Consider the following 56,284-nt stretch of genomic DNA (forward strand, 5'->3'; position numbering starts at 1 on the left):
GAACGCGGCCGTGCCCGTCCAGAGGCGGCCACCGGCAAGCTCAAGGACTTCTGGGTGCCGGTCAGGCCGATGCTCGGCGGGCTGGCGGTGGCACCTGGGTTCGGCAACGCGCCGATCTCCACCGGCGACACCGGCCGCTTCGGCGGCAACATGGACTTCAACGAAATCCGCGAGGGCGCGACCGTGTATCTGCCGGTATCCCAGCCCGGCGCCCTGCTCTACCTGGGTGATGCGCACGCACTGCAGGGCGATGGCGAAACCTCGCAGTACGCGCTGGAGACCTCGATGGACGTGGACTTCAGCGTGGAGGTGATCAAGTCCCGGGCGCAGTCAGCGCCGCGGGTGGAATCGGCCACGCAGTTGATGGTCCTGGGCCAGGCCGGCTCGCTGGATGAGGCCCTGCGCGCGGCGACCGCCGGGATGGCGCAGTGGCTGGAACAGGACTACGGGTTGAGCCTGTCCGAGACGGCCCAGGTGCTGGGGAGTTCGGTCAGCTTCGTGGTGGCCAACCTGGCCGGGCGCAGCGTCGGCGTGGCCGCCAAACTGGACAAATCCCTGCTGCAGCAGGTGGAACGCGCGCCCGCCGAGGCGCGCGGCAGGCACTGAGCCGAACGCAGGCCCCACTTGGCAGGCGCCGCCGGTCGGCGCTAGACTAGGCGCATTGCGGGGTACGGCCGAGGCCGGTGACGCCACGCAGCAGCAGCATCCGTGGGGCCATAGCTCAGCTGGGAGAGCGCGTCGTTCGCATCGACGAGGTCAGGAGTTCGATCCTCCTTGGCTCCACCACTATTCAACAGAACGCCCCGGGAATCAGCTTCCCGGGGCGCTCTTGTTTTCACAGCCTTCGCGCAGTTGCTCACGCGCCCTCGGGAGTGTCCTTGCGCTCCGGCCGGCGCGTGCCTGCATCGTGGATCGCTTGATCGGTCTGCCCCGGCCGCTGCTTGGCGGTTTCATCCTGCTTGCGGTCCTGCTGGCTCTCTTCGATGCCTTCCTGCTTGCCGTGTTCGCTGGGCTTGGTGTCTGCCATGGGTCTACTCACTTGTGCGGTTCCCGGTACGGGGCCTTCATCCGCAGGCTAACCGGCCGATCGTGATGCACGAATCACGATCGGCACGGCCTTGCACACGTCGCACTCACACGCCCCGCGCCGCTCAATCCAGCTTGACCACCAGCTTGCCGAAGTTGTGGCCCTTGAGCAGTCCGAAGAAGGCCTCCGGCGCGCGTTCCAGTCCCTGCACGATGTCCTCGCGATACTGCACGCGGCCGTCCTTCAGCCACTGCCCCATGTCGCGCAGGAACGCAGGGAAGAAGGCGTGCAGATCCGACTGGATGAAGCCGCGCACGGTCAGGCGCTGGCGCAGCACCTGGCTCATGAAACCCGGCAGCCGGTCCGGCCCGGGCAACACCGCACCGCGCGCGTTGTAGGTGGCGATCGTGCCGCAGACCGGAATGCGCGCGAAGTCGTTGAGCAATGGCGCGACCGCATCGAAGACGTGTCCCCCGACGTTCTCGAAGTAGACATCGATGCCGTCGGGCACCGCCGCACGCAACTGCGCGGCGAAATCGTCGGCGCGGTGATCCAGCGCTACATCGAAGCCCAGCGTTTCCAGATACGCGCGCTTCTGCTCGCCACCGGCAATGCCCACCGTGCGCGCACCCTGCAGCTTGGCGATCTGACCCACCGTCGCGCCCACCGGGCCGCTGGCAGCCGCCACCACGAGCGTTTCGCCCGGCTGCGGCTTGCCGATTTCCTGCAGGCCCACGTACGCCGTGAATCCGGGCATGCCGTACACGCCCAGTGCAGTGCTGATCGGCAGGCCGTTGTCTTCCAGCTTGCGGCTGAGCTGATCGCCGTCGATGACGGCATGCGTCTGCCAGTTGCCCTGAGCCAGCACATGCTCGCCGATGGCGAAACCGGGATGGTTGGAGGCGAGCACTTCAGCAACGGTGCGCCCTTCCATCACCGCATCCAGCGCAACCGGTGCGGCGTAGGACGGCCCCTCCTCCATGCGACCGCGCATGTAGGGATCCAGCGACAGATAGCGATTGCGCAGCAGCACCTCGCCCGGGCCAGGCGCGGGAACCGGCACGTGTTCGATACGGAAGTTGGACGAGACGGGAGCACCGTTCGGGCGCGAGGCGAGGACGATGCGGGTGTTGGTGAGCGCGGTCATCAGAGGATCGCTCCGGGGAGACGAAAAAGGAATCCCGACAGTACGCCGTCCAGGCACGTCCGGGCGGGGGGTAAAACAGCGTTCCATCGGTGCAGGACGACGCGGCTGTGCAATCACCTTGTGCGACAGGGACCGATCATCCCGATGGCGTCACAGCATTCCATCCGTACGCTGCACCGCGCATGCGTTGCCCGCGCCGCCGGCCAGGGCGCATGATCGCGTCATGAACGTTCCCTCCTCCAGCCGACGCCGCTACCTGCTGCCCGTGTTGATGTCCGCCACCACGGTGTTCGGCCTGACATGCTGGGCGATTCTGGCGACCGAGCCCGGTTGCCTGGCCGCGCAAGGCCATTGGTCGTCCGGTGCAGGCAAGTGCCACACGCGCCTGTGCCTGCTGCAGGGCGACTGCGGCGAGATGGCGTCACCTATCGTGGCATGCAACAAAGTGCAGGTCGGCGACAGCCGTGGCCGCGTGTACTTCCACCTGGGCAATCCCCTGCCTGGTGCGGGCGCCGAAGCGGAGTGGCCCGAAGGCAAGGCCGACAACGGCTCGATCCGTGCACGCTTCGAGGATGAGCGGCTGGTCAGCCTGGCCTGCCCGGTCACGCCGTAGGGCGTGCGCGCTTCCATTGCAGCGGGCTCATGCCCATCTCGATCCGGAACATGTAGTTGAACGCCGACGCCGAGGCATAGCCCAGCTCGTGCGCGATTACCGTGGGCGAACGCCCCTGCGCCAGCCACTCGATGGCGCGCAGCAGGCGCAGCCGCAACCGCCACTCGCGCAGCCGCATGCCGGTCTCGCGTTCAAAGTGGCGCGCCAGGGTACGCGGCGATGCCCCCAGCAAGGGCGCCCAGTCCTCCACGCTGCGGGTATCGGCAGGTTGCTCGTACAGTGCCTGGCACCAGCGCTGCAGGCGCGCATCCTGCGGCCACGGCAGGTGCCGGGTGTGCTGCCGCTGGCGCGGCAACTGCGCAGTGATCAGGGTGCACAAGGTGGCGTAGTAGGTGCGGTCGTGATCGGGCACGGTGCGATCGAGTTCAATGATCAGTTCGCGCAACAGCGGTGACACATCGAGTACCACGCAATGCGTGGGCATACCCAGTGCCGGCCCATCCGCCACGTAAAGATTGCGGAACGCCGAGGTATTCAACGCGCCCGTGTGATGGGACGTGCCCGTCGGCACCCACAGCGCCTGCTGCGGGGTGATCACGTGACGTGCCTGCCCGGCGCTGGCCTGCAGCACACCCGTGCTGGCGTGGACCAGCTGGTTCCAGCCGTGCACGTGCGGCGGGAAGCGCTCGCCCGCCTCCAGTCGCTGGCTGCGCGCCACCACCGGCCAGGGCAGACGCCGCAGCGGCGGCACCGGGACTTCGCGCCAACCCGGCGCAGTGGGTTCCGCCGTGGCCATGTGACGCCTCATCGACAGGATGGGTCATTCTATCGAAAGACGCGGTCACCTCTGTCCACGGACCATGGGCCCTCCCCGCTGCCCCCCCACCCATGTCACTCTCGATCCCGCCTCCCCGCCGCGCCTGGCAGGTCATCACGGCCGGCATCTGCGCGCTGGTACTCACGGTCGGCCTGGCGCGCTTTGCCTACACCCCGCTGCTGCCGGTGATGCGGCTCGACGCCGGGCTCACGGCAGCCGGCGGCGGCTGGCTGGCAACGTTCAACTATCTGGGCTACCTGGCCGGCACTGTGCTGGTCGCCCGGGTCGGCGACATGCAGCTGAAATTCCGCTTCTACCGCATCGGACTGGTCCTGGCAGTGGTATCCACCGGCCTGATGGGCACCACCACGGACATGGCCACCTGGGGCGTGCTGCGCTTCGTGGCCGGCCTGTCCAGCACCGCCGGCCTGCTGCTCGCCTCCGGGCTGGTGCTCAACTGGCTGCTCGCCCATCAGCGCCGCCCACAGCTCGGCCTGCACTTCGCCGGCCTCGGGGTAGGGATCGCGGTCTCGGGCCTGGCGGCTGCGGCGATGGCCGATCAACTGGCGTCCTCCCGGCAGTGGATCGCGCTGGGCACCCTCGCGGTGGTGTTCCTGATCCCGGCCTGGGCATGGATGCCGCCGCCGGCAGCGATCTCCAGTGCCACTGGGGCCAACGCTCCCCCGCCACCCGGGCGGCGCTGGCGCTGGCTGCTGATCGCCTCGTACTTCTGCGCGGGGGTCGGCTTCGTGGTCAGCGCGACCTTCATCGTCGCCATCCTGGTGCAGACCCCTGCCTTCGCCGGCCACGGCAGTTGGGTGTGGGTCCTGGTCGGCCTCACCGCCATCCCCTCGACGTTTGCCTGGGATCGGCTCTCGAACCGGCTTGGACTGATCCGTGCATTGATGCTCGCCTATGCGTTGCAGGCTACGTCCTTCGTATTGCCCTTGCTGGATGGCGGGCTGTGGGCCGGCGCAGCCAGCGCCGTGCTGTTCGGCCTGACCTTCGCCGGCATCGTCAGCCTGACCCTGACCGTGGTCGGTCGCCACTACCCGCACAATCCTGCCAAGGCGATGGCGACGCTGACGCTGAGTTATGGCGTCGCCCAGATCATCGCCCCCGCGATCGCCGGCACGCTGGCGCGCGACAGCGGCAGCTACCAGGGCGCATTGGTGCTGGCGGCGATCATGATGGTGATCGGCATCGTGCTGTTGTGGTGCATGCCCGACGACGCCCGATCCACCACGGGCTGATCAACTGCACCGGCGGAAAGCATCCGCCTGAACCGACGTTCATGCGCTTGGGTGATGTGTTCGGGCCCGCTGGATCAAGCACTTGGATGTGGGCGGACACGGGTTTGGAAACAAATGTGAAATTTTTTTCCCGAAACGCTTGCCGAACCCCTCATACCTCCGTATTATTCGCGTCCTCGCCAGCGGCAACGCAGCGATGAAGTGGCCGGGTAGCTCAGTTGGTAGAGCAGGGGATTGAAAATCCCCGTGTCGGCGGTTCGATTCCGTCCCCGGCCACCACAATTTCAGATGACCTGCAGAAATGCAGGTCATTTTTTTTGTCTGTTGTTCGGCGTCGCTACATCGCGCAGCGTTCAAGGAAGGAGGTTCCGCACATGGTTCGTGCTTTGTTCGCCGCGCTGTTCGGCAAACGTCCTGTTGCCTTCCACAGTACATCCCCGATCGATGTGACCGTGCTGCGCCTCAAGCAGTCGATCCAGCATGGCCCGCGCCTCTCTGTCGCCGGAATGCGCGGGAAGGCCTCCGCTCAACGGATCCGCCTGTGCTGGACGCGCCCGTTCGTGTCCAATTCTTTCAAGCCGTATTTCATCGGCCAGTGCATCCCCACCGAACGCGGCACGCGGCTTGAAGGTGCGTTCCAGATGCATCCCTTCATCCGCACCCTGATGATCGGCATGTTCGTCAGTCTGCTCATCGTTCCGCTGGTGGCGGTGGTGAAGCACTGGCAACACACACACGACCTCGCGCCTGCCCTGTTGGCCAGTCTGGCGGTGGTGCCTGCTGCCTACTTCATGGCCGGCGCGGTGCTGGTGATCGTCACGATCAGCCGCTGGGCCGCACGCGACGATGAAGCGATGATCGAGGCGGAGATCCATCGCGCGCTGCAAAGCGGGCACACCGCTCAGGGATGATTTCCGCGGGCGGGCCGTTGCGCGCCTTGCCGTCCATCGCCACGCGCTGGCATGCTCACCCGGCGGACAGGATCGTCTGCGGCCGCGCTTGTTCGTCCCCATGGCCGCACACACAGGGAGAGGTGATGTCCGAAAGCATCGAAGTGCTGCAGGCGCAGATCGCGCATCTGCAGCGAAACCAACGGCGACTGACGCTGGGCTGCGCAGCAGCCGGCCTGCTCACCATGGCCGCCTTGATGATGGGTGCAACGTCACAGCGCAGCGCCAGCTTTGATGTCATTGATGCGCAGCGCATCAACATCAAGGAACCTGACGGAACGTTGCGGCTGGCGATCTCCAATCGCACGCTGTTTCCTGGGGTGGTCATTCACAACAAGGAGCAAGCTCATCCGCGCCCGATGGCAGGCATGCTGTTCTTCAACGATGAAGGCACGGAAAACGGCGGGCTGATCTACAACGGTTCGCTCGACAAGAACGGCAAACCCTCCAGCGGCATGAGCCTGACCTTTGATCGCTATCAGCAGGATCAGCAGATGCAACTGCTGGGCGTGGATGATGCCGGGACACACTACGCAGGGCTGACCTTCAATGACGTTGCCGATGGCCTGTCCCGCCCGTTCTTCTCCGAGCGGGACGAAGCACTTCATCGGAAGGGCATTCCTGCGATCACCGAGCGCGTGTTCCTTGGCAAGTCTGATGCGCGCGATGCCATGCTGACCCTGCGCGATGGTCAAGGAAAGCCGCGGCTTGAGTTGGTGGTCACGCCCTCGGGAGATGCCAAGGTGCGCTTCCTGGACGAGAGCGGCAACGCCACGCGGGAACTCTCCGCTGACAGTCGGTAGCGCGGGTGCCGCACGCTGCCACGCGCACGTCAGCGACGTGGGACGGCCACTGCATGACGGAATATTCACAATTTCCGCTCAGCCTATGCCTAAGCTCGCTGCGTCTTGTGTGGAGTGTCGACAATGCGCAGCCGCTATCTGATCAGTGCCCTGCTCGCCCTTGCCGCCACCGGGTCGGCCTGGGCGGCCGCGCCGGTGACCTCGGTGGAGGCGCTGGACATGGGCCGCTATGCCGGCCAGTGGCATGAGATCGCGCACCTGCCGGTGTCGTTCCAGAAGAAATGCGTGGGCGACATCACCGCCACCTACAGCCTGCGTGCCGATGGACGGATCAGCGTGCACAACGCCTGCCGCGAAGCCGATGGCGACCGCGTGGCAGCAGATGGCGTGGCGCGCCCGGTCGAGGGCCATCCCGGCCGCCTGCAGGTACGTTTCGTGCCGGACTGGCTGTCCTGGGTGCCGCTGGTGTGGGCCGATTACTGGGTGATCGCGCTGGACCCCGGCTACCAGTGGGCAGTGGTCGGCGAGCCGGACCGCAAGTACCTGTGGATCCTGTCGCGCTCACCGAGCATGGATACCGCCCTGTTCGAGCAGCTCAAAGCCCGTGCCGAAGCAATGGGCTATGACCTCGCCCCGCTGCGGGTGATGGCGCCGCTGGACTGACCCGGCCCGGCCTCACCCCACGCGCCGGGCCGGCCTGCCCCCACGACTAAAAGCACGTGGCCCCGTCATCCCGGTGCCCTACCCTTGCATCTCGCTGCCGCAGGCAGCGCGAACACCATACGCCGTAGTATGCTCACACCCATGCAACACCCGCCTGAGGATTGCGCCATGTCCCACCGCTTCCGTCCCCGCCTCGCCTTTGCCCTGATCGTCATCGCCTCGCTGGCCCTGACCGCCTGCAACAAGACGGTCAAACGCGTTTCCGAGCCGGCCGCCAGCGTGCAGGAGTTGACGGTGCGTGCCGATGGCAGCTGGACGGTTGCGCTGCGCCTGCAGAACTTCAGCTCCATGCCCATGACCTTCGACAACGTCGCGCTGCAGTTGAAGGTGAGCGATGAGGATGCCGGCCAGCTGCAGCTGAAGCCCGCACTGTCCATTGGCGGGGTCTCGGCCGATGTGGTCAACGTGGACATCAAGCCGAGCTCGGGCGCCCGCCTGGTGATGGCCGATGCACTGGCCGGCAACCGCACCCTGGGCTATTCGCTCAAGGGCACGGTAAGCGCCACCCCGCAGGAAAAGAAGCAACGCACCTTCGAGATTGAAAGCCGCAGCACGCTCAACCAGGCCCCTGGCCTGCCCGGCGTCCTGCGCTGACCGGCGGGCTTTCCGCCACCCTTCGCCACTGATCGAGACTGTCCCCGATGAGCAGCTACACCGCCCCGCTTTCCGATATCCGTTTCGCCCTGCATGACGTGCTCAAGGTCGAGCCGCTGTTCGCGCGCCTTGGCCTGACCGATGCCACCGCCGATGTGGTGGATGCCGTGCTGGAAGAAGCCGGCCGTTTCAGTGCCAGCGTGCTGGCGCCGTTGAACAGCGTGGGCGATGAGATCGGCTGCGTCCTCGACCAGGCGACCGGCGAGGTCACCACCCCGCCGGGCTTCAAGCAGGCCTACGCCCAGTTCGTGGACGGCGGCTGGACCGGTCTGACCGCTGCACCGGAACTGGGTGGCCAAGGCCTGCCGCATACGTTGGGCGTGCCGCTCAATGAAATGATCAATGCCGCCAACCTGGCGTGGGGCAACTTCCCGCTGCTCTCGCACGGTGCGATTGAAGCGCTCAAGCAGCATGGCGAGGCCTGGCAGCAGGACGCCTTCCTCAAGCCGCTGATCGACGGCCGCTGGACCGGCACCATGTGCCTGACCGAACCGCATTGCGGCACCGATCTTGGCCTGCTCAAGACCAAGGCCGAGCCGAACGCGGATGGCAGCTATGCGATCACCGGCACCAAGATCTTCATCACCGCCGGCGAGCACGACCTTACCGACAACATCGTGCACCTGGTGCTGGCCAAGCTGCCCGACGCACCGGCCGGGGCCAAGGGCATTTCGCTGTTCGTCACCCCGAAGTTCAAGGTCGATCGCGAGGGCAAGGTGGGCGAGCGCAATGCGCTGCGCTGCGGCTCGATCGAACACAAGATGGGCATCAAGGGCTCGGTCACCTGCGTGATGAACTTCGACGGTGCCGAAGGCTACCTGGTGGGTCAGCCGCACAAGGGCCTGCAGGCAATGTTCACCATGATGAACACCGCGCGCCTGGGCGTCGGCCTGCAGGGCATCGGCCTGTCCGAGCGGGCCTACCAGAACGCACTGAAGTACGCCCGCGAGCGCCTGCAGTCGCGTTCGCTGAGCGGTGCGAAGAACCCGGAAAAGCCGGCCGACCCGATCCTGGTCCACCCGGATGTGCGGCGCATGCTGCTGACCATCAAATCGCTGGTCGAAGGCAGCCGCCTGCTGGCCCTGCACGCGGCCACCCTGATCGACGTCGCCCACCACGCCGAGGATGCCGGCGAGCGCGAACGCGCGGACACGCTGGTGAGCTTCCTGACCCCGATCTCCAAGGCCTGCCAGACCGAATGGGGTATCGAGAACACCTACAACGCGCTGCAGTGCTTCGGTGGCCACGGCTACATCCGCGAGCACGGCATGGAGCAGCTGGCCCGCGATGCGCGCATCACCACGCTGTATGAAGGCACCACCGGCATCCAGGCGCTGGACCTGATCGGCCGCAAGACCGCCTCCAGCCAGGGCGCGGGGCTGAAGCTGATGCTGGCCGAGATCGAGGCCTTCGCCAAGGCCAATGAAGGCAACGAAGCGCTGGCCGAATTCATTGCCCCGCTGCGCGCCAAGGCCGACGAGTGGGCCAAGCTGACCATGGCGACCCTGCAGCGCGCGGCCACCAACCCCGATGAACTCGGCGCAGCCAGCTTCGATTACCTGTTCTACTCGGGCTATGTGGTGCTGGCCTACTGGTGGGCCCGCAGCGTCGCTGCCGCCGAGGCCTCCGCGCAGAGCGACGCGTTCAAGCAGGCCAAGCGCGAGACGGCCCGCTTCTACTTCGCCCGCGTGCTGCCGCGCACCCTCAGCCACGCCGCCGCGATCCAGTCCGGCGCCGAACCGTTGATGGCGATGACCGACGCGCATTTCGGCGAAGGCTGATCGGCTGCCAGACCACCGACCAACGGTCGGTGGCTACCTGATTGCCGCGCAGGTGCCGACCGCGCGCCGGAATACCGACGCCGGCTCGTCGGTTGGTGCCGACCGTTGGGCGCCACCCCGATACACCTTCTGGAGAAAAGCCCCCTTGATGTTCAAGGGGGCGCGCCAACGGCGCGGGGTTAAGGTGGAATGCCTGTCCGAATCGTTACGAATCGGGTAGGGGCGCAAGCCCCTATACCCAATTCGTAACGATTCGGGTATAAGCTGTTTTCCCGATGGAGACAGACACTACACGCTTGGGTCTGATCGATACCGGAGCCTCGTCCGCCCCGGTCGCCGAGGTGTCGCCGATCGTTACGCTGCATCGGCCCGGCTCGGTGAGGTTATTGGCCCTGGACGCCCATGGGCGCGTACTCGACTGGATCAATTGGCAGGACGCCTCCTGCCTCTACGCGCGTGGCGCGGTGGCCTGGACCCTGGGCGACCCCTGCCTGCACATCCACGGCGGCATCTGCCGCACCACCGGCCTGCAAAGCGGCTTGGACCTGCACCCGATCATCGCCGCCCGCGGGCATGCGCGCTCCCGCGCGATCGACCCCACCCCGAATCTGTCCAATCCCGCGCTGTTCGCGCGCGATTCGCACCTGTGCCTGTACTGCGGGCAACAGTTCAACCGCCCGCAACTGACCCGCGACCACGTCATGCCGCTCTCCAAGGGCGGCCTGGACGTGTGGGAGAACGTGGTCAGCGCCTGCTTCCACTGCAACTCGCGCAAGAGCAACCGGACCCCGCAGCAGGCCAGCATGCCGCTGCTCGCCGTGCCCTATCGGCCGAGCTGGATCGAGCACATGATCCTGTCCAACCGCAACATCCTGGCCGATCAGATGGCATTCCTGAAGGCGCAGTTGCCCAAGCGTTCCAAGCTCTGCGCCTGAGCGCGCTGCGACGTTCTGTCGCAGCCTCCGTCACCGTTTACTCACTGAAAAGGCGGTTTGCTTGCCCCACCCTCATTTGGGGGGGAAAATAGGCGCTCAGAAGAAGCGCGATAAACATGATCGATTCCGCCCGCTATCCCCGCCTTGCGCGCATCCAGTCACCGGATGACCTGCGCAGGTTCGAAGAATCCGAACTGCCCGCGATCGCGGATGAACTGCGTGCCTACCTGATTGAGTCGGTCGGCAAGAGCGGCGGCCATTTCGGCGCCGGCCTGGGCGTGATCGAACTGACCGTCGCCCTGCACTACCTGTATCAGACGCCCGTCGATCAGCTGGTGTGGGATGTGGGTCATCAGACCTATCCGCACAAGATCCTGACCGGCCGCCGCGACGAGATCCACACGGTCAAGCAGAAGGACGGCGTCGCGCCGTTCCCCAAGCGCGAGGAAAGCGAGTACGACACCTTCGGTGTCGGCCATTCCTCCACCTCCATCTCGGCGGCGCTGGGCATGGCGATCGCACGCCAGGCCGAAGGCGATGACCGCAAGGTCGTGGCCGTGATCGGCGATGGCGCGATGACCGCCGGCATGGCTTACGAGGCGCTCAACCACGCCGGCGGCATGGAGCAGGAACCGAACCTGCTGGTGATCCTCAACGACAACAACATGTCGATCTCCGAGGCCGTGGGCGGGCTGACCAAGATGCTCGGCCGCGCCACCGGCAGCCGCACGCTCAATGCGCTGCGCGAAGGTGGCAAGAAGATCCTCGGCGACAAGAAGCACAACCCGACCGCGCGCTTCGTCAAGCGCTGGGAAGAGCACTGGAAGGGCATGTTCGTGCCGTCCACGTTCTTCGAGGAAATGGGCTTCCATTACACCGGGCCGATCGACGGCCATGACGTGCCGGCGCTGGTCGCCACGCTGAAGACGCTCAAGAGCCTGAAGGGCCTGAAGCTGCTGCACGTGATGACCACCAAGGGCAAGGGCTACGAGCGCGCCGAGGGTGACCAGATCGGGTATCACGCGGTCGGCCCGTTCGATCCGGACAAGGGCCTGGTCTCCAAGGGCGGGGCCAAGAAGCCGACCTATACCGACGTCTTCAGTGACTGGCTGTGCGATGCCGCCGCGGCGGAGCCGAAGCTGATGGGCATCACCCCGGCGATGCGCGAAGGCTCGGGCCTGGTGCGCTTCAGCAAGGAATACCCGGAGCGCTACTTCGATGTGGCCATCGCCGAGCAGCACGCGGTGACCCTGGCGGCCGGCATGGCCACCCAGGGCGCCAAGCCGGTGGTGGCGATCTACTCGACCTTCCTGCAGCGCGCGTATGACCAGCTGGTGCACGACGTGGCCGTGCAGGAACTGGACGTGCTGTTCGCCATCGACCGCGCCGGCGTGGTCGGCCCGGACGGGGCGACCCATGCCGGCAACCTGGACCTGAGCTTCCTGCGCTGCGTGCCGCACATGGTGGTCATGGCACCGTCCGATGAGGCCGAATGCCGCCAGATGCTGACCACCGGCCTGCGCTACGCCGGCCCCGCTGCGGTGCGCTACCCGCGCGGCAGCGGGACCGGCATCGCCGCCGGTACGGATCTGGCCACGCTGGAGATCGGCAAGGCCGAGCTGCGCCTGCAGGGCAGCCGGATCGCCCTGCTCGCGTTCGGCAGCACCGTGACGGCCGCCGAACAGGTCGGCCGCGAACTGGGCCTGACCGTGGTCAACATGCGTTTCATCAAACCACTGGACCGGGCCCTGCTGCTGGAACTTGCGCAGCGCCATGAAGGCTTCGTCACCATCGAAGACAACGTAGTTGCCGGCGGTGCCGGCTCCGGCGTGGCCGAGCTGCTCAATGCCGAGAACGTGCTCAAGCCGTTCCTGCACCTGGGCCTGCCGGACAGCTTCCAGCACCATGCCAGCCGCGAAGACCTGCTGGCCGACGCCGGCATCGATGCCGCCGGCATCCGCCAGGCCGTGCTCAAGCGCTGGCCGATGCTGGTCAAGAGCGGCCAGACGCTCAGCGCCGCCGGCTGAACCACGGCGCGCCCCCACTGGGTGAGCGCTCAGGAAAAGCAGCGAGGCCGCGTCCCATCGACGCGGCCTCGTTCGTTTGAGCGCTCAGGGGGCGCTCAAACGCGGTGCACCGGCCATCAGTAGATCTGGAACTGGGCGCGGCAGCCGCCATCCACCCAGACGCCGGTGCGATCCCAGCCCCAGGTCCGCCCTTCGATACAGGCGTTACGCGAGGTCTGGCGGATCAGTCGCGCCTCGCGGCGGACATTGGCCACGCAGCGCTGACGGCGATGGTCGTTGGAATCGCAGGTCAGGATCTGGCCCCGGCCGTTGTTGCCGCCGCCGTTGTGGCCCCAGCCACCCCCACCGCCATTCCAGCGGCCGCCGCGGCCGCCCTCGGCGATGAACTCGGCCCGGCAGCCCTGCGTCACCCACACGCCGTTGCGTGCCTGGCCCCAGGTCTGGCCTTCAACGCAGGGCGAGCCGGAAATCTGCCGCACCAGGCGCGCGCGTCCCGGCAAGGCGCACTGCTGCGTCCGGTTCTTGATCGATTCGCAGCGCACCGGACCGCCGTTGTAACCGTCGTCGTAATAGCGGTCGTAGTTCTGCGCCTGGGCGCCGCCAGCCAGCGCCATCAGCGCCGGCACCACGGCCCAGCGCAATCGTCTGGCGGCCTGGGAAGGGCTCGTGTTCGACATGGGATCCTCGTTGCGTGTTGGGGGAGGCGCACAGGATCGGTGATCGTCCGGCGGCGCGACATAGGCCAGAAGTCGCTGATTTCATCCCCTATTTAGGTACCCGACGCGAGGCTGACTGGACGGACGGCAGGCGGTCACATCCGCACGGACAGCCTTGGATGGCCGGCTCAGCCGTAGCGGACGGCGTCCACGTAGGTCTCCAGCACCTGCACCCGGACGGCGCTGCTGTCGCCGGTCTCGGCATAGTGCTCGCGTGCCAGGGCATCGGCGAAATCGAAGGCGGTGGCCCCGCTTCGGAACGCAATCGGCGCGGATTTGGCTGGATGCACGACGTGCCAGCGGCGTTCGATGTGTTGCAGTTTGATCACCATGCGGATCGTTCCTTTGCGGCATGCCTGGGCGAAAAGCTCACGACGGGAGGGGTCCATCCCTCAGCAGGAACGATAGAGCAGGTTGAAGCCCGTTGTTATCGGATTAGTCTGATTTTGCTCAGCCGTCGGTGCCCAGGAACCGGAACGGTTCGGCCGGCTGGAACCGGGGCAGCGCGTCGCCGGCGAATACATTGCGCTGATCCGGCCCGAGGTCGAGTTTCAACACCGGGGCGCCGCGCGAGAAATCGGCCTTGTTGAGATCCACCCAGAAGGTATTGGGCGTCATCGCCGATTCAAAGAAATACAGCTTGCGCTTGTGGTCGGCCACCGTCCGCCAGCGCGTGGAGGAGATGTTCGGCTCGCCCGGCGTGGTGATTCCGTAGGGCACGGATACATTGCGGATCACACTGAACACGCTGGCCAACGCGACCACGGGATCCTCGCTTTTGGGAATCGCGTTGATGTAGAACTTCGCGCGGGCGAAGCGATCGGCCGAGCGGTTGGTGCCGGGCAGCATCACGGTGCCACCGATCTCCTGCCAGTACGCATTGAGCGCCAGTTGCTGATCGAACACAGGCGAGTTGGTCATCACCTGATAGGCGCGATCGTGATGGATCACCTGCTTGCCGTTGATGTATTCCACGATGGCGCTGTCGCCGCTGGCGTCGGACAGGGACAGGTGCAGCGTGGCCAGCCGGGACTCGCCCGGCACCTTGTCCGTCACGATCGAAAACGGCTCGCGCTCAAGGGCGGCGACGGCCTCGGCAACGCTGGCGAAGTTGTCGAGCACGTATTGCGCCCACAACGAGATCGCCAATCCCGGTTTGCTGCCCCGTTGCTGCGGGTACTGCGATTCTGCCAGCCACAACAGATTGGCTGACAACCCTGCTTCGTTGAGTCCATCGGTGGTGGAGATGTCATACCCGGTGGCGACCACGCTGCCGTAGCGCGAGGTCCAGCGGATCGAGCGAGGGCCGGCCTGGCCATCACGGTCGATGCCTTTGGGCAGCACCCACAGGTTGGTGGCCACATCGCTCTTCCAATCCATCGAGCGGGCCGTGATCACATCCTGGTTGTCGCCCAGGTACACCACGCGGGTGCAGGCATCGGCCTGGGCCGAGACACAGGTGAGCGCCGCAGCGAGTGCGATGTGACGCATCGAAAACAGTGTTTTCATGAGGTGCCTCCTGGCAGTGGTGCTGACAACCTCGCGTCAAACCTGATACCGGCGACGTCCATCCAGGCAGGTCGCACGCATCCTGCTTCAACGCATCATCGCGTTCCGCAGTGCTCGTCACAGACTGCAACGCAGCATCGGCAGAATCGCCCAGCGTCATATCAGCCCACGCGCGGTGATGGAGGAGTGAACCCTGCATCCTGCACGTGGCATCGACAGACCCGGCGCGAGACTGCCCGCGACCTCAAGCGCCTACGGAGCCTGCATGTCCATTCGAGCCGCCCTGCTTGCCCTGCTCGCCGCCCTCACCGCCTGCGCCCATCCTGCGCCGTCACCCTCCTCGACCACTGCAGGCGTACCCGGCGCGGACCGCGATGCGCATGGGTGCATCGGCTCGGCAGGCTACCGTTGGTGCCAACGCACCCAGCAGTGCGAACGCCCATGGGAGCTGGCCAAGGCCAAGGGGCTGGAGAACACAGCCGAGATCATCACCGCCTACTGCGCTGCGCCGCCGGCCGGGCCGGCGAAACGCTGATCCCACGCGGGATCAACCGTCCTTGTTCTTGCCGCCGAAATCGAGCGGCTTGCTGTCGCCGCCGCGATCGTCATTGAACCGGATGTTCAACTCATTGCAGCGGCTTTCGCGGCGGGCGACCTGCGTCGGCAGGTCCTTCACCTGCGGCGAATCCTCGCACTGCGGGCGCGAGGCGACATCGTCATAGGTGGCGCAAGCGGACAGGCCGGACAGGGCCAAGCCGGATACCACGATCACACCGAACAGCGAACGTCTGCGCATCGAACCGGCACCAGAAAGGGGGACGGGTCCGTTGTCCCACGATGCCCCGGCCCGATCACCTGCCATTGGTCATGCCGGGGACACCCCCGGGAACGGCCGCGGGTCCACCGGCAACACCACCAGGAACCGCGCGCCGCCGCCCGGGGCGCTGTCCACCGCGATGGTGCCGGCATGGCGCAGTACGATTTCGCGCGCCAGGTGCAGGCCCAACCCACTGCCACTGCCGCTGGGCCGCAACCGGTGGAACGGCTCGAACACGGACAGCCGTTCGGCCTCCGGCACGCCCGGGCCTTCATCACTGACCGACAGGCCCCCATCGTCATGCAGCGCCACGGCGATCATGCCGCGGCCGCCACCGTGGGCGATGGCGTTCTGCAGCAGGCTGGCGATGACCCGGTGCAGCGCATGCGGATCCCCGCGGACCCAGATCGGCTGATCCGGAGCATCCACCGAAAAGCCGTAGCCGGCATCCACCACCAGTGGCGCGACATCGGCGGCCACGTCGCGGGTCAACGCGGAAAGATCGATACGCTGGGACTGGCTGCCGTGCCGGTCCAGCCGCTGCAGATCCAGCAGCTGCTCGGCGATGTTGCTCAGCCGGCTCAGGTCCAGCTGCAGGCGCGAACGCGCATCACCGGGCGGCAGATCGGCCAGGCGGGTGGCGAGGATCGCGATCGGCATGCGCAGTTCATGCGCTGCACCGGCGAGGAAGCGATCCTGCGCATCGTAGCTTTCGCCGATGCGGCGCACGGCCGCGTTGAAGGCGTCCACCAGCGGATAGATCTCCAGCGGCACCGCACGCGTATCCAGGCCGCTGCCGCGCTCGTTGACCTGGATCGCTGCGGCCTGCGCCGCCACGCGGTTGACCCCGCGCAGCGCGCGATGGATCACCCATGGCGCCACCACCAGCGTGATCACCAGCACCGGCAACGCGATCCAGCCGCCCAGATAGCGGAAGATCAACAGCAGCTGCCGCACGATGCTGCGTTCGGGAATGCCGCCTACCGCCACGTGCAACCGCCCTTCCGGCCGAACAACGACCACCACGCGCACGGCAAGCGCATCGGCATTGATGCGGGTACGGATGTCGGTCTGCTCGATCTGATCCAGCCGTGCCACCAACTGACGGTACTGCACGGGAACATCGCCATGTACCAGGCGTCGGCCACGCTCATCGGCCGCGGCGAACCAGAACGTCGCCGGCGGCCGTGGCACGGCCAGCGCTACCTTCGGCAGATCCGCCTCCAGTCCCTGGGCACCGAAGGTGATGGCCGATGCGATCTGGTCGCTGGTCTTCCAGTCGATATAGGCCGAACGGCGGTCGCCGTAGGTCAACACCATCGCACTCAAGGCCAGGGCGATCGTGGCCGCCTGGATCAGGCAGACCTTCCACACCAGGTTGAACGCCAGGGAATCGGGTTTGAGCAATCTCACGGCGTGTCCTTGAGCAGATATCCGATGCCGCGCATGACGTGGATCTCCACGCCCGCGTCGGCTTCCAGCAGCGCTTTGCGCAGCTTGGAGACGTGCGCATCCAGCGCATTGGATTGGATCGCATCGTCAAAGCCGTACACGGCTTCCAGCAACGAGGCGCGGCCCACCGTGCGCCCTTGCCGCAGTGCCAGTGCCTCGAGCACCAGCAGCTGCCGCCGCGGCAGCGCCAGCAGCACCTCGGACACGCGGGCTTCGCGCGCCACGAAATCGAACTGCAGCCGGCCCAGCGACAACACCGGCAGGGTGATCTGCGAGGGCCGCCGCGAGATCGCGCGGATGCGCGCGAGCAGCTCTTCGACCGCGAACGGCTTGGTCAGGTAATCATCCGCACCCACGTCCAGGCCGGTGACCCGATCGGCCACCGAATCGCGCGCGGTCAACATGATCACCGGCAGGTTGGGCACGCGCTCACGCGCGATCCGGACGAAGCTGGCACCGTCGCCGTCGGGCAGCTGCCGGTCCAGCAGCAGGATCTGATGGACGCCGGCCTTGAGGGCTTCATCGGCCTGCGCCATCGTGCCGACCACGTCGATCACCATGCCGTGGCGCGCCAGGCTGACCTGGATCGCGCTGGCCATTTCCGGGTCATCTTCCAGGAGAAGAAGGCGCATGGGGCGGTGCCTTGCGGGGTACGAAGGAGGCGATGGTACCGCGCAGCCGGACGTAACGTTCCGACAATGTAGGGCGCCCACCATGACACTCCGGTTGTTCCCCCTCGGCAGGTCCATGCACGTCCGTTTCCGTTCTCCGCGCCCTTCCCTTCCGCTGTTTGGCCTGGCCCTGGCCAGTGCGTTCACCGCCGCCACTGCGCAGGCGGCTGATGCCCCCGAGGGCGCCAGGAAAAGCAGCATCGGCATCGCCGTCGTCGCACTCAAGGCCCCCTACGCCGGCTATGACACCGATCGTCTGGCCGCCCCGATCGTCAGCTGGGAAGGCCGTTCGTTCTTCTTCCGCGGTGGCAGCGTGGGCTATCGCCTGCACCAGACCGCGCAGTCCGAGCTTGCCCTGACCGCCTCACCATACGTGATGCGCTTCAAGCGCCGCGACAGCCACGACCCGCAGCTGCGCCAGCTCGACAACCGCAGCCTGTCCGGCATGCTGGGCGTCTCCTGGCGGCACCAGGCCGAATGGGGCGTGCTGCAGGCCAATGCGCAGGCGGAAGTCACCGGACATGGCGGCGGCTTTTCGGCCGATGCCCGGTACGCGTACCCGATCCCGGCCGGCCGCGTGACCTTCATGCCTGCGCTGGGCGTGACCTACACCAGCGCCGATCTCAACGACTATTACTTCGGCGTCAGTGAACGCGAAGCGGCACGCAGCGGCCTGGCGCACTACTCGGCCGGCAGCGGTGTGTCGCCCTACATGGACATCGCCGCCGTGATGCCGCTGGGGCCGCGCTGGACCGCGACTGCGTCGATCCGCCGCACCTCGCTGGCCGATGCCGTGCGCGACAGCCCGATGACCCGTGGCGACCACATGGATACCGCCGCACTCTCCCTCAGTTACGGATTCTGATCATGCGTCAGGGAATCGTACGTCGTGTCGCGGATCTGGCCTTGCAGATCGAACCGGACCGCGCCGCCGTTCTTGAATGGATTCTGCATTCCCCACTGCCCGCGCTCGACGGGCAGACCACGTTCGAACTGGCCTGCGAGGGCCAGGGTGAACGCGTCGTCGCGCTGCTGGACACCCTGCTGCGGCAGGGTGATCCGATCCTGCCGCGCGGCTGATTCCTCGTTTTCCCCCCACCGGTGTCCTGGAGGCGCGAATGAACAACGCAACCGATACCCCGCTGCTGCAAGCAGCCAACGATGACCTCGCCGCGCACGCGATCGTGGCCAATCTCCACCGCGCGATCCAGCACCGCATGGACCGCGACAGCCAGGCCCACGGCCGTTTCTCACGGGCTTACATCGCCGAGCTGTTCGACATCGGGCGCACCATCAGTCCGGCATGTCGGCCGCACCAGGTCGACAGTGAATGGATCACCGCCCGACGTTCCTGGCTGGATACGGTGCTGGGCGAGCATCCGTTGGACCGTCGCGATGCGCAACTGACCGCTGCACGGCACGCCGCCGATGGGTTCCTGCTCCGCGCCTGCGTGCTCGGCTGTGACGCCACACCGGAGGCCGCGACCGAGCGCGTACGCGATGCCCTCATTGCCATGACCCGGCCGCCGCACTGAGTGAGGGAACGCCGCCGCTACGTGCACATGACCGCCGGAATCACCGTGCTACATTCCGGCCAAGGGGCAGGCTGACTGCTTCTTGATGCCGGTATCGGCCGGCCCGGAGCGTGCCCATGCGGTGTTCGGCCCTGCTGCTGTCCCTGCTGTTCTGCGGTGCGGCGCATGCCCAACAGGACGCGCCGCCGGACCTCGCCTTCGACCGCCCCGGCATCGGCTTCGCCGCCTCGACACTGCCCCGCGGTAGCGTCGCGCTGGAGGCGGGACTGCCCAGCTTCAGCCGCGACCGCGACAGCGCGGGCGTGCTGAGCACGCAGTACAGTGCCGACATCACGCTCCGGATCGGCTTGGTCGAGCATCTCGAACTGCAGGCCTTCACCTCGCCCTGGAACCACCTGCGGGTGGCGCCGCGCGATGCACCGGCCGAGCGCAGCAGCGGTGCGGGTGACCTGGGCGTCGGACTGAAGTTCGCCCTGCCCTTGTCCTCGGAAAAGCACGCCGTGGCGCTGCTGGCCAGCACCACGTTCGCTACCGGCTCGCGCGACTTCAGCGAGGGCGCCACGCAGTACGCGCTGGGTGCGAGCTATGAGTACAGCTTCAATGATCGCTGGACCGGGGCCCTGTACGCCAATGTGGCCCGCGGTGGCAGCGAGGACAGCGTCACCTGGGCGCCGAGCCTGAGCTTCGCTGCCACCGATACCGTCAGCACCTATCTGGAAGCCGGCTTCACCGACACCCACGGCGAGCCCTCGACCGGGATGGCCGGCGCAGGCGTCACCTGGATGGTGACCCCGACGGTGCAGCTGGATGCCTCATTCGATGTGGGGCTGGATGACGACAGCCCGGACACACAGGCCGGGATGGGGGTATCGCTGTATTTCGAGTGAGCCTTGCGAGGCTCGTGCAGCCTCACCAACGAAAAGGCCTGCGCGAAACCGCGCAGGCCTTTGTCTGGGACTGCAGTGTCTTTACGCGGCCGGTCAGGTCACTTTCTTGGCGATGGTCATGCCCAGCACGAACAGCACCACAGCGATGATGATGCCCGCCCAGAACAGGAACTTGGCGATGCCGATCGCGGCGCCACCGATGCCCGCGAAACCGAGGGCGCCGGCAATCAGGCCGATGACAGCAAAAATGATGGCCCACTTGATCATGATGATCCTTTCCCCGAATCGGGTTGAATGACAGGACTCCACGGTAGCCAGCCGGCTGTCTCACCTTCGTGAACGCGCCGACTGAACGGCGTGAAGTCAGGCGCGCGGCGCCAGGCGCATTTCCATCGGCTGGTAGCGCAGCCCGGAGGATTCCGCGGCATCGGCGCTGCAGGCAAAGCCGTAACGCTCATACGCAGGCACCGACGAGAGCGATGCGCTGACGGTCAGGACCTCCACACGCGCCTGCTCGATCATGGCCGCCATCAGTGCCTTGCCGATGCCCTGCTGCTGGGCCGCCGGGTCGACGAACAGCATGGCGACATGGCGCCCTTCCTTGAGCTCGGCGATCCCGATGATCCGTTCCTCCTGCGCGTAGGCGAACATCAGAGTGTCCTGCGCCATGCGCGCACGGAACCCTTCCACCGAGGCGATACGGCTGAAGGTCTCGACACCCAGTGCAGGCAATGATTCCGCCACCGATCCCATGAAGGCCGCCATGCATACACGGCTGGCCTGTTCGAGATCCGCTGCCACCAAGGGTCTTACCGCCATCTGCATCTCCTTCCACGTCCATGAAGTCAGCGATCACTCTACCCCGCTGGCCCCACCCCGCGCACGCCGCGCCAGCGGATCGACACCCGCTCAGCGCACGGCCTCGACAAAGACGGGATTGGAGTAGAACCACAGGTCCTGCCAGTGATCTTCACCGGGCACATCGGGCAGCGGCGTCACCTCCGCAGTACTGCTGCCGCGGGCACGGACGAAACCGCCCCGGGTGGGGACCGGCAACACCCAGGACACCGAGCGCCATGCGCCGTCCACCTGCCAGTCGCTGGCGCCGAACACACGCGTTTGCATCACAGGCCCATTGCCACCGCCGGGGCCGCCCACGATCAACTCCACGTGATCCAGCACCGGGTGCCGCCCAGCGTGATTGGCTGAGGCCGGTACACGCACCCGCAGTTCCACGCGCATGGAGGCGCCAGGCGACATCGACAGCGTGCCGCCCATCGTGGCACTACGTGCCTCGTCGTCGTTCGCAGTCGCACGCAGCTCCAGTGCATCGATCAGATCACCGGTGACCGCGAACATCCGTCCGTGTCGAAGGCCATCGAGGATGTCCTCGGCGTCCCGCCGCGCACAGACATGGGTCTTGCTGTACTGGCCCGGATCGAAGTCACTGCCGCCATCACGCTGGTTGACGTGCGAATCGGAGCTGGCCGTGATCCAGAAGCGATGCCCCTCGGACAACAGCGTGTCCCAGATGCCGCCGACCGTCGCTGTCATCTGGTCGAAACCGCCCAGGGTCGGTGCATCCGCATTGCGATACAGGCCGCGATGGACACGGGTGGCCTGATGGCCCGGCGCGCCTTCCATGCCAACCAGCACCTGCGGTGCGGCCGCATGCCAGGCACGCAGTTCATCGGGCGCGACGTCGCCCCACCGGCCCATGGCGGTGGCAGTGCGCGCGGGGTGATTGATGAACATCAACGGCGGTGCCGGCAGCGACCGCATGTGGACCAGTGCATCGAGCATCGTCTGCCCGTCGTCGCGGCTTCCCTGCAGCGGCTCGCTGCGGCCGTAATCGCGTTCGATCGCGACCAGCTGCTCGCGCTCATCCGGGCCGGGGGCGATGATCAGCGAGGCGTGCTCGCCGGCCGGTACATCGAATTCCATGCCGTTGAACTGGATCAGTCCGGGCACCTCGCGGCGGGCATCCAGCAGCGCCGGCCACGCATGGTCCCGGGTGACCGCCGAATGCCCCGGCCCGCCATGATCGGTATGCACCACCCAGGTCAACCCATTGGCGAGCGCCTGCCGGGCGTTATGGGTGCGGGTGTAGGACGAGTCGCCGCCACGGATCGGCGTGGGCGGCGTGGTCCTGCGATCCCAGTCCACGCTCCACTCGCTGTGGACGTGGTGGTCGCCCGCCTGCCAGCTGCGGCCGGCATCGTGATCGGCCGCCTCGGAGACCATTGGCCACGCCAGCACGGCCACAAGCGGCAGGAAGAAAACATGTCGCATCGGATGTTCCTCACAAACGGGCAGCCGCATCCGGGGCACGCGCACGTGCCTCCGGATGCACCGCGAAGGTGGCTCAGAAATCCGCGCGCAGGCCGAGGCTGATGCGGCGACCGGAGCGCTCGTACATCGTCGGGAACGCGGGATCCATCGTGTAGCCGGTGGTCGCCTGGTTGGTCAGGTTGATGCCCTTCAGGCTGAGCTTGATGCTGTCGGTCAGGCGGTAGCCGATCGACACATCCACCTGTCCGTAGTCATCGCGCCAGATCGGGTACATGTTGTAGCCGATCGATTCAACGTACTCACCCTTGTGGTTGTACGACACGCGCGCGTCGAAGCGCTCGTTCTCGTAGTAGACGGTCATGTTGTACGACTTCTCCGAGAGCCCCGGCATCGGCGTGCTCACGCCCAGATCGGATTCACCGGCCAGCGAACTGTCCAGCATCGTGTAGTTGGCATTGATCCCGAAGCCTTCCAGCGAACCGTGCAGCATGCTCAGCGGCAGCTGCGCGATCAGCTCGACGCCTTTCACAACGTAGGTGCCATCGGCATTGATCGGCTGGTACACGTCGAAATCATAGGTGCCGTTGAGCGAGCCGTTGGCGTTGTACACCGCCACATCCGGCACCACGCCGGTCAGCGCATTGATCACCACGCCGTCAATCTTCTTGTGAAAGTACGAGGCCGCCAGCAGGCCGCCGTTGTCCAGGTACTTCTCCAGACCCAGCTCCCATTGCTTGGCATAGGTCGGCTGCAGGTCCGGGTTGCCATCGGTGAAACGGAACGAGCTCCAGCTGGCGGTGCGCTTGTAGGCGATGTCGGTCAATGCCGGGCGGATGAAGGTCTTGGAGGCGGCACCCCGCAGCACCAGTCCCTCGGCCAGTTCGGCGGTCGCATTCAGGCTCGGCAGCAGATCGTTGTAGCTGCCTTTGCGCAAGACGGGCGTGTCGGTATAGCCGGTGCTACCGTCTGCCCGCTGGATCGGGTGGAAGCCGGAGGACTGCACCGAGGTATCCACATAGCGCACGCCCGCGTTGATCGAGACCGGCACGTGGCCCACATCGAAGCCGATGTCGGTCATCGCGTACAGACTGGTCACGTTCTCGTCGACCCGGTAGTACTGGCCCGGATCAAATGGCGTTGCGAAGCCCGGATAGCGGAACGCACTGCGTGCGTAGTCGTTGGAGACCATCTTCCAGTCCAGGTCCTTCACCGAGTAACCACCGCCGGGCACGATATCGGCGATCGACTGCAACGGACTGTCGGCCAGGGTGCGCGTGTTCACCCAGCTGTTGTTGCCCGGGCCCGGCCCGTAGATCTTGGCCTCTCCGTATTCGCGCTGCTTGGACTTGTCGGTGTAGCGCGCGCCGAACTGCACGCTGCGCAGCGCCGGCAGGAAGGCCAGTTCCAGCGCCTTGGTCACATCCACCTGGGCGGCATACTTGTCATCGCTGACCTTCTCCAACGTCGTCTCATACGCTTCGAACAGATACTTGTCCGAGGCGTTGTACATGTCGATGCTGGCCGGGTTGGCGCTGGGTATCGTCTCGCCACTCTTGCCGGTCCAGCGGGTTCGCGAAGGCGCGTAGGCCACATGCTTGAGGTTGCTGGCATCCAGCGTCTTGTCGGCGCCGGAGTAACCGACCATCGCATCCACGCCCCAGGTGTCGCCCTGCCAATCCATCGCCGCGCTGTACTGGCTGAAGTCGGTCTTGTTGATCCGCTCCTTGCTCAGCATCTCGTGCTGGGTGGCGGTGTAGGACACATCGCGCAGCACCACGATGCCGTACTGCGACAACGTGCTGGCGTCGTAATCGTGGATGGTCTCCAGCGTGCTGCGGCTGGACGCCGAATATGCAGCCGCGTCGTACTCGTCTTCGGTGGTGTCGTAGCCGCCGCGCATCGCATCGAAGGTCAGGCTGAAGCGGCTGCTCGGCTTGTACTGCAGCGAGGCGGTGGCGCCCCATTTGTCCTGGTCGTTGACGAAGACGCGGTCGCCTACCTTGTCCTGGAACACGATCAGGTTGCTTTCATCGGTGTTGTTGCGATTCTTCACCACCACGCCCGCATCGCGTGCCAGCACCGCGGCGGCCTGCGTGCCGCGTGTGCCCGAGGCGCCAAGGAAGCGCGACATCGGGCGGAAGTTGATGCCCGAGGTCGCATCCGTGCGGTTGCTGCGCTTGGCGGTGGCAAAGGACACCAGGCCGCCCCAGTCGCCCCAGGTGTCACTGGCCAGGAAGGAGAACTTCGGGTCCACTTCTTCGGAAATCGAGTTGTGCGCCCCTTCCACCGACGCGACCAGCTTGCGGCCGGTGTAGTCGAACGGGCGCGCGGTGGAAATCTGCACCGAGCCGGCGATGCCGCCCTCTTCGTCCGCGGCGGTCGGCGATTTCAACACCGTCACCTGCTGGATGATCTCCGAGGCGAAGATGTCAAACTCGATGTCACGCCCGCCGCTGCCCGATGCCGTGGCCAGGTTGTTGATCGAGACATGGGTGTACTCCGACGGCAGGCCACGCACGTTGACGCGGCTGCCCAGACCCTTGTCACGTTCGATGGTCACGCCCGGCATGCGCTGCAGGGCTTCGGCCAGGTTCTGCTCGGGAAAATCGGCCACGTCGGTGGCCACGATCGAGTCGGAGAAACCGATGGTGGCGCGCTTGATGTCCACTGCCTGCTCCAGGCTGCGGCTGTAGCTGCCCACCACGTCGATGCGCTCCAGCTGCTGCAGGCCGGCGCCTTCCGCTGCGGGGGCCGCCTCAGATGCCACGGCCGATGTGGCGACGGGCACGGCAGACGTGCCCGACGGTGCGCTATCACTGCGCGCTTCGATGGTCACCGTGGTGTCGTTGAGATAGCGATAGCGCAGGCCGGTGCCGTCCAGCAGCTGCTCCAGTGCCTGCTGCGGAGCAAGACCCGCCGGCATCGCGCGGGTACGCGGGTTGCCGGCCTGCTGCGCGTTGTAGACAAACTGCAGGCCCGTCTGGCGCGACAGATCGTTGAGTGCACGGTCCAGCGGCTGGGCGGGAATCGCCTCGCTGGCCACGCGGGTGTCCTGCGCGGTGGCGGTGACGGCGGCGCTCTGCAGGGCAAGAGCGATCGAAAGGAAAAGAATGCGGCGCATCGTAGAAGTCCAGTGGGGTGGTATGAGCGTCGCGAGACGGAATCGTTCGCGCTTGCCTGGACTACGAGGGCGCAGGGCGAGGATCGGGCACCGGTATTTCGATGAATTTTTTTTGACAGCCGCTCGGCGTGCGCCGCGCGATGACGCGCGGATAGCGCAATTACGGCTGTTTCGTGTTGATTTCCGCCGCCGATGGGCTGCTCACGTGGATCTGATTGCCGACCACGCGCGTGCGCAGCGATCGCTGCTGATCGAGGAAGGTACGAAGCGATGCAAGATCGTCGCCGCGCAGGTTGCCGGTCAGTCGCAGTGCCCCGGCGACATCGTCGTCCACCTGCAGACGCACGTTGTTGAGTCGATTGAACTGCTCGACCACCTCGCGCAGCGGTTCGTCCTGGAACACGACGCGTCGTCGCCACCACGCGGTCATCGTGTCGGTGTGCTGCTGGCGGAGGCTGACGGTCTGATCGCGGTAGTCGATGTGGGCGCTCTGCCCGGCATGCAGGTCGGCCAGCAGGCGTCCCTGACCGGAATCGCCGCGCACCTGTACGCTGCCTTCGGCTACCTCGATGCGCGCCTGCTCGCGCCGCAGCGACACGTCGAACGTCGTGCCGATATCGCGCACCTCCAGCCCGGCCGCATGCACCGCGAAGGGACGGCGCTCCTCGGCCACCACAAAGCTCGCCTGCCCGCGCGAGAGCTCCACGCGGCGGCTCAACAAGGTGAAGCGGATCGACAGTTCACTTTCCGCGTTCAGATGCACGACGGTGTGGTCCGGCAGCGCAAATCGCTGCGGTGCGCCGTGTGCCGCCACATAGTGGCGGGTCTGTGGCCACGCCATGTGCCCGGCGAACGCAACGCCCAGCAGCAACGCGGCCGCCGCGGCGATGCCCGGCAGGTGCCGGCGCGGCGCACGGGAGGCCGCGGGCGGTGGAGGGCGTCGCCGTACCGGCAAGGCCACCACGTTGTCGTCGGCGGGCGGTGGCCCGGCGGCGATCAGTGCATCCAGATCCACTGCCATGTCACGCAGCGCATCGCCGAGTTCGGTGGCGACGCGGCTGACAGTGATGTACTCGCGCAGGTGCGCCGGTGAGGTCACCAGCCACGTCATGAACTGGCGTTGTTGTTCGGCGGTCAGCCCGCCCTGGCGCTGCAGCGCATGCCAGTGCGCGGCCTCGCTGGCGAGGGAAGGACGCGGTGCGGGAAACTCGCTCACCACGCCTCCGCGTGGCCGGCCAATGCACGGCGGCACACGGAGAGTCCGCGTACCACGTGCTTCTTGACCATGTGCGAGGACACGCCCAGCCGCTCGGCGATTTCCTTGTAACTGAGGCCGTCACGGTACTGCATCACCAGCACCGCGCGGGTGTGCTCGGGCAAGGTGCCCAGCAGCGTCTGCAGATGCGTGCGGCGCTGCGCGCGTTCGGCGGCATCCTCGACGGTTTCTTCGCCGGTCAGCAGCGTGGTGAGGTGTTCAAGATCGTCGATGGGCAGCATCGACCAGCGCCGCCGCGCGGCCTGCTCGCGTGCGAGATTCTGCGCGACGGTAAACAGGTAGGCCTCGGGATTGGCGATTGCCTCGCCTTGATCCTCATGTGCGCGCAGCAAGCGCAGATAGGTCTCCTGCACCATGTCCTCGGCATCCTGGCGCGCGCCGCGGCGGGTGAAGAATCCCCGCAGCACCGGCCCCTGCTCCAGAAACATGCGCGCCAAACGCCGTTTTGCGTGTTCGGCCACGATCCCACCTCGCCCCCAGGTGCGGCGAAGGTACGTGGCCTGCATGACGATTCGATGACGCAGGCGACACGGTACCGCCGCGCGGCGATACCGTGGACACGCGCCTCAGGTGGTACGTGCGTCGATCAGAACGTGTGTTCCGGACCGGGGAACGTGCCTGCCCCAACCTCTTCCGCGAACTCACGCGCGGCCTTCTGCAACACGCCATGCATATCCGCGTACTGCTTTACGAAGCGCGGCAGCTTGCCGGTGCGCAGCCCGGCCATGTCCTGCCAGACCAGCACCTGTGCATCGCAATCGCTGCCGGCCCCGATGCCTACCGTCGGAATCTTCAGCGCGGCGGTGATCTGTGCGGCGACCGCGCCGGGCACCATCTCCATCAGCACCGCGAACGCACCTGCGGCTTCCAGCGCGCGCGCTTCCTCGATCAGCCGTGCGCCATCCTCGCCCCGCCCCTGCACACGGAAACCACCGAGCTGGTGCTCCGATTGCGGGGTGAAGCCGATGTGCGCCATCACCGGGATGCCGCAGCTGACCAGCTTGCGGACCTGCGGCACCATCTCGATGCCGCCCTCCAGCTTGACCGCATGGGCCCCACCTTCCTTCATGAAGCGCACCGCCGTGTGGAAGCACTGCTCCGGCGAGGCCTGATAGGAACCGAACGGCAGATCGGCGATCACCAGCGGTCGCCGCGTGCAGCGGCTCACCGCGCGCACCAGCGGCATCAGCTCATCAACCGTGACCGGCAGCAGGGAGTCGTTGCCGAACACGTTGTTGGAGGCCGAATCGCCGATCAGCAGCACCGGAATGCCGGCGTCTTCGAAGATCGCCGCGGTGTACATGTCGTAGGCGGTGAGCATGGCCCACTTCTCGCCGCGCTCCTTCATCTGCTGCAGATGCGGAATGCGCACGCGCGGTGCCGGGACCGGGGCGCTGCCCGGCGTCGCGTAGGGATGGAGCTGTTCGGTCATGCCAAGGATCCTCGTGGGGGATAACGTGGGGTCAGAGTGTGCCGGTTCCGCTCAGCAACAGCACGGCGATCAGGATCATGGCGGCGCCCGAGATGCGGCCGACCATGCGTGATGCACGTGGGCGGGTGCGCAGCACGGCACCGGCGCCATAGCCGACGGCCAGATAGACCGCCCCGCAGCTGACCAGGTGCACCATGCCCAGTGCGATGATCTGCACCGGCATCGCCCATGCCGCGCTGGCGGAAATGAACTGGGGCAGCAGCGCCAGAAACAACAACAGCACCTTGGGATTGAGGCCGCTGACGCAGGCGCCCTTGACTGCCCAGTGGCGCCATCCCGTCATCGCTCCCGCATCTTCCGCTGCGGCCACCGGCGGATGGCGCAGCAGGCCGATGCCCAGCCACAGCAGATACAGCGCGCCAAGCACGGTCAGCACGTGCAGCGCGACCGGCGCACGGGCGAACATCGCGCCAACGCCCGCGGCGACCAGCCCGATCGCCAGCAGATGGCCAGACAGCAATCCGGCCACCGCCGGCACCACCGCCCGCCCGCGCAGGCCGGCGGCGATCGCATGCGCCCAATCCGCACCGGGGGTGAGCACGAAGAGGATCGAGACCGCCCAGAAGGCGACGATGACGCTGGGTTGCATGGGGTCCAATGGGCGGTCTTGCCGCGATCTGCGTGCCAGACAGAAGAATATTCCCGCGACGCTGGAATGTGCTTCCAAAGACTTGCCCTGCGCCGGCCTGCAGGAGGAAACTCTTGCGCATGGATGCCACTGACCAGCGGATTCTTGCCGAGCTGCAGAAGGACGGCCGCCTCACCGTGACCGACCTGGCCGAGCGCATCGGCCTGAGCGTCTCGCCCTGCCACCGCCGCGTGCGCGCCCTGGAGCAATCCGGTGCGATCCGCGGTTACCGCGCCGAGCTCGATCCGGCCGCCTTGGGCCTGAAGTTCTCGGCGCTGGTATTCGTCACCCTGCGCGACGGCGACCGACAGGCGGTGGATGCCTTCGAGCACGCCGTCGCCGACGTGCCCCAGGTGCTGCAGGCGCAGCGCCTGTTCGGCGATCCGGACTACCTGCTGCACGTCATCACCCGCGACCTGGCCGCGTTCCGGCAGCTCTACGACGAACACCTCTCTGCCCTGCCGGGTGTGCAGCGGCTCACATCGACCCTGGTGATGAAAGATGTGGTGATCGACCGGCCGCTGCCGTTGCACGGGCATTGACGCAACGGCGTCATACCTTCCGACCGCGGCCTGCATCCAACGGTGAGTGACCTGCCGGAAGAGATGTGCGACCGACGTACTACGCACCGGCGGCAACCGGACAACCGGACAACGCCAAGGTGATCGCCACGTTGATCGAGCGGTGGTATGACGGGCAACCCACAGCAGCCCAAAAAGAAAAAAGGCCTGCGCATCGATGCACAAGCCTTTGATCGAATCACCAACATTGGTCGGGACGGCCGGATTTGAACCGACGACCCTCTGCCCCCCAGGCAGATGCGCTACCAGGCTGCGCTACGCCCCGATGATGCTGGCAATGTCCCCGCCTCTCAGCGGGCCGACGAGTATAACGGGTTTGCGTGAAAAATGGTTCAGCGGCGCAGCAATTGCAGCACTTCTTCCAGTTCCATCCGCGTCTGCTTGATGATCTGGTTGCTCAGCGCCGATTCCTCGCGCGCATCGGCACCTTCCAGGCGCAGACGCGCGCCGCCGATGGTGTAGCCCTGCTCATAGAGCAGGCCGCGGATCTGGCGGACCATCAGCACGTCGTGGCGCTGGTAGTAGCGGCGGTTGCCGCGGCGCTTGGCCGGCTCGAGACTGGGGAACTCGGTTTCCCAGTAACGCAGCACGTGCGGCTTGACGTCGCACAGTTCGCTGACCTCACCGATGGTGAAGTAGCGCTTGGCCGGTATCGGCGGAAGTTCTCGGTTACTGCCCGGATCCAGCATATGCCTCTACCCTTTCCTTGAGCTTCTGGCCCGGACGGAAGGTGACCACCGTACGGGCGGAAATCGGAATTTCCTCACCGGTCTTGGGGTTGCGACCCGGGCGCTGGTTCTTGCGCCGCAGGTCGAAATTCCCGAAGCCGGACAGCTTCACCTGACGTCCCTGTTCCAATGCTTCACGCAGCACATCGAAGAACGCGTCGACAAATTCCTTGGCTTCGCGCTTGTTCAGACCGACTTCGTCGAACAGCTTCTCGGCCATCTCCGCCTTGGTCAATGCCATTGCCTGCTATCCCCCATGCTTCCCGCTCAACCGCGGATCCGGGCGTGATGTTCACGCTCCATGGCAGAGACCGCCTCGGCCACCACCGCATCCACGTCGCGGTCCGTCAGAGTGCGCGACTTGTCCTGCAAAATCAAGCCCATAGCGAGACTCTTGAACCCCGGCTCGACCCCCTGGCCGACGTACCGGTCGAACAGGGTGACCTCCCGCAGCAGCGGGCCGACGGCGCGGCGCAGGGTCGCTTCCAGGTCGGCCCAGGCCGCGGCCTCGGGCACCAGGAACGCCAGATCGCGGCGCATCGACGGGAAGCGCGACAGCTCGGTCGCGCGCGGCAGCGCGCGGGCAGCCAGCGGCGCCAGGTCCAGCTCGAAGGCGAACACGTCCACGTCGATCTCCATGGCCTTGGCCAGGCGCGGGTGGATCTGGCCGATCCAGCCCAGGCTGACGCCGTCACGGGAGACCTCGGCCGACCGTGCGGGGTGGCCATACGGACGCTGCGACGGCGTGAACACCAGCTCGGCGCCACTGGCCGCGGCCAGCGATTCCAGGTCGCCCTTGAGGTCGTGGAAATCGACCTTGCGGGTCGGCAGACCCCACTGCTGGGTGTCGGCATCGCCACAGATCGCGGCGGCCACGCGCTGGGTTTCCAGCGGCGCGGGCTGGCCTTCGCCGGCCTGCTGATGGAATACGCGGCCCAGTTCGAACAGGCGCACGCGGCCCAACTGGCGCGCGGCGTTGCGGCCCAGGGTGGCGACCAGACCCGGCAGCAGCGACGGGCGCATCACCGCCAGTTCTGCGGAGAGCGGGTTGGCCAGCGCGACCAGACCCTCGCCCAGCTGCCACTGTGCAAGCAGCGCGGCATCGACGAAGGCGTAGTTGATGGTTTCCTGCAGGTCACGAGCGACCAGCTGGCGACGGACGCTCAGATCGTCCAGACGGGTCTCGGTCGGCATCGCCACGCGCGAGGCACCGCCCGGCAGCGTGGTTGGAATCTGCTCGTACCCGTGGATGCGGGCCAGCTCTTCGATCAGGTCTTCTTCGATGGCGATGTCGAAGCGGCGGCTCGGCGCGGTGACCTGCCAACCATCGGCGGTCGCGGCCACCTCCATGCCCAGCGCGCGCAGGATGCGCTCCACATCGGCATCGGCGATCTGGATGCCCAGCACGCGCGCGATACGGGCGCGGCGCAGGCCGATGGTGGCGGTCGCGGGCAGGTCAGTCTCAGCCGCTCCCGGCATCCTGCCTCCCGCGGCACTGGCGCTGTCCTGCGCGGCGCGCGCCTCGGTGACCGGCGCCGGGGCGCCGCCGGCCAGATCCAGGATCAGGCGGGTGGCGTACTCGATCGCCGTGCGCGGCAGCACCGGGTCGACGCCGCGCTCGAAGCGGTGGCCGGCATCGGTGTGCAGGCCCAGCTTGCGGCCACGGCCCATGATCGCGGCGGGCGCGAAGTGCGCGGCCTCCAGGAAGACGTTCGTGGTGTCGTCGGTGACGCGCGTATCGAAGCCGCCCATCAGGCCGGCCAGCGCGATCGGGCGGTCGGCATCGGTGACGAGCAGGAAGCTGTCGTCCAGCGCGGCGTCGCGGCCGTCGAGCAGTTTCAGGGTTTCACCCGTACGCGAACGGCGCACGCCGATGCGGCCCTGCAGGGTGCCCAGATCGAAGGCATGCATCGGCTGGCCGAGTTCCAGCATCACGTACTGGGTGACGTCCACCAGCAGCGAGACCGGGCGCACGCCACTGCGGCGCAGGCGCTCGGCCATCCACAACGGGGTGGCGGCGCGGGCGTTGACGCCTTCGATCACGCGGCCCACGTAACGCGGGGCCTCGGCGCCGGCGTCCAGCTGGATCGTCAGCTCACGCGAGCCCACGGCGGCGACCGGCGCAGCATCGAACGGCACCACTTCACTGGCGCACGCGGCGGCCACGTCGAAGGCGATGCCGCGGATGCTGAAGCAATCGGCGCGGTTGGGGGTCAGCTTGATCTCGATGCTGGCGTCGGGCAGGCAGAGGTACTCGATCAGGGTCTGGCCGACCGGCGCATCGTCCGGCAGTTCGAACAGGCCCGAGGCATCGGTGTCCAGGCCCAGCTCCTTGGCCGAGCACAGCATGCCGTTGGAGTCCACGCCACGCAGCTTGGCCGGCTTGATCTTCAGATCGCCGATCTGCGCGCCGACCATCGCCAGCGGCGCGACCAGACCCGGGCGCGCGTTCGGCGCGCCACAGACGATCTGCAGGTGCTCGCCCTGCCCCGCATCGACCTGGCAGATCTGCAGGCGGTCGGCTTCGGGATGGCGTTCGGCGGAAATGATCTTCGCCACGACCACATGCTGCAGGCCATCGCCCAGCGCATCGACCTCTTCCACTTCCAGACCGATCGCGGTCAGCACCGCGCTGAGTTCATCGCGCGAAACGGTGGTCGGGACGTGGCTGCGCAGCCAGTTTTCAGAGAATTTCATGGTGTCACCCTGGTGGGCCCGGCGCAGGCGCCTGGGCCGTGATGGTCTTCAATCCTGTCCAGCCGGGCATGGCCCGGCGCTACGCTGACGCGCTTACGCGAACTGCTTCAGGAACCGCACGTCGTTTTCGAAGAATGCGCGCAGGTCGTTGACGCCGTAACGCAGCATCGCAAAGCGCTCCACGCCCAGACCGAAGGCGAAGCCGGTGTAGCGCTCCGGATCGATGCCAACGCTGCGCAGCACGTTCGGGTGGACCATGCCGCAGCCGAGCACTTCCAGCCAGCGGGTGCTGCCATCGGGCTGCTGCCAGGCAATGTCCACTTCCGCGCCCGGTTCCACGAAGGGGAAGTAGCTGGGACGGAAACGCATCTCGAAATCGCGCTCGAAGAACGCGCGCACGAACTCGGACAGCGTGCCCTTGAGATCGGCAAACGTGGAGTGCTCATCGACCAGCAGACCTTCCACCTGGTGGAACATCGGCGAATGGGTCTGGTCGCTGTCGCTGCGGTACACCTTGCCAGCGGCGATCATGCGCAGCGGCGGTGCGTGCTCGCCCATGTAGCGCACCTGCACACCGGAGGTATGCGTGCGCAGCAGGCGGCCGTCGCCGAAATAGAAGGTGTCGTGCATCGCGCGCGCCGGGTGGTGCGGCGGGAAGTTCAGCGCTTCGAAGTTGTGCCAGTCATCTTCGATTTCCGGACCTTCGGAGAGCTCGTAACCGAGCCGGCCGAAGATCTCGGTGATGCGCTCCAGGGTACGGGTCACCGGATGCAGGCCACCGCGCTCTTCGCGACGGCCCGGCAAGGTGATGTCGATCGCTTCAGCGGCCAGGCGCGCGTCCAGCGCAGCGTCTTCCAGCACGGTCTTGCGATCACCCAGCGCGCTGGTCAGCGCGTCACGGGCACGGTTGATGGCTTCGCCGGCGGCTTTGCGCTCTTCGGCCGGCAGGCCACCGAGCTGCTTGAGCTGGGCGGTGATGCTGCCGTTCTTGCCCAGCAGGGCCACGCGCAGGGCTTCCAGCGCATCGGGGCTCTGGGCAGCGGCCACGTCGGCCAGTGCCTGCGTGGTCAGGGATTGGATGTCACTCATGGATAGCCGGAGCCTCGCGTCGGTATGCCATCGCGATGCGCGTCGGGCCGACCCCCGTCGCCACCGCTGTCGATCGATGGCACCGGGAGGGCCACCGCCAACACAAAAAAGAATGGGGAAGGACTTGCGCCCTTCCCCATGCATTTGCCTTACCCACAGCCGTTGCGCGTGAACGGCAACGGCAGGGGAATGGACTTATGCCGCCAGTGCGCCCTTGGCCTTTTCGGCCAGTGCAGCAAAACCAGCTGCGTCGTGCACGGCGATGTCAGCCAGAACCTTACGGTCCAGGGTGATGCCGGACTTGAGCAGGCCGTTCATGAAACGGCTGTAGCTCAGGCCGTTGATGCGGGCAGCCGCGTTGATGCGGGTGATCCACAGCGAACGGAAATTACGCTTCTTCTGCTTACGACCGATGTAGGCGTACTGCTGTGCCTTGATCACGGCCTGCTTGGCAACGCGGAAGACCTTGCGGCGAGCGTTGTAGTAACCCTTCGCCAGGGTCAGAATTTTCTTGTGGCGGCGACGCGCCTGTACGCCACGCTTTACTCGTGCCATGGGTCAGTCCTCAGAGGTAGGGAAGCATACGGTTCAAACGGCCTGCGTCTTCTGCACGAACATGGTTCGTCTGACGCAGATTGCGCTTCCGCTTGGTCGACTTCTTCGTGAGGATGTGGCTACGGTTGGCGTGGCCAGCCTTGAACTTGCCGGACGCGGTCTTGCGGAAGCGCTTGGCCGCCGCCCGGTTGGTCTTGATCTTGGGCATTGCTATGTCCTTGATGATGTTTTGTCACTGACCAGGGCGGTGGCATTGCCACACTTTCCGTCCGTGCCCTTGCCTGCTTGTAAGCCCGGGATCCCCTATGGGAACCAGGCCGGTCCTGTTTGCCGTTGAAACAGCGTGCCTTTATGGGGCGGGAAACCGTTCAAAACAGCACCCCCGCAAAACGGGGCCGCCCATTATGCCCGTGAACACGGGAGGTTGCAAACTGTTGATTGGGCGAATGTTTACCGCGGGGCGGACGAACCTGAACGGAACGGCCGCGAGGGCCGGCGTCATGCCAGGCCGCGCACGCGGGAAACGGCAGAAGGCGCCGGTGGGCGCCCGCCGTGTGGTGCGCGAAGCGGGGAAGCCGAGCGAGCGCTCGGTGCAGCCGACCAACGGTCGGCTCTACCCATCGCCACGGTGGGGTGTGCAGCCGACCAACGGTCGGCTCTCCCCCCGGTGGGCGGTTACTTCTTCTTGGGCGCGATCATCATCACCATCTGCCGGCCTTCAAGGCGCGGACGGGACTCGATCACGATGTCCTCGCCCAGATCACCTTCGATCCGGCTGGCCATCTCGCGACCCAGTTCCTGATGGCTCATTTCACGGCCACGGAAGCGGATGTTGACCTTGATCTTGTCGCCCTCTTCCAGGAAACCGCGCATCTTGCGCAGCTTGATCTGGTAATCACCTTCATCGGTGACCGGGCGGAACTTCACTTCCTTGATCTCGACCTGCTTGGTCTTCTTCTTGGCCTCGTTGGCCTTCTTCTGCGCTTCGAACTTGAACTTGCCGAAGTCCATGATCTTGCACACCGGCGGATCAGCCTGCGGCTGAATCTCGACCAGGTCCAGACCTTCGTCTTCGGCCATCGACAGCGCTTCGTCACGCGTCAACACACCAATCATTTCTCCGTCGCTGCCGATCACGCGGACGCGCGGCACCCGGATTTCCTGATTCTTGCGGTTCTGTTTGTTGTCAGGGGTACTGATATTGCAATCTCCCAGAGGAATCAAACCGGCCCATCGCGGAGCATCCGCAGGGCCGGGACTTTCTTACACGGACTGTTCTGCCTGCAACCGCTCGATGAAGGCCTGGACGGACATGCTGCCCAGATCTTCGCCAGAGCGCGTACGCACGGCCACGGCGCCATTTTCCTTCTCACGGTCGCCAACCACCAGCAGGTACGGGACCCGCTGCAGCGTATGCTCGCGAATCTTATATCCGATCTTCTCGTTGCGCAAATCGGCGTTCACGCGGAAGCCTTGATCTGCAAGGGTTTTCCGTACTTCGCTGACGTATTCAGCCTGCGCATCGGTGATATTGGCCACCACCACCTGGGTCGGAGCCAGCCAGGCCGGGAACTGGCCGGCATGGTGCTCGATCAGGATGCCCAGGAAACGCTCCATGGAACCGACGATCGCGCGGTGCAGCATGACCGGATGCTTCTTCTGGCTGTTTTCGTCCACATACTCGGCGCCAAGGCGGCCAGGCATCATGAAGTCGACCTGCATCGTGCCCAGCTGCCAGGTACGGCCGATGGCATCCTTGAGGTGGTACTCGATCTTCGGGCCGTAGAAGGCGCCCTCGCCCGGCAGCTCCTGCCACTCCACCCCGCAGCTGGACAGGGCCGAGCGCAATGCGCCCTCCGCCTTGTCCCACGTGCTGTCATCGCCCAGGCGCGATTCGGGGCGCAGCGCGATCTTGACCTGGATCTCCTCGAAGCCGAAGTGCTGGTACACCGCCAGCGCCTGCTGGTGGAACGCGGTCACTTCCGCCTCGACCTGGTCTTCGGTGCAGAACACGTGGCCGTCGTCCTGGGTAAAGCCACGCACGCGCAGGATGCCGTGCAGCGCGCCGGAGGGCTCGTTGCGGTGGCAGGCACCAAACTCACCGTAGCGGATCGGCAGATCGCGGTAGCTGTGCAGCCCCTGGTTGAACACCTGCACGTGGCCCGGGCAGTTCATCGGCTTGAGCGCGTAGGTACGCTTCTCCGACTCGGTGAAGAACATCGCGTCCTGGTAGTTGTCCCAATGGCCGGACTTCTGCCACAGCGACACGTCCAGGATCTGCGGGCAGCGCACTTCGCCGTAGCCGGTATTGCGGTACACCTTGCGCATGTACTGCTCGACCACCTGCCACAGCGCCCAGCCCTTGGGGTGCCAGAACACCAGGCCCGGGGCCTCTTCCTGCAGGTGGAACAGGTCCTGCTGCTTGCCGATGCGACGGTGGTCGCGCATCTCCGCCTCTTCGATGCGCTTGATGTACGCATCGAGCTGCTTCTTGTCGGCCCAGGCGGTGCCGTAGACGCGCTGCAGCTGCTCGTTCTGCGCGTCGCCGCGCCAATAGGCGCCGGAAATGCGGGTCAGCTTGAAGGCCTTCAGGAAGCGCGTGTTGGGCACGTGCGGGCCGCGGCACATGTCCACGTATTCCTGGTGGTAGTACATGCCCATCGCCTGGATCTCCGGCGACATGTCGTCGATCAGGCGCAGCTTGTAGTCTTCGCCACGCGCCTTGAAGATCTCGATGACCTCCGCACGTGGGGTGACCTTCTTGATGACGTCGTAGTCCTGCGCGATCAGCTCGCCCATGCGCTTTTCGATGGCGGCCATGTCCTCGGGCGTGAACGGACGCTCGGAGTAGATGTCGTAGTAGAAGCCTTCGGCGATGACCGGGCCGATCACCATCTTGACGTCCGGGTACAGCTGCTTGACCGCATGACCGACCAGATGGGCGGCGGAGTGGCGGATGATCTCGACGCCCTCATCGTCCTTGGCGGTGATGATGCGCAGGCTGGCATCGTGGTCGATGACGTCACTGGCATCGACCAGCACGCCATCCACCGAACCGGCGATGGTGGCCTTGGCCAGGCCGGCGCCGATCGACTGGGCGACGTCCATGACACTGACGGGATGTTCGAATTCACGGCGGCTGCCGTCGGGGAGCGTGATCGCGATCATGAGAGTGCTTTGGTCTGGTGGCCCGCAGGGGGCCTGGAGAATCCGGGGGCGAGGCAATAAAAAAAGCGCCACGAAGGCGCCTGCGTCAGGGGCCGTCGGGGGCGTTCAGCGGTGGGCGGTGGTAGTGCTCATGTCACACGCTAGACCGGCGCAGGGCGCGGGCCACCTTGTTGCCTCGATAGAGATGCCCTGATCTTAAACCAATCCGCCGATGAATGCGCCGCTCCGGCGGCGGCCAGGCAACGGGACCGCCTGAATGCGCCCGTGTGGCGCCCACAAACCGCAATGATTACCATGCGCGGATTACTGTCCTGCCCAGGACAGGATTGCCGATTGGATTCCCCCATGCCCTGCCCCGCTTCCTTCCCGGCCTGCCGCGCTCTGTCGCCCATGCCGGCAGCCGCCCGATGATTACCGTCGCCCTGACCTCGCTTGGCTTCTGCAGCCTGGCGCTGGCCGGCTCGGCGTTCTCGGCGCTGGCGCTGTATGCCGCCTCACCGCACTGCCGCTGGCCGCGCCTGCGCCGTGCCGGCCGCCTTGGCCGGCAGATCAGTCTGGTGGCTGCGGTGGCGGCGCTGTGGCTGTGGATCGCCAACATGGGCATCGCCACCGGCGTGGTGGTGATGCTGTGCAGCTGGATGCTGGTGGCGATCGCGCTGCCGCTGCTGGCCGCGTGGCATCGTCCGGCACAGGTGATGCGCTGATGTGGGTCCGCGCGGGCGCCGGCCTCCTGGCGGGATTCTTCGTCGCGGCCGCGGCCACCGGCCTGGTCGCCTGGCTGCCGCCGGGGCCGTGGCAGAGCGCGCTGGTGCCCAGCCTGATCGCCTTCATTCCGCTGTGGATGCTGGCGGCGATCTGGGCCTTCAGCTTCCGCACCGGGCTGCGGGCGTGGGCCGTGATGAGCGCGACCGCCCTGGCCGGATTCGGCCTGTTGTGGCTGCTGCGCCTGACCGGCGCGGTGCAATGAGAGCGATACGATGAAGTTCAGTTCCCAGACCCTGCGCACCTTCACCACGCTGCATACGTGGGTCGGCCTGGTCGCCGGTTTCGCCCTGTTCGTGGCGTTCTACGCCGGTGCGCTGACCCTGTTCCACCACGATCTGCCGCTGTGGCAGACGCCGCATGCGGTGGATACCCCGGCCGCGAGCCTGGACGACGCGCAGCGCCTGCTCGAGGGGGTGCTCGAGCGCCATCCGGCCGCACGCGCCCATGTGGGCATGACCTTCCCGGGGGCGGATCATCCACAGCCGATCGCGTATTGGCAGGATGCCAAGGGCACCTGGCTGTACGCCTGGCTGGACCATTACGACGGCAGCGTGACCCCGCCACAGACCGGACTGGCCGAGCTGGTCAACGAGCTGCATTACAGCCTGGGCCTGCCGGTCGCGGGCACCTACCTGATGGGCATCGTCAGCCTGCTGTATGGCGTGGCCCTGCTCAGCGGCCTGGTCATCCACCTGCCCAGACTGCTGGGCGATCTGTTCGCACTGCGCCCGGGCCGCAATCTCAAGCAGATGTGGCAGGACGCGCACAACGTGATCGGCGTGCTCAGCCTGCCCTTCCACCTGATGTTCGCGGTCACCGGCGCGCTGCTCTGCCTGATCTTCCTGCAGATGGCGGCGCTGAATCCGCTGATCTTCGACGGCAAGCTGCTGCAGGCGGTGCCGGCAGCGATGGACACCGCGCCGGTACGCGAGCCCAGCGGCCAGCCAGGCGATGAAACCAACCTGCGCATGCTGCATGCCCGCGCCATCGAGGTGGCCCGGGCGCAGGGCGTGGCCGATTTCGAGCCGGCCTTCCTCAAGCTCGCCCATGCCGGCGATGCCAACGCCACGATCGAGATCACCGGCGAATCCGGCGGCACCCTGGGGCCGCTCGGCGCGGTCGGCCTGGATGCGGCCAGCGGCCGCCTGCTGAGCAGCCAGCTGCCTGGCCAGCGCGATGCCAACCACGCCACCCTGAGTGCCGCCTACGCGCTGCATTTCGGTGAATTCGGCAATGGCGTGGTGGTGTGGTTGTACTTCCTGCTCGGCCTGGGCGGCGCCTTCCTGTTCTACTCCGGCAACCTGCTGTGGATCGAATCGCGTCGCAAGCGGCGCCAGGTGGAACAGGGGCGCGCGCAGATCAATATGGCCCGGGCCACGGTGGGGGTCTGCATCGGGCTGTGCGTGGCAGTCTCGGCGAGCTTCGTGGGCGCCCAGATCCTGGAGCAGGTCGCGCCGCAGGCCGTGGATCACGGCATCCGCTGGATCTGTTTCGCCACCTGGGCCGCGTGTGCGCTGTGGGCGGCACTGCGTCGCCCCGACCAGGCAGCCCGTGAGCTGCTCTGGGCGGCCGCCATCAGCACCGCACTGGTGGCGGTGGTGCACGGCGGCCTGACCGGCTACTGGCCATGGGCGAGCGCGGCACGGGGCTACTGGCCGCTGTTCTGGGTGGACGCGGTGGCGCTGGCACTGGCCTTTGGTTTTGCCACCCTGGCGCGTGCGAGCCTGCGCCGGGCGAGGCATGGCGATCCGAACAGCGTCTGGAGTGCACCGCGCTGATGACCCTGGGGGCCTGCTGCGGCGGGCTTTCAGAATTCTTCAGACGCCTTTCCAGCACTTCAGACCGCGTCATGGCGTAGTCGGCCCTCATCTCGAGGAGCCTTGCCCATGCACCCCTACCGACACCGACTTGCCGCCCTGGTCTTCGCCCTGGCGGCCGCCCTGCCACTGGTTGCTTCCGCCGCACCCGCGGTGCTGGACAGCGCCCGGATCACCGCACTGGAGTCGGCGATCGCCAGCCAGGACATCAAACAGGTCACCAGCGTGCTGCTGCTGGTGGACGGCCAGGTGGCGTACGAGGGCTACTTCAACGGCGGCTCGGCGGACACCCTCAATGACGTGCGCTCGGCCAGCAAGAGCGTGACCGCGATGCTGGTCGGCGCGGCCATCGGCGACGGGTCCCTGCCCGGCGTACAGGCCCGTGTGTACGACTACTTCCCCGCGTTCACCGCTGGCCATCCCGTCGATCCCCGGCTGCGCGCGATGACGGTGGAAGACCTGCTCACCATGAGCACGCTGTGGGAGTGCGATGACGAGAATGCGTTCTCGGCCGGCAATGAAGAGCGCATGTACGTGACCGAGCACTGGCTGGACTTCGCGCTGTCGCTGCCGGTCAAGGGTTTCGCACCGTGGATGACGCGACCGGAAGACAGCCCGCACGGCCGCGCGCATGCCTACTGCACGGCCAATTCCTTCGTGCTCGGCGCAGTACTGGAACAGGCCACGAAGCGGCCCTTGGCCGACTACGCCGCGCAGGTGCTGGAGCGCCCGCTGGGCATCACCACGAGCACGTGGAACCGCTCACCGGAAGGCATCGGCATGGGCGGCGGTGGGACGCGTTACCGCAGCCGGGACCTGGCACGGTTGGGCGAACTGGTGCTGGCCGAGGGACGCTGGCAAGGCAAACAATTGATCCCGACCCGCTATGTGCGGGCGATGCTCAGCGCGCAGGCCACCGCCGGTGATGGCAGCGACTACGGCTATCAATGGTGGGGGCTGAAGCTTCCGGTCGACGGGCACGACAGCACCGTGTGGACGATGTCCGGCAACGGCGGCAACTACGTGTTCGTGATACCCGGCAAGAACCTGGTCGCGGTGATCACCAGCCAGGCCTACAACCGCAGCTACGCCCACCCGCAGTCGCGCCGCATCCTTACCGAGTTCCTGCTGCCCGCGCTGCGCTGAGGCCGTCGAGGTCTGTTGGCCGCCATGGAGCGGCCAACACCCGGGCGCGCTGGGCAGATACGTCTTTCTCGATGGTGTCGAGCAGTTCCTGCCAGCCGGCCGCACCGTGCAGCGGCGCAAACAAAGGGGTGGCGCGCAACCACGCCGCGTCGCGGAAGCCGGCGTTCACCGCGTGATGCAGGGCCACCAGCGCAGCGGCCTCATCGCCCTGGGCCTGCAGCACCATCGCACGCTCCAGTGCGGTGTCGGACCAGCCATCATCGCCTTGCCCTTCCAGCATCTGCAGGCGCTCGGCGATCCAGGTCGGGGCAGGCGCCGGATCGCCATAGAGGCCGGCCAGGGTCTGCCCCATCGACTGCTGCGGGCGCAATGCCCGGCTCTGCTCGAAGGCTTCGGCGGCGCCCTTCCGATTCCCGCGCAACAGCAGCATCTCGCCCTGCAGGCGCAGCAACTGCGGATGTGGCGTCCCGCGAGCCAGTGCCTGATCCAGCGCCTGCTGTGCTTTTGCCGACTCCCCCATTGCCAACAGGCTGTGCGGCCAGGCGATGTTGGCGAACACATTGTCCGGATAGAGCTGGAAGTTGTGCGCGTGCCGGCGAGCGGCCGCATCGGTGAACCCCAACAGCTCCAGTTCGCGTGCGACCTGTACGTCGCGGAAGCGAACCCGCTCGGGCGCGCGCAGTGACAGGTTGTCCTGCAAGGCCTGCGCGAGGTCGCCTTTTTCCTGCTGCAGATAGGCCAGCGATGCGCGCGTGCGCTCGTCACCCGGGTCGCGCCGCAGTGCCTGCCGGTAGTCCGCCATGGCGTGCGACATCGCGCCGAGGCAGTCGTGGGCATAGCCGCGTGCGGCCCAGCCGGCGGCATCTTCCGGCGCCTTGAGCACCAGCTGGCTGCTCAACACCAGCGCCTCCTGCGCACGCTCGCGCGCGCCGTTGAACAAGCAGGCATCGGCCGCCAGCGCTCGGGCGAGTCCACGCCGTGCGCTTAGCGATTCAGGGTCGATCTGCAGCGCCTGGCGGTACAACGCGATCGCCCGTTCGTTGTTGCTGGCCTGGCCGATGCCCGCGTAATAGGCGGCGCGCTGCAGCACCGCCTCCGCTGGCGACGCCGGTGCGCTGGCGGGACGTACCAAGGCGAACACGACGGCAGCAGCGACGACCGTTACCCCAGCCAGCCAGACCCACCGTGCGGGTGCGCGCGCGCCAGGTGCGACGGGAGCGCCCTCCGTGCCGGCGCTGGCAACGGCATCACGCATCACCGGCTGCGGCGAGGCGCACAACTGGTAGCCACGGCCACGAACCGAGCGGATGTAGCGCGGCCGACGGCCGTCATCGCCCAGCGCCTGCCGGAGCAGCTTCACCCGCTGGCTGATCGCATCCTCGCCGACCACCGCCGGTGCCCAGACCTGATCGGCGAGCGTGTCGAAATCGACGACGGCGTTGCCGTGGGCCAGCAGGCAGTCCAGCAGCCGCCAACTCAACCCGCCGACCGGCAATACCTGATCCCCTCGCCGCACCTGCTGGGCAGGGCGGTCGATGTGCAGATCCAGCAGGCGGACGGTCTCCATGGCGGCAAGCATAGGGCACGCCGCGTGCGTGGCGGCGGCCTTCGGCGCGCTTACTTCGCAGGTTCCCGGAACGGCGCCACCATGGCCTTGAGCAGGCTGCCCTGCGCGTCGTCACCGGTCAGCTCCCACATGAAGACGCCGCGCAGACCGCTGTCCTTGGCGAAGGTGGCGCGCAGACCGATCGAGGTGGGATCCTCATAGCTGACGAAGACCTTCCCGGTGGCGTTGTACAACCACGGCGTCTGCGCGACCGGGTGCCAGTGCCGCTCCCAGCCGGGCTGGCCGAGCATGCTGGCCTGGATCTGCCGCCAGTCGCCGGCCGGATGCGGCGCGCTGTAGTGCTGGTAGAGGCCCTGGTTGGCATCGCCCTCCAGCTGGAAGCCACGGCCGTAGAACGGCACGCCGAGCACCAGCTTGTCTTTCGGCACACCGTGCTGCTCGTAGTAGGACACCGCCCCGGCCACGCTGTTCCAGCGTTTCAATTCCGGCCCCAGCGGATCTTCCGGCACCTCATGCAGCGGCGCGTTGAAGGTGGACACCGCCGAGAAGCCGGTGCCCATGTCGTAGCTCATCAAGTTGATGAAATCGAGCGCGCGGCCGAGCTCCTTGAGTTCGTAGCTGCGGGCCGGATCATACGGGCCATCGGTCTGCACGCGGCCGGCAGGCAGCGCGGCGGTGACCAGCCGGTGCTGGCCGTCTTTCTTGTCCAGCGAATCGAGCTGGCGGCGGAACTCGCGCACCAGCAGGGTCATGTTGCGGCGATCCTCCGGGCGGTCGGCGATCTGGGTCGGGCCGCCATATACCGGGAACTCCCAGTCGATGTCCACGCCATCGAAGCTGCCGCGATGGCGCTCGAAGAACATCGCCACGCAGGAGGCCACGAAGCGTTCGCGGCTTTCCGCGGTCAGCGCCGCATCGGAGAACCCGCCCGCGTTCCAGCCGCCGATCGAGATCAGGGTGTGCAGCGTCGGATGCGCACGCTTGAGCGCGGCCAGTGCCCTGAAATGCGCATCGGCCTGCGGCGCGACCGCGCATTGACCTTGGTCGATGGTGGCGAACGCATAGAACAGATGGGTGAGCGTATCGGCCGGAATGGTCTCCACCGGGTAGCGGTCCGCCGAACCCCCCGGGTAGTACGCGCCGATCACCTTGGGCAACGACTCCATGGCAGAGGCGGCCTGCGGCATCACGCTGGCGATCAGAACGGCCAGGACAGCGACGGTTGGACGGAACATGGGATCTCCCGGGGCGAAGGCGAAGCCACGTTAGCAGCGTGCTGTGGTGCGTGGGCGCCTTGCGCGGTGATGTCCTGCGAATCCGTCCAGCGGACACTGACGGCTGACCCACGCAGGCCTGGCGGCTGTCCACAGGCCGTACGGCAACACCCGGTACACGCCACGGACGCGTCACTCGAAGTCGCCGCCCACAGCGGACGACCGCGCGGTCTGTCCCGCTCTGCCGCCCGCCCGCCCGCACGTATGCCTGCATGCCTGCATGCCTGACGGCGACAGGTGTTCACCCCCGCCTTGCGTCATCGGTTTTACAGTTCAGCGATAGTGACTGCCTGCTGCGTGACACCGATGACCGACCTGCATATCGACCGATTGGACCACCTGGTCCTGACCGTGGCGGATGTCGCCGCGACCTGTGAGTTCTACCACCGCGTGCTGGGCATGGAGGTGGATACCTTCGGCGAGGGGCGCAAGGCGCTGCGCTTCGGGCTGCAGAAGATCAACCTGCATGCACACGGGCGCGAGTTCGAGCCAAAGGCCGAGCGCCCCACGCCCGGCTCGGCGGACCTGTGCCTGATCACCTACGCGACGATGGACGAGATCCTGGCGCACCTGCAGGCGCAGGGCGTGACCGTCGAAGAAGGACCGGTCCAGCGGACGGGTGCCACCGGACCGATCCTGTCGGTGTATTTCCGCGATCCGGACCGGAATCTGATCGAGGTATCTCGCTATCTGGCGTAATGCGCCCCCACCCAACGGCAGCCATGCGTGGCATGGCATGGCACTCCACCGCGAACCGGCGCCGTTGGTTGGACATGCGGGCACAAAAAAAGCGGGCCGAAGCCCGCTTTTTCTTGTCTGCGGAAGCGTGAGGACCAACGGTCCTCACCTACCGACCGGGAAGCGTGAGGACCAACGTTCCTCACCTACCGCGAGATCGGCGTTGGCCGATTACTCGGCGGCGGGGGCGCCCTCGCCTTCTTCGACGGCCTTCATCGACAGGCGGATACGGCCCTGCTTGTCGACTTCCAGCACCTTGACCTTGACCACATCGCCTTCCTTCAGCACATCGCCGACCTTCTCGACGCGATCGCTGGAGATCTGCGACACGTGGACCAGACCGTCCTTGCCCGGCAGGATCGTGACGAACGCACCGAAGTCCATGATCTTGGCGACCTTGCCTTCGTAGATGCGGCCCGGCTCGACGTCCGAGGTGATCTGCTCGATGCGGGCCTTGGCAGCCTGCGCAGCGATGGCGTTGACCGACGCGATGACGATGGTGCCGTCATCCTGGATGTCGATCTGGGTGCCGGTTTCCTTGGTGATGGCCTGGATGGTGGAACCACCCTTGCCGATCACTTCGCGGATCTTGTCCGGGTGGATCTTGATGGTCAGCAGGCGCGGCGCGTAGTCCGACAGCTCTTCGCGCGGGGCGGTCAGGCCGTGGGCCATTTCACCCAGGATGTGCAGACGGCCAGCCTTGGCCTGCTGCAGTGCCTGCTTCATGATCTCTTCGGTGATGCCTTCGATCTTGATGTCCATCTGCAGGGCGGAGATGCCCTCAGCGGTACCGGCGACCTTGAAGTCCATGTCGCCCAGGTGATCTTCGTCACCCAGGATGTCGGACAGGACGACGAAGCGCTCGCCTTCCTTGACCAGACCCATGGCGATACCGGCCACCGGCGACTTCACCGGCACGCCGGCGTCCATCAGGGCCAGCGAGGAACCGCAGACCGAGGCCATCGACGAGGAGCCGTTGGATTCGGTGATTTCCGAGACCACGCGGATGGTGTACGGGAAGGCTTCCAGCGACGGCATCACTGCCAGCACGCCGCGCTTGGCGAGACGGCCGTGGCCGATTTCGCGACGCTTCGGGCCCATCATGCGGCCGGTCTCACCCACCGAGTAGGGGGGGAAGTTGTAATGGAAGAGGAAGTTTTCCTTGTACTCACCGGCGACGGCATCGATGACCTGGCCATCACGGGCGGTGCCCAGGGTGATGGTCACGATGGCCTGCGTTTCACCGCGGGTGAACAGCGAGGAGCCGTGGGTACGCGGCAGGATGCCGGTCTTCACCGAGATCGGGCGGACGGTGTCCAGCGCACGGCCGTCGATGCGGACCTTGGTGTCGAGCACCGAGTTGCGCATGGTGCTGTATTCCAGCTCGCCGAATTCCTTCGACAGCTCGGCCGGGTTCCAGCCTTCGGCGGCCACACGGCCAGCCAGCGACTCGACCACGTCCTTCTTGATCGCCGAGATGGCGTCACGGCGCTGCAGCTTGTCGCGCACCTGGAAGGCTTCGCCCAGACGCGGGCCGATGGCTTCCTGCAGGGCGCTGATCAGCACGTCGTTCTTGGCCGGGGCTTCCCAGGTCGACGGCTTGGTGCCGGCTTCCACGGTCAGCTCGTTGATCGCGTTGATGACCTTCTGCATTTCGCGGTGACCGAAGGTCACAGCGCCCAGCATCACGTCTTCGGACAGCAGCGCGGCTTCGGATTCCACCATCAGCACGGCGTTGGCGGTACCGGCGACAACCAGTTCCAGCTCCGAATCCTTCAGTTCGGTCACGGTCGGGTTGAGGATGTACTCACCGTTCTTGTAACCCACCTTGGCGGCGGCGATCGGACCCTTGAACGGGGTACCGGCCAGCGACAGCGCAGCCGAGGCGCCGATCAGCGCGGCGATGTCGCCGTCGATGTCCGGGTTCAGCGACATCACGGTAGCGATGATCTGAACTTCGTTCTTGTAGTCTTCCGGGAACAGCGGACGGATCGGGCGATCGATCAGGCGCGAAATCAGCGTCTCTTTTTCGGTCGCGCGGCCTTCGCGCTTGAAGAAACCGCCCGGGATACGGCCACCTGCGTAGAACTTCTCCTGATAGTCGCAGGTCAGGGGGAAGAAGTCCTGGCCCTCACGCGCGCTCTTGGCGGCAACGGCGGAGACCAGCAGCACGGTGTCGTCGAACTTGACGATGACGGCACCGCCGGCCTGACGGGCGATTTCGCCGGTTTCAAGCGTGACGGTGTGCTTGCCGTACTGGAAGGTTTTGGTGATTTTTGCCACGGGGGTTTCCTTGGATGATGCTTTCTTCAATGGACCGCAGGCGACCCTTGCCGCCGACGGGTGACCGGTTGTCCGGCCCATACGTTTGATGCGGTACTGCCAAAACAAAACCGCGGCGCATTCCTGCGCCGCGGTGGGGGTTCGTGCTTAGCGACGCAGGCCGAGCTTTTCGATCAGGGCCTTGTAACGCGGAGCGTCTTTCTTCTTCAGGTAGTCGAGCAGGCTGCGGCGGCGGTTGACCATCTGCAGCAGGCCACGACGGCTGTGGTGATCCTTCTTGTGGGTCTTGAAGTGGCCGGTCAGCAGTTCGATGCGGGCGGTCAGCAGAGCGACCTGGACTTCCGGGGAGCCGGTGTCAGCCGCGCTGCGCTTGTTGTCTTCAATGACTTTCTGGGTGTCGATCGACATATCTGTTTTCTCTTGGATGCGTGGCCCGCAGAAACGTCCCATTGACGTACCGCGCGACTCGCCGTTAACGAAAGGATGAACCCGCAGAACGCGGGAAGCCTGAAAAGGCCGCGGAATTGTAACGTCCGCGGGCGTCCGGAACAAGGACCGGGGTGGCGTCCGGCCCGCTCGCTCAGAGGTTGAACAGGCGCTGCGGGGCCAGCAGACCGGTCTCGTCGACCTGGCCTAGGCCCTGGATCGCCTCGGCCGGGCCGAAGACCACCACCCCACCCTGCGGCCAGCTGGCGTCGCGGATGCGCTGCCCCACCCGGAAGCGACGGGTCTGCTCGTCGTCCAGCGTGACCCGCGGGTAATGGGCCAGACCCGCGTCCAGCGGCAGCAACAGGGCCTCCATGCCGGCCTCATCGCCCTGCTCGGCCAAGGCGCGCAGGGTGTCCAGGGTGACCATCGGCGCCTCTCGGAAGGGATCCACCCACAGCCGACGCAGGCCGGCGATATGGGCGCCGCAGCCCAGCGTCTCGCCAAGGTCGCGGGCCAGGCTGCGGATGTACGTGCCTGAACCGCAGGTCACCCGCAGCGACAGCCGGGTCTGCTGCTGGTCCAGCACCTCCAGGGCGTGGACCTCCACATCGCGCTCCGGCGCTTCGATCGCCTCGCCACGGCGGGCCTTCAGGTACAGCGGCTCGCCGCCCTGCTTGAGCGCGGAGTAGATCGGGGCGCGCTGGCGGATGCGACCGCGCAGCGGTGCCAGCGCCGCCTCCAGCTCGGCCGCACTGATGGCAGGGACCGGCCGCTCGCGCAGCACGGTGCCATCGGCATCATCGGTATCGGTGGTCTGGCCCAGCACCACCTCGGCGTCATAGGCCTTGGCGGAGCCGAGCAACAGGCCGGCAATCTTGGTGGCCTCACCGAAGCACAGTGGCAGCAGCCCGGTGGCCAGCGGATCCAGGCTGCCGGTGTGGCCGCCCTTCTCGGCGCGGTACAGGCGGCGAGCCACCTGCAGGGCCGCGTTGGAGCTCATGCCGGTCGGCTTGTCGAGCAGCAGGATGCCATCCAGGCGGCGGAATGAAATTCGGGGTGCCATGCATTCAATTCAAAACGGCGCCGTGTGGCGCTGCCGGTCAATCCGGCCTCCGGCGGAGCGGTCGCACTGCGACAGGCCCCGCCCCATAAGACAACAGCCCTTTCGGGCTGTTGGTCCATCAGGCTTTCTTGTCGCCTTCGTCGGCGTCTTCGCCTTCGTCGACGTCATCTTCGCCGCCGTCATCGCCCTGCCGACTTTTTTCTGCCGCCAGCGTATCGGGCAGATCGCGCAGGATGTTGTCGATGCGCTCGCCGCGATCCACCGAATCATCGTAGTGGAAGTGCAGCTCGGGCACGTGGCGCAGCTTCATCGCACGCGCCAGCTCCATCCGCAGCTCCCAGGCCAGTTCCTTCAGGCCTTTCATGGCTTCTACCGAACGTTCGGGCATCAGCGCGGTGACGAAGATCTTGGCATGCGCCATGTCACGGGTGATTTCCACGTCGGAGACGCTCACCGAAGGCAGGCCGTGTACACGCACGGCGTTGTGCACGAGCGTCCCCAGTTCGCGGCGGATCTGGGCGGAAACACGGTCGGTTCGATGGAAGGTCTTTGGCACGAGGCACTCTTGATTCGGTGGTCGCCCGACCAACGGTCGGGCGCTACAGGTATACGGGACCCGCCCACCGGTCGGGCGCTAAATCATGGCAGGGCCCGACCGTTGGTCGGGCCACCGCGACATTACAGGGTGCGCGGCACTTCGATACGCTCAAAGCACTCGATCTGATCACCCGGCTTGACGTCGTTGTAAGCCTTCACGCCGATACCGCATTCGGTACCGTTGCGCACTTCTTCGACGTTCTCCTTGAAGCGACGCAGCGATTCCAGCTCGCCTTCGAAGACCACGACGCTGTCGCGCAGGACGCGGATCGGCTTGCTGCGCTTCACCGTACCTTCGATGATCATGCAGCCTGCGACCGCACCGAACTTCGAGCTGCGGAACACATCGCGGACCTGGGCGATACCGATGATCTCTTCGCGGATTTCCACGCCGAGCAGACCGGAGGCCACCTGCTTCACCTGATCGATCACGTCATAGATGATCGAGAAGTAACGCAGGTCAACGCCGTTGGATTCAATGATGCGACGGGCCGAAGCATCCGCACGCACGTTGAAGCCGATCACGGTGGCCTTGGAGGCAACCGCCGAGTTGGCGTCCGATTCGGTGATGCCGCCCACGCCGGAGTGGATCACGTTGATGCGGATGTCGTCGTTGGACAGCGCGACCAGTGCCTGGCTCAGCGCCTGCACCGAACCCTGCACGTCGGCCTTGATCACCAGGTTCAGCACCTGCTGGCCATCGCCCTTGCCCAGGGTCGCCATGATGTCTTCCATGCGGCTGCCGGCGGACTGCACCAGGCGCGATTCACGGCGCTTGGTTTCGCGCTGCTGCGCGACGTCCTTGGCCAGACGCTCGTCTTCAACCACGACGAAGTCATCACCGGCATCCGGTACGCCGGACAGACCCAGCACCTGCACCGGAATCGACGGGCCAGCCTGGTCGGGCTGTGCGCCGGTTTCATCGAACAGCGCGCGCACGCGGCCGTACTGGATACCGCAGACCAGGTAATCGCCCTTCTTCAGCGAACCCTGCTGCACCAGCACGGTGGCGATCGGGCCACGACCCTTGTCCAGCGAGGACTCGATGACCACGCCGCTGGCGCGACCGTCGGCCACGGCCTTCAGTTCCAGCAGTTCGGCCTGGATCGAGATCGCGTCCAGCAGGTCGTCGATGCCCAGACCGGCCTTGGCCGAGATCTCGACCATCTGCACGTCACCACCGAAATCTTCGGAGACGACCTGCTCGGTGAGCAGTTCGTTCTTGACGCGCATCGGATCGGCGCCGGACTTGTCGATCTTGTTGATCGCCACGATCAGCGGCACACCCGCCGAACGGGCGTGCTGGATGGCTTCCTTGGTCTGCGGCATGACGCCGTCATCGGCCGCCACCACCAGCACCACGATGTCGGTCAGCTTGGCACCGCGGGCACGCATGGACGTAAACGCCGCGTGGCCCGGGGTATCCAGGAAGCTGATCACGCCCTTCGGCGTTTCAACGTGGTACGCACCGATGTGCTGGGTGATGCCACCGGCTTCGCCCGTGGCGACCTTGGTGCGGCGGATGTAATCCAGCAGCGAGGTCTTGCCGTGATCGACGTGGCCCATGATGGTGACCACCGGCGGACGTGCCACCGGCTCGCCCTGGTTGCCACCGGCCAGCGCCAGCAGCGCGTCTTCGGCGTCGTTGGTGTTGGCACGGATCACGTTGTGGCCGAGTTCTTCGGTCACCAGCGCAGCAGTGTCATGGTCGATGGTCTGGGTGATGGTCGCCATGACGCCCATCTTGAACAGCGCCTTGACCACATCGCCGCCCTTGACGGCCAGCTTCTGGGCCAGATCGGCGACGGTGATGGTGTCGCCGATGGTGACGTCACGCACGATCGGCGCGACCGGACGTTCGAACCCATGGGCACCACCGCCGCTGCGCGACTGGTTGCTGTCACGGCGGCTGCCGTGCTGAACGCGCCCGGTCGGACGACCGCGCGAGTTGCTGTTGTTGCCGCGGCGGGCACGATCGGCAGCCGACAGATGCAGCTGACCGGCGAAGCGGTTGCCACCATCGTCGTCGCGCTTGGCGCCCGGACGGTTGTTGTTGTTGTTCGAGTTGCGATCGTCCGAACGCGGTGCCGGACGGGCAGCCGACGGTGCAGCCGGACGCGCATTGCGGGCCGGTGCATCGGCAGCAGTCGGCTTGGCGGCAACCGGGGCCGGGGCCGGCGGTGCGTTCTTGGCCGCTTCTGCAGCGGCTTCGGCCGCCTTGCGCTCGGCTTCGGCACGTTCCTTGGCGTCGATCTCTTCCTGACGCTTGCGGGCGATTTCTTCGTCGCGCGCACGGTCCTTCTCGGCCAGTGCGCGCTGCTCGTCCAGATTGCGCTGGCGGGATTCCTCCAGCTTGCGCAGGATGTCGGCGCGCTCCTCATCCGCGGTCATCGGCTTGCCGCTGGCGTCCTTCATGTAGGTACGCTTCTGGCGCACTTCCACGTTGACGGTGGTCTTGCTGCGGCCGGCGCTGACGGTCACTTCCTGCAACTTGCGACGGTTCAGGGTGATCTTCTTGGCGGCCTCGTCATTGCTCTCGACGGGCTGCTCGGTCTTGCCGTGCGAACGACGAAGGAAGCCCAGGAGCTTCACCTTCTCGGTACTGGTCACGACCTGGTCGGGACCGCTGAACTTCATGCCGGCTTCGGCAAGTTGTACGAGCAGTTTATCGACCGGGGTGTTGACCAGTTCGGCAAGCTTGCGGATGGTGGTTTGCTGCGACATTCGGATCCTATGATCTGGTTGGCGCTCCCTCGAAACGTGCGAAGGCAGCGCGGAGTCTAAGCCCTGAGCGGGTCAGGGCACTGTTCATCGCTGGCTCATTCGCCGCGCTCCAGGCGGGCGATCTCCTCGGCTCGGGCGGCAAGGATCAGGGCGGCGGCGCGCTCCTGGTCCATGTCCTCGATGCCGAACTCGAGGATCTCGTCGGCGGCCAGGTCCGACAGGTCCTCACTGGTACGCACGCCGTGACCGGCCAGGGCGTAGGCAGTTGCCTCGTCCATGCCTTCCAGGGCGAGCAGGTCTTCCGACGGCGAACCGTCCTCCAGACCTTCTTCCACCGCCAGCGCTTCGTTGAGCAGCGCATCGCGGGCACGGGCACGCAGCTCTTCGACGATGTCTTCGTCGAAGCCTTCCACGGCCAGCAGTTCGCCGACCGGGACGTAGGCGATTTCTTCCACGGTGTTGAAGCCTTCGGTCACCAGGATGGCGGCGATTTCTTCATCCACTTCCAGCTTGTCCATGAACAGCTGACGGGCAACGCCCTGCTCTGCCTCGGACTTGGCGGTCACCTGGTCCTGGGTCATCACATTGAGCTGCCAACCGGTCAGGCGGCTGGCAAGACGGACGTTCTGGCCGCCCTTGCCGATCGCCTGGGCCAGGCGCTCTTCCGCCACGGCCAGGTCCATCGAGTGCTTTTCTTCATCGACGATGATCGACTGCACTTCCGCCGGCGCCATCGCATTGATGACGAAGTTGGCGGGGTTCTCGTTCCAGAGCACGATGTCCACGCGCTCGCCATTGAGCTCGTTGGACACGGCCTGCACGCGCGAACCGCGCATGCCGATGCAGGCACCGATCGGATCGGTACGCGAATCGTGGGCCAGCACGGCGATCTTGGCGCGGTCGCCCGGATCACGTGCACAGGCCTTGATCTCGACCAGGCCCTGGCCGACTTCCGGCACTTCGAGCTTGAACAGTTCGATCATGAATTCCGGGGCGGCGCGGCTGATGAACAGCTGCGGGCCACGCGGTTCCGAACGGACTTCGGCCAGGTAACCGCGCACGCGGTCGCCAGCGCGCAGTACGTCGCGCGGAATGCCCTTGTCCTTCGGAATGAAGGCCTCGGCGTTGCCGCCCAGGTCCACATAGATGTTGCCGCGCTCGGCGCGCTTGACCACACCGGTGACCAGTTCGCCGACACGATCCTTCCACGCATCGACCACCTGCTGACGCTCGGCCTCGCGCACGCGCTGGACGATCACCTGCTTGGCGGCCTGTGCGGCGATACGGCCGAAGTCCGGGTTCTCGATCTGCTCTTCGATGAAATCGCCGACTTCCACGCCGTCGGCTTCATCGATGGCGTCCATCAGACGGATCTGGCGGTCCGGGGACTCCATGACCACGTCATCGGCCACCACTTCCCAGCGGCGGAAGGTTTCGTAGTTGCCGTCCTTGTGGTCGATCGACACACGGGCCAGCACTTCTTCTTCCGGGTAACGCTTTTTGGCAGCCGAAGCCAACGCTGCCTCGATGGCATCGAAGATGACTTCGCGCGGGACGCCTTTTTCGTTGGCGACCGCATCCACTACCAGCAAAAGTTCCTTGCTCATTGGCTCACTCCGCGCGCGGCTTTTTGGCCGCCGGCTCGTTGGATGGTTTCTTGTTCGCCTTGCCACCCTGTTTGGGTGCCGGGCCAGTCGGTTTGGTCGGAGCCAGGCCGAGGGCGGCCCAGTCCGGCATGATGCGCGCCTTGTCGATGTTCTCGATGTCGGCGGTAAACGGGGCATTGTCGACCTTGAAGGTGACCGTGCCTTGTTCGATATCCACGGCGAGGATCTCGCCCTGCAGACGGCGGCGGCCATCCTGCGGCAGGCTCAGCGTCACCTTGGCGGATTCGCCGATGGCGCGCTCGAACTGGTCGCCGGTGAACAGCGGGCGGTCCACGCCCGGCGAAGACACTTCCAGCGTGTAGTTCGCCGTGATCGGGTCTTCGACGTCCAGCTGGGCAGACACTTCGCGGCTGACACGTTCGCAGTCGTCGATGTTGACGATGCGCTCGGGCTGTTCGGCCAGCGGCACGTCGATGTACAGGCGCAGCGTGGCACCACCCGGGGCGGTGAGATATTCCACGCCCAGCAGCTCGAGACCCAGCGACTGAACGGTGGGGGCGAGCAGATTCGCGATTTCGGTTGCCTTGTCGCTCACAGTCGGCCTTGATTCGTTGAAAAGAAATACGGGTCTGGTCCGTTGCATGGACCACCTTCCGGAAACAACAAAGGGCCCGTTGGGCCCCTGTCCGGTACAACTCCGGTCATGCTGGATTCCGGTGCAGATGCGCACGTGGTGCACGTCTGCGAGCCCAGCGTTCCGGGGGTCACGGCGGCCTGGGTACAGGTTGCCGTTTCCTGGAAGCCGGTTGCGGGGCCTGTTCATATCCGTTGAGAGGAGATGAGTAGACAGTCCGCTAAGCCACTGATGATAGCCGTTGCACCGCGCTGGTGCAATGGTTGGGGTGGCTGCTGGCGCCTCTATTCGGAAAGCTGAACGGCAAAAGCCGTTGTTTCATCCTTCGGCGCGGACATCGGTATGGGCAGGTCCGCGGGACGCGCCGTGAACCCCGCTCCGCGGCCCGGCCCAGCTGCTGGCGGCTGTGCGTTCGAACGCATGCGAGGCAGTGCCTCGCAAGCAATGCGCCCTCACCCTTGGGGGCTCATGGGCGACATCCATGTCGCCCCAATGGTCCCGCCAACCTGCCCACACCGCTGCCTACGGAAATGCCTGGGCAGTCACTGAAGTTGCAAGCAAAGGCGGGGCAGCATCTCAGGCGACAACGTGTCATTGACGCTGACTGCCTGTCGAGCATCGTCGCCGCAGCCGCCATCGCCCCGCTCCGCCGACCTTTCCACTGTCATGCCGCGTCGCCGTCCACGTCGCAGATGCCACAACGAAAAAAGCGACCTCGTTGCCGAGATCGCCTTTTCGTCTACTGCATCTGCACTGCAGATTTTCTGTGGTAGCGGGGGCAGGATTTGAACCTGCGACCTTCGGGTTATGAGCCCGACGAGCTGCCAGACTGCTCCACCCCGCAGCAGAAGCGGAATTGTAAGGGAGTTTTCACTACCGTGCAACCCCCTTGTGAAACATATCGTTCGACGTCCAGGAAAGGCAGCCGACCAACGGTCGGCTCTACCGAAAGGTCCGAAGCAGCCGGAGCAGCCGGAGCAGCCGGAGCAGCCGGAGCAGCTGGAGCAGCTGGAGCAGCTGGAGCAGCTGGAGCAGCCGACCAACGGTCGGCTCTACAACGAAAAAAGCGACACCGTTTCCGGCATCGCTTGATTCGTCCACTGCCTCCGGTTTGCACCGGAGCTATATGGTAGCGGGGGCAGGATTTGAACCTGCGACCTTCGGGTTATGAGCCCGACGAGCTGCCAGACTGCTCCACCCCGCAGCAGAAGCGGATGAGTTGTGTGCCAACCAACGGTTGGCACCTACCGCAACGATGTTCTGGCGAAACCGCTGCATCAACAACTCAGGAGATGAATATTACACGAGTTGCGCACGTTTGTATCGTTTTTTACGAAATATGTGCAAATGCCTGCTGGCACCACACCATGATCGGGTTCCACGCCACGCCCAGGGCCAGCAACGCCAGGGCATTCACGCCCAGCACCACGCCCAGGACGCGATCGTTGTTGGCCGGCAGCGGCTCACCCACCGGCTCATCGAAGTACATGACCTTGATCACGCGCAGGTAGTAGAAGCAGCCGATCACGGCGCAGATCACGCCGACCATGGCCAGCCACAGCATGTCGCCCTGGATCGCCGCGCCGAGGACGGCCAGCTTGGTCCAGAAGCCCAGGAACGGCGGGATGCCTGCCAGCGACGCCATGATGCACAGCACCAGGCCGGCCATCCACGGGTTGCGGGCATTGAGGCCCTT

General features: G+C 66.1%; 57 protein-coding genes and 5 tRNA genes (2 of these 62 only partly in view). 24 read left to right on the forward strand and 38 right to left on the reverse strand.

Going from position 1 to position 56,284, the window contains the following annotated elements:
- Nucleotides 1-606: the 3' end of an acetamidase/formamidase family protein gene (locus ABE472_RS07805; protein ID WP_346465989.1), read on the forward strand. The gene continues 720 nt to the left of window position 1, outside the view; only the last 606 of its 1,326 coding nucleotides appear in the window; its start codon lies off the left edge, out of view; its stop codon occupies nt 604-606.
- 104 nt (nt 607-710) lie between these two features.
- Nucleotides 711-786: transfer RNA gene (locus ABE472_RS07810), tRNA-Ala, on the forward strand.
- 70 nt (nt 787-856) lie between these two features.
- Here ABE472_RS07810 and ABE472_RS07815 read toward each other — a convergent pair.
- Entirely contained in the window at nt 857-1,027 is a 171-nt protein-coding gene (locus ABE472_RS07815; RefSeq protein WP_176989378.1) for a hypothetical protein, read from the reverse strand.
- Nucleotides 1,028-1,151: 124 nt separating this feature from the next.
- Nucleotides 1,152-2,174, reverse strand: a complete 1,023-nt coding sequence (locus ABE472_RS07820; RefSeq protein ID WP_346463791.1) for an NADP-dependent oxidoreductase — start codon at nt 2,172-2,174, stop codon at nt 1,152-1,154.
- 223 nt (nt 2,175-2,397) lie between these two features.
- Between ABE472_RS07820 and ABE472_RS07825 the strand changes: the two genes are divergently transcribed.
- A complete protein-coding gene (locus tag ABE472_RS07825) occupies nt 2,398-2,787 on the forward strand; it encodes a hypothetical protein (protein WP_346465990.1) in 390 nt (129 codons plus the stop codon).
- On the opposite strand, the gene ABE472_RS07830 is transcribed toward ABE472_RS07825, so the two are convergent.
- Nucleotides 2,777-3,583: a helix-turn-helix transcriptional regulator gene (locus ABE472_RS07830; protein WP_123730689.1), complete on the reverse strand. Its 807-nt coding sequence runs from the start codon at nt 3,581-3,583 to the stop codon at nt 2,777-2,779. The two genes, ABE472_RS07825 and ABE472_RS07830, sit on opposite strands and share 11 nt — an antisense overlap.
- 92 nt (nt 3,584-3,675) lie before the next feature.
- On the opposite strand from ABE472_RS07830, the gene ABE472_RS07835 reads away from it, so the two are divergent.
- From ABE472_RS07835 to dxs, 9 genes are all read left to right on the forward strand, one after another.
- Nucleotides 3,676-4,857, forward strand: a complete 1,182-nt coding sequence (locus ABE472_RS07835) for a YbfB/YjiJ family MFS transporter (protein ID WP_313208999.1) — start codon at nt 3,676-3,678, stop codon at nt 4,855-4,857.
- Between the two features lie 203 nt (nt 4,858-5,060).
- Nucleotides 5,061-5,136 (forward strand) — tRNA-Phe (locus ABE472_RS07840).
- A 107-nt stretch (nt 5,137-5,243) separates the two neighbouring features.
- Nucleotides 5,244-5,768, forward strand: coding sequence for a hypothetical protein (locus ABE472_RS07845; RefSeq protein WP_123730687.1), 525 nt, complete (start codon nt 5,244-5,246; stop codon nt 5,766-5,768).
- 125 nt (nt 5,769-5,893) lie between these two features.
- Nucleotides 5,894-6,610 carry a hypothetical protein gene (locus tag ABE472_RS07850; protein ID WP_346465991.1) on the forward strand — a complete coding sequence of 239 codons (717 nt, stop codon included), beginning with the start codon at nt 5,894-5,896 and terminating at the stop codon, nt 6,608-6,610.
- 123 nt (nt 6,611-6,733) lie between these two features.
- A complete protein-coding gene (locus ABE472_RS07855; protein WP_313208997.1) occupies nt 6,734-7,273 on the forward strand; it encodes a lipocalin family protein in 540 nt (179 codons plus the stop codon).
- A 168-nt stretch (nt 7,274-7,441) separates the two neighbouring features.
- Nucleotides 7,442-7,927, forward strand: a complete 486-nt coding sequence (locus ABE472_RS07860) for an LEA type 2 family protein (RefSeq protein ID WP_123730685.1) — start codon at nt 7,442-7,444, stop codon at nt 7,925-7,927.
- Between the two features lie 47 nt (nt 7,928-7,974).
- Nucleotides 7,975-9,768, forward strand: coding sequence for an acyl-CoA dehydrogenase C-terminal domain-containing protein (locus tag ABE472_RS07865; RefSeq protein ID WP_123730684.1), 1,794 nt, complete (start codon nt 7,975-7,977; stop codon nt 9,766-9,768).
- A 275-nt stretch (nt 9,769-10,043) separates the two neighbouring features.
- The gene (locus ABE472_RS07870; RefSeq protein ID WP_088432555.1) at nt 10,044-10,703 is read left to right on the forward strand and encodes an HNH endonuclease; all 660 of its coding nucleotides are present in this window, start codon (nt 10,044-10,046) and stop codon (nt 10,701-10,703) included.
- Nucleotides 10,704-10,819: 116 nt separating this feature from the next.
- On the forward strand, nt 10,820-12,730 hold the full coding sequence (dxs, locus tag ABE472_RS07875; RefSeq protein ID WP_346463794.1) for a 1-deoxy-D-xylulose-5-phosphate synthase: 1,911 nt from the start codon (nt 10,820-10,822) through the stop codon (nt 12,728-12,730).
- Between the two features lie 116 nt (nt 12,731-12,846).
- On the opposite strand, the gene ABE472_RS07880 is transcribed toward dxs, so the two are convergent.
- The 3 genes from ABE472_RS07880 to ABE472_RS07890 all read right to left on the reverse strand — a co-directional run bounded on the left by ABE472_RS07880 (nt 12,847) and on the right by ABE472_RS07890 (nt 14,937).
- Entirely contained in the window at nt 12,847-13,476 is a 630-nt protein-coding gene (locus ABE472_RS07880) for a DUF3011 domain-containing protein (protein ID WP_313209017.1), read from the reverse strand.
- Between the two features lie 98 nt (nt 13,477-13,574).
- Nucleotides 13,575-13,778, reverse strand: coding sequence for a hypothetical protein (locus ABE472_RS07885; protein WP_313208993.1), 204 nt, complete (start codon nt 13,776-13,778; stop codon nt 13,575-13,577).
- 118 nt (nt 13,779-13,896) lie between these two features.
- A complete protein-coding gene (locus ABE472_RS07890; RefSeq protein WP_346463843.1) occupies nt 13,897-14,937 on the reverse strand; it encodes a linear amide C-N hydrolase in 1,041 nt (346 codons plus the stop codon).
- A gap of 283 nt (nt 14,938-15,220) precedes the next feature.
- On the opposite strand from ABE472_RS07890, the gene ABE472_RS07895 reads away from it, so the two are divergent.
- Nucleotides 15,221-15,490: a peptidase gene (locus tag ABE472_RS07895; protein ID WP_346463796.1), complete on the forward strand. Its 270-nt coding sequence runs from the start codon at nt 15,221-15,223 to the stop codon at nt 15,488-15,490.
- A gap of 12 nt (nt 15,491-15,502) precedes the next feature.
- Here ABE472_RS07895 and ABE472_RS07900 read toward each other — a convergent pair whose 3' ends face one another.
- The 3 genes from ABE472_RS07900 to ABE472_RS07910 all read right to left on the reverse strand — a co-directional run bounded on the left by ABE472_RS07900 (nt 15,503) and on the right by ABE472_RS07910 (nt 17,856).
- Complete coding sequence (locus tag ABE472_RS07900) at nt 15,503-15,751, reverse strand: hypothetical protein (RefSeq protein ID WP_313208992.1); 249 nt, start codon at nt 15,749-15,751, stop codon at nt 15,503-15,505.
- Between the two features lie 69 nt (nt 15,752-15,820).
- Entirely contained in the window at nt 15,821-17,185 is a 1,365-nt protein-coding gene (locus ABE472_RS07905; RefSeq protein WP_346463798.1) for a HAMP domain-containing sensor histidine kinase, read from the reverse strand.
- Nucleotides 17,182-17,856, reverse strand: a complete 675-nt coding sequence (locus ABE472_RS07910; RefSeq protein WP_313208990.1) for a response regulator transcription factor — start codon at nt 17,854-17,856, stop codon at nt 17,182-17,184. Before ABE472_RS07910 ends, ABE472_RS07905 begins: the two co-directional genes overlap by 4 nt.
- 115 nt (nt 17,857-17,971) lie before the next feature.
- On the opposite strand from ABE472_RS07910, the gene ABE472_RS07915 reads away from it, so the two are divergent.
- From ABE472_RS07915 to ABE472_RS07930, 4 genes are all read left to right on the forward strand, one after another.
- Complete coding sequence (locus tag ABE472_RS07915) at nt 17,972-18,760, forward strand: MipA/OmpV family protein (protein WP_313218940.1); 789 nt, start codon at nt 17,972-17,974, stop codon at nt 18,758-18,760.
- 2 nt (nt 18,761-18,762) lie between these two features.
- The gene (locus ABE472_RS07920) at nt 18,763-18,975 is read left to right on the forward strand and encodes a hypothetical protein (RefSeq protein WP_313208988.1); all 213 of its coding nucleotides are present in this window, start codon (nt 18,763-18,765) and stop codon (nt 18,973-18,975) included.
- Between the two features lie 38 nt (nt 18,976-19,013).
- The gene (locus tag ABE472_RS07925; protein WP_313208987.1) at nt 19,014-19,430 is read left to right on the forward strand and encodes a hypothetical protein; all 417 of its coding nucleotides are present in this window, start codon (nt 19,014-19,016) and stop codon (nt 19,428-19,430) included.
- Between the two features lie 116 nt (nt 19,431-19,546).
- Entirely contained in the window at nt 19,547-20,317 is a 771-nt protein-coding gene (locus tag ABE472_RS07930; protein WP_313218942.1) for a transporter, read from the forward strand.
- A 93-nt stretch (nt 20,318-20,410) separates the two neighbouring features.
- Here ABE472_RS07930 and ABE472_RS07935 read toward each other — a convergent pair whose 3' ends face one another.
- The 8 genes from ABE472_RS07935 to ABE472_RS07970 form a co-directional block, all read right to left on the reverse strand.
- Nucleotides 20,411-20,584, reverse strand: a complete 174-nt coding sequence (locus tag ABE472_RS07935) for a DUF1328 family protein (RefSeq protein ID WP_019182774.1) — start codon at nt 20,582-20,584, stop codon at nt 20,411-20,413.
- Between the two features lie 96 nt (nt 20,585-20,680).
- Entirely contained in the window at nt 20,681-21,136 is a 456-nt protein-coding gene (locus tag ABE472_RS07940; protein WP_313208985.1) for a GNAT family N-acetyltransferase, read from the reverse strand.
- Nucleotides 21,137-21,226: 90 nt separating this feature from the next.
- On the reverse strand, nt 21,227-22,609 hold the full coding sequence (locus ABE472_RS07945; protein ID WP_346463800.1) for a hypothetical protein: 1,383 nt from the start codon (nt 22,607-22,609) through the stop codon (nt 21,227-21,229).
- Between the two features lie 73 nt (nt 22,610-22,682).
- Complete coding sequence (locus ABE472_RS07950) at nt 22,683-25,730, reverse strand: TonB-dependent receptor (RefSeq protein WP_346463802.1); 3,048 nt, start codon at nt 25,728-25,730, stop codon at nt 22,683-22,685.
- Between the two features lie 160 nt (nt 25,731-25,890).
- A complete protein-coding gene (locus ABE472_RS07955; RefSeq protein ID WP_346463804.1) occupies nt 25,891-26,946 on the reverse strand; it encodes a FecR domain-containing protein in 1,056 nt (351 codons plus the stop codon).
- Complete coding sequence (locus tag ABE472_RS07960; protein ID WP_346463806.1) at nt 26,943-27,467, reverse strand: sigma-70 family RNA polymerase sigma factor; 525 nt, start codon at nt 27,465-27,467, stop codon at nt 26,943-26,945. The genes ABE472_RS07955 and ABE472_RS07960 overlap by 4 nt, the downstream gene beginning before the upstream one ends.
- A 125-nt stretch (nt 27,468-27,592) precedes the next feature.
- On the reverse strand, nt 27,593-28,438 hold the full coding sequence (gene panB / locus ABE472_RS07965) for a 3-methyl-2-oxobutanoate hydroxymethyltransferase (RefSeq protein WP_313218952.1): 846 nt from the start codon (nt 28,436-28,438) through the stop codon (nt 27,593-27,595).
- A 31-nt stretch (nt 28,439-28,469) separates the two neighbouring features.
- Nucleotides 28,470-29,087: a LysE family translocator gene (locus ABE472_RS07970; protein WP_346463807.1), complete on the reverse strand. Its 618-nt coding sequence runs from the start codon at nt 29,085-29,087 to the stop codon at nt 28,470-28,472.
- A gap of 119 nt (nt 29,088-29,206) precedes the next feature.
- Here ABE472_RS07970 and ABE472_RS07975 point away from each other — a divergent pair, with 119 nt between their 5' ends.
- A complete protein-coding gene (locus ABE472_RS07975) occupies nt 29,207-29,668 on the forward strand; it encodes an Lrp/AsnC family transcriptional regulator (RefSeq protein ID WP_313218955.1) in 462 nt (153 codons plus the stop codon).
- 227 nt (nt 29,669-29,895) lie between these two features.
- On the opposite strand, the gene ABE472_RS07980 is transcribed toward ABE472_RS07975, so the two are convergent.
- From ABE472_RS07980 to thrS, 9 genes are all read right to left on the reverse strand, one after another.
- Nucleotides 29,896-29,972, reverse strand: a tRNA-Pro gene (locus ABE472_RS07980).
- Nucleotides 29,973-30,039: 67 nt separating this feature from the next.
- The gene (locus ABE472_RS07985) at nt 30,040-30,396 is read right to left on the reverse strand and encodes a MerR family transcriptional regulator (RefSeq protein WP_019182707.1); all 357 of its coding nucleotides are present in this window, start codon (nt 30,394-30,396) and stop codon (nt 30,040-30,042) included.
- Nucleotides 30,377-30,676 carry an integration host factor subunit alpha gene (locus ABE472_RS07990; protein WP_005410432.1) on the reverse strand — a complete coding sequence of 100 codons (300 nt, stop codon included), beginning with the start codon at nt 30,674-30,676 and terminating at the stop codon, nt 30,377-30,379. Before ABE472_RS07990 ends, ABE472_RS07985 begins: the two co-directional genes overlap by 20 nt.
- 26 nt (nt 30,677-30,702) lie before the next feature.
- Nucleotides 30,703-33,132, reverse strand: a complete 2,430-nt coding sequence (gene pheT, locus ABE472_RS07995; protein ID WP_346463809.1) for a phenylalanine--tRNA ligase subunit beta — start codon at nt 33,130-33,132, stop codon at nt 30,703-30,705.
- A gap of 93 nt (nt 33,133-33,225) precedes the next feature.
- Nucleotides 33,226-34,221, reverse strand: coding sequence for a phenylalanine--tRNA ligase subunit alpha (locus ABE472_RS08000; protein WP_313208977.1), 996 nt, complete (start codon nt 34,219-34,221; stop codon nt 33,226-33,228).
- Nucleotides 34,222-34,416: 195 nt separating this feature from the next.
- Complete coding sequence (gene rplT, locus ABE472_RS08005; RefSeq protein WP_017355264.1) at nt 34,417-34,776, reverse strand: 50S ribosomal protein L20; 360 nt, start codon at nt 34,774-34,776, stop codon at nt 34,417-34,419.
- A gap of 10 nt (nt 34,777-34,786) precedes the next feature.
- Nucleotides 34,787-34,984: a 50S ribosomal protein L35 gene (rpmI, locus tag ABE472_RS08010; RefSeq protein ID WP_017355265.1), complete on the reverse strand. Its 198-nt coding sequence runs from the start codon at nt 34,982-34,984 to the stop codon at nt 34,787-34,789.
- A gap of 467 nt (nt 34,985-35,451) precedes the next feature.
- The gene (infC, locus tag ABE472_RS08015) at nt 35,452-35,991 is read right to left on the reverse strand and encodes a translation initiation factor IF-3 (RefSeq protein ID WP_172838068.1); all 540 of its coding nucleotides are present in this window, start codon (nt 35,989-35,991) and stop codon (nt 35,452-35,454) included.
- 48 nt (nt 35,992-36,039) lie between these two features.
- Nucleotides 36,040-37,944, reverse strand: a complete 1,905-nt coding sequence (thrS, locus tag ABE472_RS08020; RefSeq protein WP_346465992.1) for a threonine--tRNA ligase — start codon at nt 37,942-37,944, stop codon at nt 36,040-36,042.
- Between the two features lie 407 nt (nt 37,945-38,351).
- Here thrS and ABE472_RS08025 point away from each other — a divergent pair, with 407 nt between their 5' ends.
- The 4 genes from ABE472_RS08025 (at nt 38,352) to ABE472_RS08040 (ending at nt 41,672) form a co-directional block, all read left to right on the forward strand.
- Nucleotides 38,352-38,648, forward strand: a complete 297-nt coding sequence (locus ABE472_RS08025) for a hypothetical protein (protein WP_346463810.1) — start codon at nt 38,352-38,354, stop codon at nt 38,646-38,648.
- Nucleotides 38,648-38,911, forward strand: a complete 264-nt coding sequence (locus ABE472_RS08030; RefSeq protein ID WP_313218962.1) for a hypothetical protein — start codon at nt 38,648-38,650, stop codon at nt 38,909-38,911. Before ABE472_RS08025 ends, ABE472_RS08030 begins: the two co-directional genes overlap by 1 nt.
- A 10-nt stretch (nt 38,912-38,921) precedes the next feature.
- Nucleotides 38,922-40,487 (forward strand): PepSY-associated TM helix domain-containing protein, encoded by a 1,566-nt coding sequence (locus ABE472_RS08035; RefSeq protein WP_346463811.1) that lies wholly within the window; start codon nt 38,922-38,924, stop codon nt 40,485-40,487.
- Nucleotides 40,488-40,595: 108 nt separating this feature from the next.
- Nucleotides 40,596-41,672 (forward strand): serine hydrolase, encoded by a 1,077-nt coding sequence (locus tag ABE472_RS08040; RefSeq protein WP_346463813.1) that lies wholly within the window; start codon nt 40,596-40,598, stop codon nt 41,670-41,672.
- Here the strand turns inward: ABE472_RS08040 and ABE472_RS08045 are convergent.
- On the reverse strand, nt 41,641-43,239 hold the full coding sequence (locus ABE472_RS08045; protein ID WP_346465993.1) for a winged helix-turn-helix domain-containing protein: 1,599 nt from the start codon (nt 43,237-43,239) through the stop codon (nt 41,641-41,643). The genes ABE472_RS08040 and ABE472_RS08045 overlap by 32 nt on opposite strands.
- A gap of 50 nt (nt 43,240-43,289) precedes the next feature.
- Nucleotides 43,290-44,474: a glycoside hydrolase family 18 protein gene (locus tag ABE472_RS08050; protein WP_346463817.1), complete on the reverse strand. Its 1,185-nt coding sequence runs from the start codon at nt 44,472-44,474 to the stop codon at nt 43,290-43,292.
- Between the two features lie 354 nt (nt 44,475-44,828).
- Between ABE472_RS08050 and ABE472_RS08055 the strand changes: the two genes are divergently transcribed.
- Nucleotides 44,829-45,212: a VOC family protein gene (locus ABE472_RS08055; protein WP_346463845.1), complete on the forward strand. Its 384-nt coding sequence runs from the start codon at nt 44,829-44,831 to the stop codon at nt 45,210-45,212.
- Nucleotides 45,213-45,422: 210 nt separating this feature from the next.
- Here the strand turns inward: ABE472_RS08055 and pnp are convergent, their stop codons facing one another.
- From pnp to ABE472_RS08095, 8 genes are all read right to left on the reverse strand, one after another.
- Complete coding sequence (gene pnp / locus ABE472_RS08060; protein ID WP_121038382.1) at nt 45,423-47,534, reverse strand: polyribonucleotide nucleotidyltransferase; 2,112 nt, start codon at nt 47,532-47,534, stop codon at nt 45,423-45,425.
- Nucleotides 47,535-47,681: 147 nt separating this feature from the next.
- Entirely contained in the window at nt 47,682-47,942 is a 261-nt protein-coding gene (rpsO, locus tag ABE472_RS08065) for a 30S ribosomal protein S15 (RefSeq protein ID WP_038687260.1), read from the reverse strand.
- Between the two features lie 172 nt (nt 47,943-48,114).
- Nucleotides 48,115-49,026 carry a tRNA pseudouridine(55) synthase TruB gene (gene truB / locus ABE472_RS08070; protein ID WP_313218970.1) on the reverse strand — a complete coding sequence of 304 codons (912 nt, stop codon included), beginning with the start codon at nt 49,024-49,026 and terminating at the stop codon, nt 48,115-48,117.
- A gap of 118 nt (nt 49,027-49,144) precedes the next feature.
- Nucleotides 49,145-49,582 carry a 30S ribosome-binding factor RbfA gene (rbfA, locus tag ABE472_RS08075; RefSeq protein ID WP_123730643.1) on the reverse strand — a complete coding sequence of 146 codons (438 nt, stop codon included), beginning with the start codon at nt 49,580-49,582 and terminating at the stop codon, nt 49,145-49,147.
- 122 nt (nt 49,583-49,704) lie between these two features.
- A complete protein-coding gene (infB, locus tag ABE472_RS08080) occupies nt 49,705-52,347 on the reverse strand; it encodes a translation initiation factor IF-2 (RefSeq protein WP_346463818.1) in 2,643 nt (880 codons plus the stop codon).
- A gap of 95 nt (nt 52,348-52,442) precedes the next feature.
- Nucleotides 52,443-53,954, reverse strand: a complete 1,512-nt coding sequence (gene nusA, locus ABE472_RS08085; protein WP_019182690.1) for a transcription termination factor NusA — start codon at nt 53,952-53,954, stop codon at nt 52,443-52,445.
- Between the two features lie 4 nt (nt 53,955-53,958).
- Nucleotides 53,959-54,549, reverse strand: a complete 591-nt coding sequence (gene rimP, locus ABE472_RS08090) for a ribosome maturation factor RimP (RefSeq protein ID WP_313208968.1) — start codon at nt 54,547-54,549, stop codon at nt 53,959-53,961.
- A gap of 806 nt (nt 54,550-55,355) precedes the next feature.
- A tRNA-Met gene (locus tag ABE472_RS08095) sits at nt 55,356-55,432 on the reverse strand.
- Nucleotides 55,433-55,479: 47 nt separating this feature from the next.
- Here ABE472_RS08095 and ABE472_RS08100 point away from each other — a divergent pair.
- Nucleotides 55,480-55,680: a hypothetical protein gene (locus ABE472_RS08100; protein ID WP_346463820.1), complete on the forward strand. Its 201-nt coding sequence runs from the start codon at nt 55,480-55,482 to the stop codon at nt 55,678-55,680.
- A 35-nt stretch (nt 55,681-55,715) separates the two neighbouring features.
- Here the strand turns inward: ABE472_RS08100 and ABE472_RS08105 are convergent.
- Both ABE472_RS08105 and nuoN read right to left on the reverse strand, forming a co-directional pair.
- Nucleotides 55,716-55,792, reverse strand: a tRNA-Met gene (locus ABE472_RS08105).
- 126 nt (nt 55,793-55,918) lie between these two features.
- Nucleotides 55,919-56,284 carry the 3' portion of an NADH-quinone oxidoreductase subunit NuoN gene (gene nuoN / locus ABE472_RS08110; protein WP_176989302.1) on the reverse strand. It continues 1,095 nt past the right edge of the window, so only the last 366 of its 1,461 coding nucleotides appear in the window; the start codon falls outside the window, past its right edge; it ends in the stop codon at nt 55,919-55,921.

Origin of the sequence: Stenotrophomonas sp. TWI809, from assembly GCF_039673205.1 — a bacterium.
GTDB lineage: Bacteria > Pseudomonadota > Gammaproteobacteria > Xanthomonadales > Xanthomonadaceae > Stenotrophomonas.

Coding starts and splice junctions, on each gene's coding strand:
- ABE472_RS07815 (WP_176989378.1), bottom strand. CDS start 1,027: ATGGCAGACACCAAGCCCAGCGAACACGGCAAGCAGGAAGGCATCGAA.
- ABE472_RS07820 (WP_346463791.1), bottom strand. CDS start 2,174: ATGACCGCGCTCACCAACACCCGCATCGTCCTCGCCTCGCGCCCGAAC.
- ABE472_RS07825 (WP_346465990.1), top strand. CDS start 2,398: ATGAACGTTCCCTCCTCCAGCCGACGCCGCTACCTGCTGCCCGTGTTG.
- ABE472_RS07830 (WP_123730689.1), bottom strand. CDS start 3,583: ATGGCCACGGCGGAACCCACTGCGCCGGGTTGGCGCGAAGTCCCGGTG.
- ABE472_RS07835 (WP_313208999.1), top strand. CDS start 3,676: ATGTCACTCTCGATCCCGCCTCCCCGCCGCGCCTGGCAGGTCATCACG.
- ABE472_RS07850 (WP_346465991.1), top strand. CDS start 5,894: ATGTCCGAAAGCATCGAAGTGCTGCAGGCGCAGATCGCGCATCTGCAG.
- ABE472_RS07855 (WP_313208997.1), top strand. CDS start 6,734: ATGCGCAGCCGCTATCTGATCAGTGCCCTGCTCGCCCTTGCCGCCACC.
- ABE472_RS07860 (WP_123730685.1), top strand. CDS start 7,442: ATGTCCCACCGCTTCCGTCCCCGCCTCGCCTTTGCCCTGATCGTCATC.
- ABE472_RS07865 (WP_123730684.1), top strand. CDS start 7,975: ATGAGCAGCTACACCGCCCCGCTTTCCGATATCCGTTTCGCCCTGCAT.
- ABE472_RS07870 (WP_088432555.1), top strand. CDS start 10,044: ATGGAGACAGACACTACACGCTTGGGTCTGATCGATACCGGAGCCTCG.
- dxs (WP_346463794.1), top strand. CDS start 10,820: ATGATCGATTCCGCCCGCTATCCCCGCCTTGCGCGCATCCAGTCACCG.
- ABE472_RS07885 (WP_313208993.1), bottom strand. CDS start 13,778: ATGGTGATCAAACTGCAACACATCGAACGCCGCTGGCACGTCGTGCAT.
- ABE472_RS07890 (WP_346463843.1), bottom strand. CDS start 14,937: ATGCGTCACATCGCACTCGCTGCGGCGCTCACCTGTGTCTCGGCCCAG.
- ABE472_RS07895 (WP_346463796.1), top strand. CDS start 15,221: ATGTCCATTCGAGCCGCCCTGCTTGCCCTGCTCGCCGCCCTCACCGCC.
- ABE472_RS07900 (WP_313208992.1), bottom strand. CDS start 15,751: ATGCGCAGACGTTCGCTGTTCGGTGTGATCGTGGTATCCGGCTTGGCC.
- ABE472_RS07910 (WP_313208990.1), bottom strand. CDS start 17,856: ATGCGCCTTCTTCTCCTGGAAGATGACCCGGAAATGGCCAGCGCGATC.
- ABE472_RS07915 (WP_313218940.1), top strand. CDS start 17,972: ATGCACGTCCGTTTCCGTTCTCCGCGCCCTTCCCTTCCGCTGTTTGGC.
- ABE472_RS07920 (WP_313208988.1), top strand. CDS start 18,763: ATGCGTCAGGGAATCGTACGTCGTGTCGCGGATCTGGCCTTGCAGATC.
- ABE472_RS07925 (WP_313208987.1), top strand. CDS start 19,014: ATGAACAACGCAACCGATACCCCGCTGCTGCAAGCAGCCAACGATGAC.
- ABE472_RS07930 (WP_313218942.1), top strand. CDS start 19,547: ATGCGGTGTTCGGCCCTGCTGCTGTCCCTGCTGTTCTGCGGTGCGGCG.
- ABE472_RS07935 (WP_019182774.1), bottom strand. CDS start 20,584: ATGATCAAGTGGGCCATCATTTTTGCTGTCATCGGCCTGATTGCCGGC.
- ABE472_RS07940 (WP_313208985.1), bottom strand. CDS start 21,136: ATGGCGGTAAGACCCTTGGTGGCAGCGGATCTCGAACAGGCCAGCCGT.
- ABE472_RS07945 (WP_346463800.1), bottom strand. CDS start 22,609: ATGCGACATGTTTTCTTCCTGCCGCTTGTGGCCGTGCTGGCGTGGCCA.
- ABE472_RS07950 (WP_346463802.1), bottom strand. CDS start 25,730: ATGCGCCGCATTCTTTTCCTTTCGATCGCTCTTGCCCTGCAGAGCGCC.
- panB (WP_313218952.1), bottom strand. CDS start 28,438: ATGACCGAACAGCTCCATCCCTACGCGACGCCGGGCAGCGCCCCGGTC.
- ABE472_RS07970 (WP_346463807.1), bottom strand. CDS start 29,087: ATGCAACCCAGCGTCATCGTCGCCTTCTGGGCGGTCTCGATCCTCTTC.
- ABE472_RS07975 (WP_313218955.1), top strand. CDS start 29,207: ATGGATGCCACTGACCAGCGGATTCTTGCCGAGCTGCAGAAGGACGGC.
- ABE472_RS07985 (WP_019182707.1), bottom strand. CDS start 30,396: ATGCTGGATCCGGGCAGTAACCGAGAACTTCCGCCGATACCGGCCAAG.
- ABE472_RS07990 (WP_005410432.1), bottom strand. CDS start 30,676: ATGGCATTGACCAAGGCGGAGATGGCCGAGAAGCTGTTCGACGAAGTC.
- pheT (WP_346463809.1), bottom strand. CDS start 33,132: ATGAAATTCTCTGAAAACTGGCTGCGCAGCCACGTCCCGACCACCGTT.
- ABE472_RS08000 (WP_313208977.1), bottom strand. CDS start 34,221: ATGAGTGACATCCAATCCCTGACCACGCAGGCACTGGCCGACGTGGCC.
- rplT (WP_017355264.1), bottom strand. CDS start 34,776: ATGGCACGAGTAAAGCGTGGCGTACAGGCGCGTCGCCGCCACAAGAAA.
- rpmI (WP_017355265.1), bottom strand. CDS start 34,984: ATGCCCAAGATCAAGACCAACCGGGCGGCGGCCAAGCGCTTCCGCAAG.
- thrS (WP_346465992.1), bottom strand. CDS start 37,944: ATGATCGCGATCACGCTCCCCGACGGCAGCCGCCGTGAATTCGAACAT.
- ABE472_RS08025 (WP_346463810.1), top strand. CDS start 38,352: ATGATTACCGTCGCCCTGACCTCGCTTGGCTTCTGCAGCCTGGCGCTG.
- ABE472_RS08030 (WP_313218962.1), top strand. CDS start 38,648: ATGTGGGTCCGCGCGGGCGCCGGCCTCCTGGCGGGATTCTTCGTCGCG.
- ABE472_RS08035 (WP_346463811.1), top strand. CDS start 38,922: ATGAAGTTCAGTTCCCAGACCCTGCGCACCTTCACCACGCTGCATACG.
- ABE472_RS08040 (WP_346463813.1), top strand. CDS start 40,596: ATGCACCCCTACCGACACCGACTTGCCGCCCTGGTCTTCGCCCTGGCG.
- ABE472_RS08045 (WP_346465993.1), bottom strand. CDS start 43,239: ATGGAGACCGTCCGCCTGCTGGATCTGCACATCGACCGCCCTGCCCAG.
- ABE472_RS08050 (WP_346463817.1), bottom strand. CDS start 44,474: ATGTTCCGTCCAACCGTCGCTGTCCTGGCCGTTCTGATCGCCAGCGTG.
- rpsO (WP_038687260.1), bottom strand. CDS start 47,942: ATGTCGATCGACACCCAGAAAGTCATTGAAGACAACAAGCGCAGCGCG.
- truB (WP_313218970.1), bottom strand. CDS start 49,026: ATGGCACCCCGAATTTCATTCCGCCGCCTGGATGGCATCCTGCTGCTC.
- infB (WP_346463818.1), bottom strand. CDS start 52,347: ATGTCGCAGCAAACCACCATCCGCAAGCTTGCCGAACTGGTCAACACC.
- nusA (WP_019182690.1), bottom strand. CDS start 53,954: ATGAGCAAGGAACTTTTGCTGGTAGTGGATGCGGTCGCCAACGAAAAA.